Here is a 57,671-nt window from a genome sequence, read left to right on the forward strand (position 1 = left end):
AAATGCCCGAGCCCGCGACGCCGACCATGAAGAGGGCGATGATGCCGAAGGCGGTCATCATCTTGCGTGATAGTTTCAAGTCATTGAATAGTCTTAACATTATGCAAAAGCCTCCCAACAAGGGCTTAAGTAGAGCCCGCGTCATTATAGAGGGGCGGGGCCGCGCGGCACTTTTGTCAGGGGGGAATCTCGCCGTTTGCCGCGCTTCTGGAAGCGGCCGGGGGTGGTTCGGAGGGTACGCGGCGTGACGTGAGGCGAGGGCGGTTGGAACGGGCTTTCGTTCGTTCCGGCAGGTGGGACGAACAAGTCGTTTCCGAACGCCTGCGCATTCGTGCATCATGGCGGGGCAGGCCCGGGTTCCTCGGGCAACCCTTTGATCGGAGATCCTATTCGCATGACGTCGATCGCGAAATTGCCACCCGTTCTGCTTGCCGCGATGGCGATTGTGGGAGTCGGAGCGCCGTCGGCGCAAGCGCGCTGGGTGGAAAGCTGGCAGGCCGCGCCAAATCCCCAATCGGCTTCTCCGGCGGCGGCCTTCGCGAATGTCACGCTTACGCAGCTGGTGCGCATCTCGCACGGGGGAGGGAAGGTGCGGGTGCGCTTCACCAACCGTTACGGCGCGAAACCGCTGGAGATCGGTTCGGCGCGCATCGTGCGCGTGGATGATGCGGGGCGCGAGCTGCCCGGCACCGCGCGGGCCCTCACCTTCGCCGGACGGGCAAGTGCCCGGATCCCGAGCGGGGCATCGTTTCTCAGCGACGCGGTCGACCTTGCGGTGCCCGACCTTGCCCGCCTGAAGATCGAATTCTTCCTGCCCGAGGACACGGGCACCTGCACGTGTCATTCGCTCGGCCTCGAGCCACTGAGCGTCTCGCCGCCGGGCAATTTCGTGGGCAAAGCCTTTACCCCGGCCGACACCAGACAGGTGCGCGCGTTCGTCGAGGGCGTGGAGATCGATTCGTCCAGGGCGCTGGGCACGATCGTCGCCTTCGGAGACTCGATCACCGATGGCTACGGTTCGAGCTCGGGCAAGGACGCGCGCTGGCCGGATGCGTTGGCGCGTCGGCTTCATGCGGCGGGCAAGCCCTGGGCGCTCGCCAATGCCGGCATCTCGGGCAACCGCGTGCTCGCGCCGGGGATGGGCGATGCTGCGCTCAGCCGTTTCGACGCCGACGTGCTGAGCCTGCCCGGCGTGAAGTACCTCGTGCTGTTCGAAGGCGTGAACGACATCGGCATGTCGACGGGGCCCGACGCGAAAGGCCCGCCGGTCAGCGTCGAAGCCATGAAGGCGGGCTATCTCCAGCTCGTCGCGCGCGCCCACGCGCACGGCATCAAGGTAATCGCCTCACCGATCGCGCCCTACAAGGGATCGGGATACTGGTCCGAACAGGGCGAGGCCGTGCGCGCGGCGATCAACGCGTGGATTCTTTCGAGCGGGGCCTTCGATGCGATCGTGCGCTTCGACACCGCGCTGGCCGACCCGGCCGACCCGCAGCGTATCCGCGCGGATCTTCATTCGGGCGATCACCTGCACGGCAACGACAAGGGCTATGAGGCGATGGCCCGCGCGCTCGACCTGTCGCTTTTCACCGCCCGCTAGCGGTCCGATTCCGACATTCGCTACCGCTTGCGGCCACGCGGCGTCCGAATGTCGGCATCAATCCATGTGGGGAGCGAGGTCCCGCTTCCTTCCGGGGGCGGGAAAGGGCGCGTTGGCCTTCGGAAGGGCCTGCGCGGGCAGGCCTGGTACGAAGCGCCTGTTGTCGCCCCGGTGCTGGACGTTGGCCGGATAAGAAAGCGGGCCGGGATCGCCCTCCGGCACGGCCGGGGGGGGGGGGCTGGAAATAGGGTGATCATTTTGTTTTCGCTGTCCGCAGGGGCCGGCGTCATCCGCCTATATGGGGAGGAGGCGGGTGGCGGGACGCAGGGGGCGTGCCGCACCGCAGGGGATGGAGCACGCGATGCTTTGGAACAGGAGGGGACGATAGAGGTCTCCCTTTTTGTGCAGCCTTGCAGGTGCCGCCCCTGATTCCGGGCCACTGACCGCAGCTCCGGCCGCGATGCCGGAACGCCGCTTTCCCGCTTTCCCATTCGACTTCGCCTTGCGGGTTGCCCCCGCAATGCCGGCGCTCGTGCGCGCTGCATGGTCGTGTCCGTCAACGAATGAGGCCCCGCGTGGGCCGACCTTGAGAGAAATTCCCGATGCCGCTTTCGATTTCGCGTTGTCCCTCCGGCCGTGTTCTGGCTCTCGGCTCCAGTCCGCTGGTCCTTGCGGTCCTGTCGCTCGCCAGCCCGGCGCTGGCCGAACAGGTGCCCGCCGCGCCCGCGGTCTCGCCGGTGGCGATCACGCCGGACACGCTTGCGCCCAGGACCGGGGACGAGGGATTCCGGGTCAAGATTCCCGAAACCGGGGCGTTGCAGCCGCCTGTGGGGGCCGAGACCATGGCCGTCACGCTGGGCGACATCGCGATCGAAGGCAGCTTTCCCGAAGTCGCCGAGCCGGTGAAGCAGGCGACGGCGCGGCTCGAGGGCCGCCGCGTGTCGCTGGCCGAGATCTATGCCCTGGCTTCCGAGATCGAGGCGATCCACGCGCGCGCCGGATATGTCCTGGCGCGTGTCTCGGTCCCGCCGCAGGACTTGCGTGACGGCGGCTCGCTGCGTCTCGTCGTTACCGACGGATTTATCGAGACGGTCGACGTCGACGCCCTTCCCGCGCGCATTCGGCAACCGGCGCTGGCGCGCGCCGGTGCGCTGGTGGGACGCCGCCACCTGACGATGAACGCGATCGAGACCGCGCTCATGCGGACCAGCGACCTGCCGGGCATCCGCCTGCGCTCGACGATCATGCGCGGTGATGAACCGGGCGGCGCCCGGCTCGTGCTCGAAGGCGACCAGGCGCTCGTCACGGGCAGCCTGGGTGTCGGCAATCCGTTCGATTCCTCGCTCGGGAGCTGGGGGGCGACGCTGAGCCTTGCGGTCAATTCCGCCTTCGGCCTTGGCGAACAGATCTACGGCTTTGCGTCGAGCGACAAGCGCGTCGATCGCTTTTTCGATGATCACGCGCGCGCCCGCGTCGTGGGCGGCGGCTTCATGCTTCCCTTCGGCGACGGGCGCTTCAGCGTCAATCCCGAGGTCACCTTCGCGCGCACTGCGCCCGGGGGCGATGCGGGCATGCTCTATACGGTGGGCACGCTGCGCCGCATCAGCCTGCGCGGCAACGCCTCGCTCGTGCGGCTGCGGCGCGAACAGGCGGGCGTGACGCTGGCCTTCGAACAGATCGACGAGGCGAACAGGGCGCCCGAATTCGCCACGGACCTTAGCCACGACCGCTACTACGCCGCGCGGCTTGCGGGCACTTGGAGCCGGCTGACCGCTTCGGGCGCGCGCTATGGCGTGCGCGTCCAGCTCAGCCAGGGCCTGGGTGACCTCGGTGCGATCAGCCTGGGCGAAGCGACGGCGGCCGGGGTTCCCTTCTCGCGGCTCGGAGCGGCCAACGACTTCACCAGGATCGACGCCGCGCTTGGTGCCAGCTTCCGCCCGAGCCGGACGACGATGCTGGCCTTCACCTTGCGCGGGCAGACCGGCCTGGGTTCGCCCCTGTTCCGCGCCGAACAGCTAACGCTGGAGGGGGCCGATGGCCTCTCTGCCTATGTCGGCGGGCAGACGGCGACCGACAGCGGCTTCGTGGTACGCGAGGAGGCGAGCGCGGCGGTGCCGCTGGGCGCGGGACAGGGCCTGGTTCCCTATCTCTCGCCTTATGTCTTTGCCGCCTTCGGCCTGGGCTCGATCGCGCAGCCCACCGCTCTCGAGGACAAGCACATCAGCGCCTTCAACCTCGGCGCGGGATTGCGCTCGACGCTGGCGCAGCGGGTCGAGATCGGGGTCGAATACGCGCGCGGCCTGTCGGAGCGCGCCGCGCTCGACCGGGTCGATCGCATCAACGTCACCGCGACGCTTCGCTTCTGAGACAGGACAATTCGCGGAAATAAAGGGCCCGGCCGGCATGGGACATGCGCCGGTGGCCGCCGCTGACAGGGAATGAATGACATGACGGTTTCCATCCGCACTTCGCTTTGCCTCGCATCCGCCCGGGCCCGTCGCGGCCGCTGGCTGGCCTCAAGCACCCTGGCTCCGGCGGCGCTCGTCGCGCTGCTGGGCCTTGCCCCGTCGGCGCGCGCACAGACGCTGCCGACCGGCGGCACGGTTGCGGCAGGTTCGGCCAGCATCGCCACCACCGGCACGGCGACGCGCATCACCCAGACCAGCGACAAGGCCATCATCAACTGGGACAGCTTCTCGGTGGGGCAGGGCGCGAGCGTCATTTTCGCGCAGCCGGGCAGCGGTGCGGCGACGCTCAACCGCGTGACCGGCGACACCGCCTCGACCATCGCCGGGGCGATCACCGCGACCGGCTCGGTTTACCTCGTCAATCCCAACGGCATCGCGATCACTTCGAGCGGCACGGTGCAAACCGGGGGCAACTTCGTCGCCTCCACGCTCGACATCGCCGATGAGGACTTCCTTGCGGGCAAGCTCGCGTTCACCGGTTCGGGTGCCTCCCGCAAGGTTTCGAACGCGGGCACGATCTCGGCGGGCTCGGGTGCCTTCGTCGCGCTTCTGGGCGGCGCGGTGGCGAACAGCGGTACGATCCGCGTACCGCTCGGCAAGCTGGCGATGGGTTCGGGCGAACAGATCGCGCTCGACCTCAACGGCGACAACTTCCTGCAGGTCGCGGTTCCCAGTGCGCTGGTGACGGGCGAGGGCGCGCTGCTCGACAATAGCGGGACCATCGTCGTGACCGGCGGCGCGGTCGTGCTGAAGGCCGCCGTGCTGAAGGACGCGGTGCGCAACGTCATCAATATGTCGGGCACGATCAACGCCGACAGCGCCGTCGGCGATGCCGGCACGATCCACCTGATCGGCGGCGCGGACACGGCCAGCATGGCGGGTACCGTGACGGTGAGCGGCACGCTTTCCGCGCAGGCGACGGGCGCTGGCGGCAACGGCGGTTTCATCGAGACTTCGGGCGAGCACGTCGATCTTTCGGGCATTGCCGTCTCCACGCTCGCCGCGAACGGGACGACCGGGACCTGGCTCATCGATCCCACCGACTTCACGGTCGCTGCCTCGGGCGGCGATTTGACCGGAGACGCGTTGTCCAGCCAGCTGGCGAGTTCCAACGTGACGATCCTCTCGAGCCAGGGCGCGAGCGGGAGCACGGGCACCATCACGATCGACGACGCCGTGACCTGGAGCGCGAACACGCTCACGCTCGATGCCTATGGCGACGTCGACATCAACGCGGTGATGACCGCCAGCGGCACGGCCGGTTTCGCCGCGATCGTGGGCGACACCGCTCTTGACGGTACGGGGTCGGACAGCGGTTCGCTCAATTTCGGGCTGGGGTCGGGCGGCTTCACCGGCGTGCTCAACCTCGCCTCGACCGGGTCGTTCAGTCTCAACGGGCAGGACTACACGATCCTGACCTCGCTGGGTGAGGAAGGCTCGACCACGGGCCGCGATCTCCAGGGTATCCAGGGCGACCTGGCCGGATACTACGTGCTGGGCAGCGCTATCGATGCCAGCGCGACGGCAAGCTGGAACGACGGTACGGGCTTTGCCCCGATCGGTAGTGGCTCGGGCACTTTCTCGGGCAGCCTGCTGGGCCTTGGCCACACGATCTCGGACCTCACGATTGCCTCTACCAGCGACTATATCGGGCTGTTCGGCTATGCCTCGGCGTCCTCTACGATTGCGTCGCTGGGCCTCGTCGACGCTTCGGTCGGGACGACGGGCAGCTATGTCGGGGCGCTGGCCGGATTCAGCGCAGCCTCGATCCGCCAGACTTACGTGACGGGCGCGGTGTCCGGATCCATCGGCGTGGGCGGCCTCGTGGGCTATAACAACCAGGCGACGATCGAGGACAGTTTCTCGAATGCCACGGTAACGGGCGGCTTGGGCGTTGGCGGCCTCGTGGGCGGGTCCTATGGTGGCACGGTCACGCGAAGCTACGCTACCGGTTCGGTTACCGGCAGCGACGACGAAATCGGCGGCCTGATCGGCGCGACCCTGGGTGCGACGATCAGCGAGAGCTACGCGACCGGCGTGGTCACCGGGGTCGACCATGTCGGCGGCCTTGTCGGCGAGGACGCCGGCAGCAGCACGATCAGCGCAAGCTATGCAACCGGTGCCGTCTCGGGCAACTCGAGCGTTGGCGGGCTCCTGGGCTATTCATCCGGCGGCACGATCAGCCGGAGCCATGCGACGGGGACCGTCACCAGCACGAGCAACTACACCGGTGGCCTGGTCGGCTATCTCGATTCCGGTTCGATCGGCGAAAGCTATGCGACCGGCGTTGTCTACAGCGCTTCCAGTGTGGCCGGCGGACTGGTGGGCTACAACACCAATGGCGCGATCACCCAGAGTTACGCGACAGGCAGCGTGACCGGCAGCGACCAGGCCGGCGGCCTCGTCGGCAACAACAGAACCGGCACGATCACCCTGAGCTATGCCACCGGGAGCGCCAAAAGCAACGGCTACACCGGAGGGCTCATCGGCTACAACAACGGTGGTACGATCGTCTCGTCCTACGCCACCGGCTTCGTCGACGCGACCCGCGCGGGAGGCCTGATCGGCTATAATAATGCCGGCACGATCACGGACAGCTACTGGGACAGCTATTCGACCGGCGCGAGCGGTTCGTACTACGCGGGATCGGGCACCTTGACCAACGTCAGCGCGGTGACGTCCGATCCCGGCCAGAGGGGGGCCTCGAACTACGCCTTCAGCGCTTCGGCCTATGGCAACTTCGACAGCGCCGACTGGGTGTTCCTGGATGGCGTGCGCCCGATGGGCAGCTGGGAGCAGGCCGAGGTCGTCGACGGGGTCGCCACGATCACCAACGCGCACCAGCTCCAGCTGATCAACGCGACGTCGACGACGCTCTCGCAAAGCTATGTCCTGGCCAACGATATCGACTTGTCCGAGACCGGCGCGGTCACAAGCGGCGACAGCGCGAGCTATGCGGGCATGTGGAGCGGTGCGGGTTTCATCCCGCTCGGCACCGATGCCGATGGCCCGGTGCTCAACAATTACGCCGGCTTTAATGGACGCTTCGATGGCGACGGGCATGTCCTCTCCCATCTCACCATCGTGCGTTCCTCGGACTATACCGGTCTTTTCGGCATGGCCGGTTCGGCCGCGAACATCACCGCTGTGGGGATCGTCGATGCCCGGATCACGGCTTCGGGCGAATACAGCGGAGCACTGGCAGGCTGGAACGAGGGCACGATAAGCGAGGCTTTCGCGACGGGCGAGGTATCGAGCAGTTCGTACTATGTGGGCGGCCTGGTTGGTGTCAACCTCGGTGGGGCGATCCGAAATGTCTATGCCGATGTAACTGTGACGGGTTACAGTAGTATCGGAGGCCTGGCCGGCTACAGCGATGGGACGATCAACCAGGCCTATGCGATCGGTGCCGTGACCGGGAGCTCGGTCGTTGGCGGGCTGACCGGCTATAACTGGGGCACGATCGCGAACAGCTATTGGGACAGCTATGCCACGGGCCAGGCCAGTGCCTTCGGTAATACCTGGGCGGCCCAGAACGTAGCATCCGTCAGTTCGGACCCGGCCGATGCCGCCGAGAGCTACTACGCCTACAAGGCCTCGGCCTGGAGCCAGTTCACTACCGACGAGGGGGCTTCGAACGTCGATACGGTGGGCGGGCAGGATCTGACCTGGCGGCTCTACGAGGGCTATACCGGGCCCCTGCTCAAGGCCTTCCTGACCACGGCGACGCCGAGCAGCACGGTCGTCTACGACAGCACCGACCGGTCCTCCTCGCTGACCCTGCACGCGCTCGACGGCTCGGCGCTCGACAGCTCGCTGATCTATGGCACCGCGTCCTATTCGTGCACCGGCGGCGATGTTTCGTGCACCAACGTGGGGACCTATACCGCAGGGGTCGGCGGGCTCTATTCCTCGCAGCTGGGCTACGACATCGTCACTCAGGGCACGCTGACGATCACGCCGGCCTCGCTGAGGATCACCGGCGCCAGCGCCAGCTCAACCTACACAGGCCTTGCGCAGACGCTGGGCAGCACCACCGTTTCGGGCCTGCTCGGTTCGGACAGCGTGGATAGCGTGACCGGGACTGCGCAAGGGACGGATGTCGGCACTTATGCCCAGATCCTGGGCGATGCCACGGGGACCGGACTTGGCAATTACACGATCACCTATGTCGATGGATCGCTCACGATCACGCCGGCGGCGTTGACGATCACCGGGAATACCTCGCAGAGCACCTACACCGCTTTCGCGCAGGCCAATGGCTACACGGTCACCGGCCTCTTGGGCGCGGACAGCGTGGCCTCGGTCGCGGGCCTGGCCGGGGGCACCGCTGTGGGGAGTTACGCCGATGCGCTGTCGGGCGCCTCGGGCACGGGCCTGTCGAACTACACGATCACCTACGTGAACGGCGGGCTGACGATCGATCCGGCGGCGCTGACGATCACCGGGAATACCTCGCAGAGCACCTATACCGCCTTCGCGCAGGCCAATGGCTACACGGTCACCGGCCTCTTGGGCGCGGACAGCGTGGCTTCGGTCATGGGCCTGGCCGAAGGCAGCGCTGTGGGGAGTTACGTCGATGCGCTGTCGGGCGCCTCGGGCACGGGGCTGTCGAACTACACGATCACCTACGTGAACGGCGCGCTGGCGATCGACCCGGCGGCGCTCACGATCACCGGCGCTACGACCCGTACGACTTACGACGGGGCGCTTCACACGAATGCCTATTCGGTCAGCGGCCTGCTCGGCTCGGACGGTGTCGAGAGCGTGTCGGGTCTGGCCAGCGGGGTCGAGGCGGGGACTTACGTCGACAGCCTCTCGCAGGCGAGCGGTACGGGTCTGTCGAACTACGCGATCCGCTATGTCGATGGCTCGCTGACGATCGATCCGGTCGCCTCCGAGCCCATTCCCGAGCCCACTCCCGAACCTGCCCCCGAACCCGCCCCCGAGCCGGAGATCGCGCCGGAGATCGCGCCGGGAGGCGCGGCCGCCTTCCTCCCGCTGTTCCAGATCTCGCTCAAGGGGGCGGGACGGCTTGCCCCGGCGGACCTTTGGCTCGAGGGCGCCCGCAGCGAGCCGGGTGACGAAGCCGCGCCGGGTTGCGGTTCGCTCCACTATGGTCGCGAAGGGGGCGTCGGAAGCGGAGCGAGCTGCCGTTGAGGCCCGCTCAGGCGGCGGCGATACGGTCGAGGCGCGCGCGCGTCTCGGCCGTCAGCGCGAGTTCGGCCGCGGCGAGATTTTCGAACAGGTGCGCTCGGCGCGAGGTGCCGGGGATGAGCAGCAGGTTCGGCGAACGGGCAAGCAGCCAGGCGAGCGCAAGCTGCATCGGACTGACCGCAAGTTCCCCCGCGATCGCCGAGAGCGCGTCCGACTGGATCGGGCTGAACCCGCCCAGCGGGAAGAAAGGCACATAGGCGATCCCCTGAAGGGCCAGGTCGTCGACGAGTGCGTCGTCGGCGCGATGGACCAGGTTGTACTGGTTCTGCACGCAGGCCACCGGGGCGATCGCCTGCGCCTGGCGCACTTGCGCCGGGGTAACGTTGCTGAGGCCGAGGTGGCCGATGAGCCCTTCGTCGCGCAGCCGTGCCAGCGTCGCGAACTGTTCGTCGAGCGGCCCTTCGCTCGGCTCGTGGATATCGCCCATCAACCGCAAATTGACGAGGTCGAGCCGCTCGAGTCCAAGGTTGCGCAAGTTGTCGTGCACCGCGCGGGTCAGATCCTCGGGGCTTTGCGCCGCGAGCCAGGCGCCGTCCTGTCCGCGCACCGCGCCGACCTTGGTCACGATCAGCAAATCGTCGGGATAGGGGTGGAGCGCCTCGCGCAGGATCTGGTTGGTGACGTGGGGACCATAGAAGTCGCTGGTGTCGATGTGGTTGACCCCCGCTTCCACCGCCGCGCGCAGCACCGCGAGCGCCTCGACGCGGTCGCGCGGCGGCCCGAACACGCCGGGGCCGGCCAGTTGCATCGCGCCATAGCCCATCCGGTTCACGGTGCGTCCGGCGAGCGGAAAGGTTCCAGCCTGGGATAGATCGACCATTTGTCCTGTCTCCTGAGATTGTCTGGGCGCGATATGGACTTCGCATCGATGTTCGATAAGTCTTCCAGATCAGGACGGGCTGTTCGGGATTTGGGACAATGACGATGGACCTCGACGATCTTCGCGCTTTCGTGGCCGTGGCCCGCGCGGGCGGCTTTCGCGAGGCCGCACGGGTGGCAGGCGGCTCGGCTTCGGGGCTCAGCGAGGCCTTGCGGCGGCTCGAGGCGCGGCTGGGCGTCCGCCTGCTCCACCGCAGCACGCGCAGCGTTTCGCTCACCGAGGCGGGCGCACGGCTCTACGCCCGGCTGACGCCCGCGCTCGGCGAGATCGACGCCGCGCTCGAGGCGCTCGAAGCGCGGACCGACGAGCCGGCGGGAACGCTGCGCCTGAACGTGCCCGCCAACGTCGCCCGCACCGTCCTGCCTACGATCCTTCCGGAATTCCTCCAGGCCCATCCCCATGTCCGGGTCGAAGTGACCGTGGAGGACAGCTTCGTCGATATCCTGGCTTCGGGCGCCGATGCCGGCATCCGTTACGAGGAACGGCTCGAGCAGGACATGATCGCCTTGCCGATCGGTCCCCGCCAGCAGCGCATCCTGACCGCGGCCTCGCCCGCCTATCTCGCCGCGCGCGGACGGCCACGCCACCCGGGTGACTTGCTCGACCACGCCTGCCTGCGGCTGCGCTTTGCCAGCGGTGCTCCGGCGACCTGGGAATTCGAGAAGGACGGCGAGGTCCTGCGCATCGATCCGCCGGGGCCACTTCTCGTCCAGCCCGGTTCGGCGTGCGATCTGTTGGTCGAGGCCGCGCTCGCGGGCCTCGGGATCGTCGCCCTGTTCGAGGACTGGCTCGCCCCGCACGTGAACAGCGGCGCGCTCGAGACGATTCTCGAGGATTGGTCGGCGCCGTTCTCGGGCCCCATGCTCTACTATTCAGGACGGCGCCAGTTGCCCCCGCCGCTTCGGGCCTTCGTGGACTTCACGCGCGGGGGCGCATCGGGTCGGGTGGTCTAGCTGTCGATCGCGCGTTGCGCGCGCGCGCTGCGGGCCTCGCGCAAGGTGGCGGCCACCTCTCGCCCCGGGGTCGCCCGCTTGGGAACGGCGATGCGCTGCGAGAGGTAGATGCCGTTGTGGCCCGAACAGAGATAGGCGATGAAGCAGGCGAGCGCGATGGGGACGGCGTGGTCCGCGCCGAACAGTTCGATTCCCATGATCGTGCAGGCAAGCGGTGTATTGGCGGCACCTGCGAAGACCGCGACGAAGCCCAGCGCGGCAAAGAGGTCGAGCGGGGCGCCCAGGAGGCCCCCCAGCGCATTGCCGAGTGCCGCGCCGATGAAGAACAGCGGCGTGACTTCGCCACCCTTGTAGCCGGCGCTCAGCGTCACCGCGGTGAACAGCAGCTTGAGCGCCCAGCTCCCATAGTCGACCGGTCCGGTGAAGAAGCCACTGATGGTGGGATCGCCCGGAATCGCGGACCAGACGCCCAGGCCGAGATAGGCGCGCGTGCCCAGCGCCCAGACCAGCCCGATCACCAGCACGCCGCCCAGCGCGGCGCGGGCCGGGCCGTAGGGGACGAGGCGCTTGAGCAGGCCGCCGAGCGCGTGGTTGGCCTCGGCGAAGGCGAGCCCGGCCAGGCCGAAGGCGACCCCGGCGAGGGCGACCTTGCCGAGCAGCAGCGGCTCGTCGAAAAGCGCGCGGGATTGCATTGCCGCGAACGTGATGTGGTAGGGGGTATGGTGGATGCCCCAGGCGTGGCAGGTCCAGTCACCGACGAGCGCGGCCAGCAGGCAGGGCATGATCCCGGCATATTCGACGCGGCCAAGCGCAAGCACCTCGAGCGCGAAGACGGCCCCGGCCAGCGGCGTCCCGAAGACCGCGCCGAAGCCTGCCGCAACGCCGGCCATGAGAAGGATGCGCACGCCCTGCGTATCGAGCCGCAGCCCCCGTGCGAAGGCACTGGCAAGGCTTCCGCCAAGCTGCACCGCCGTCCCCTCGCGCCCGGCCGATCCGCCCAGCAGGTGGGTGATGATCGTGCCGGCAAAGACGAGCGGGGCCATGCGCAGCGGGATGCCGCCGCCCGGCTCGTGGATCTGCTCGACGATGAGGTTGTTGCCCGCTTCCACCGAGCGGCCCAGGCGGTGGTAGAACCAGGCGACCAGCGCGCCGCCTGCGGGGAGGAGGTAGAGCAGCCAGGGATGGTCGAAGCGGGCGCGGGTCGCAGCCTCGAGCCCCCACAGGAAGGCCGCGCAGAGCGTGCCGACGAGCACCGCCATCGGCACCAGGATAAGCGTCCAGCGCAGCACGCAGAACGCGTGCTGGCGCCGGTCGCGTGCCACGGCCACGAAGTTGAACTGTTCGAACAGATTGTGAAACGTCGCGCGCACGATTCCTCCTTTGCTGCCTTGCGGCGCCAGGTAGGAATCATCGTCCCGTGCAAGGGCGGTTCGGCCCGAATGGCCCGGCGGAAATCCATCGCCGTGGACGGGCCTATGTCGCACCGACCCGAACCGGTCAATGGCTTTTGTGCGATGCAGCAGGAACCGCGCATCTCGTGTGCAAAGGCGCCATGTCGAAACCGGCAGGTCTCGGCTACCGAACGGGGATACCTGCCATTTTCCGTCGGATCGGCGCACCGGCGGTTGCCGGCCCAAGCACGTCGCTCAGCGGACGCTATCCTTGCTTCTGAACCCAATTTCTCCTTGCGCATTTGCGCACCTTGCCAATCGCGCCGAGCCGATGTTAGAACCAATATTCTAATTTATCGAGTTGCGATCTGCAACCGGCATGGGAGATCTGCGAAGATGATGGACCGCCGCAACCTGCTGGCTACGGCAACATTTGGCGCAGGGGCTGTTGTCGGCACGACGTTGTTCGCAGATTCGGCACCTGCCCTGCCCAGTCCCCCGCAAGGTCTGGCGGGGATCGAGGGCCAACGGCGGGCCGACCAGGGGAACGGCACCTATCTCAACCCGATCCTGGCCGGTGACTACCCGGACCCGTCGATTCTCAAGGACGGGGAGGATTACTACCTCACGCACTCCTCGTTCGAAGCGGCACCCGGCCTGCTGATCTGGCACTCGCGCGACCTCGTCAACTGGTCGCCGGTCGGCCCCGCGCTGGAGAAGCCTCTGGGCACGGTCTTCGCGGTCGACCTCGTCAAGCACGATGGTCGCTACTTCATCTACATCCCGTTCATGGCCGCGCCATGGTCCAAGGGACTCAAGAGCTTCGCCAATATCTACGTGATCCATGCCGATGCCATTGGCGGCCCATGGAGCGACCCGATCGACCTGGGCATCAGCGGCCTGATCGATCCCGGCCATGCCGTTGGCGAGGACGGCAAGCGCTATCTTTTCCTGAGCGGTGTCAACCGCGTGCGCCTGACCGACGACGGTCTGGCGACGGATGGCCCGGTCGAAAACGTCTATGACGGCTGGAAATATCCCGAGGACTGGGTGACCGAAGCCTATTCGCTGGAAGGCCCCAAGTTGTTCCGCCGCGGCGATTGGTTCTACCTCGTGACGGCCGTGGGCGGCACCGCGGGGCCGCCGACCGGGCATATGGTGGCAATCGCGCGATCGCGCTCGATCAACGGCCCATGGCAGGACTGCCCCCACAACCCGATCGTCCACACCTGGAACCCGCAGGACAAGTGGCTCTCGCGCGGGCACGCCACGTTCCTGGAGGGGCCCGGCGGCGACTGGTGGGCGGTCTATCACGGGTACGAGAAGGGCTACTACACGCTGGGGCGCCAGACCCTCTTGGAACCGATCACTTGGGATGCGGACGACTGGCCACGCGCCAAGGGGGGCGATCTCTCGCAACCTCTGCCTTCCCCCCGCGGCGGCCAAGCCGGCCCGAACGGCATCGCCTGGTCCGACGACTTCACCGTTCCCTCGCTCGGCACCCGCTGGCGTTTCTACAACCAGGCGCCGGGCGAAAGCGAACGCGCCCGCATTAGCGGCGGCAAGCTGGAACTCGCGGCCAAGGGAAGGGGCCCGCAGGATTGTTCACCGTTGACGCACCTCGTCGGCGATCACGCCTACGAATGCACCGTCTCCCTCGAACTGGACGGCACGGTCGAGGCCGGGCTGCTGCTGTTCTTCGACGACCGCATGTTCCTGGGTCTGGGCTGCGACGGCAAACGCATGGTGAGCTATCGCGGCGGCAAGGCCAGTTACTGGCAGGAACCCGTCACACCGAGCCTCAAGGTGGACTTGCGCATCGTCAACGATCGCAACATCGTGACCATGTACCACCGGGTACCCGGCGAAGACTGGGTGCGTCATGGTGTGCGCAGCGAAGTGTCCGGTTACAACGCCAACACCATGGACGATCTTTCCAGCCTGCGACCGGCCCTGTTCGCCAGCGGCAAGGGCACCGCGCATTTTCGCGACTATCGCTATCGCGCGTTTGGAAACGGAAACCCGGCATGATCCGCGGCACGATCGCTAGGCGCGTTGCGGTGCGGGTGAACCTTGGCAACGACTTGGCCGGCGATCGCGACGCTCGCAGAGACGTCCAACCACACCCGCCAGGCCGCGCGCATGAGGTTCGGGCGACCGGCTCCTTGGGAAAAGCTGTCATTCGCGGATGGCTAGCGAATCCCGAAGCGCAGGGGCCATGCATTTTCGGGTTGTCCTCTTCGCCCAAGTCCACAGGCGCGAACGCGTAACGGGGGGCTCGCCGAGAAGAGATGCGGCCATTTCGATCCCGTTTCAGACGGGCTGTGTCATCGATTTTTCAATGGCATGGCAAAGTTCGTCGTGAACGCGCTCGGATGGTGGGGCGATCCTGGCAAGCCCTTCGTAGAGTTCGCATAGTTGGTGGATCGCATCGTAGCCAAATGTGCCGGCGACGCCCTTGATGGAATGAACGATTGCCAATCTTGCCGCCAGGTCCTGATCAGGGCGGGCGAATTCGGCGAGGAAGCGCGCAAGGTCGTGCCGGCACTGGGCCAGCAGGCGTTGCTGGACATCGGGCGGGAAGGCCATGAGAAATTCGTTTGGCGCGTCGTCCGGTGGCGCTTCGTCCGGCACCCAGTCGAGCGCGTGCGCGATGGCGGCCCGGATCATGTCCTCATTGAAGGGCTTGGTCAGGATCGCACAGGCTCCGGCCGCGAGCAGATCGTCCTGTCGTTCGCCCTTCGAATACGCCGTGAAGCCCAGGACCGGGACATTCCCCTTGGCGCCCGGCAACTTGCGCAGAAGGCGTATCGTCTCGGCGCCGTCGAGGCCTGGCATGGCGCTGTCGACCAGGACCAGGTCGAAGGGGGCTGCGATCAGCGCATCTATGGCCTCGGATCCACCGGCTACCCCTTCGACCGCGCAGCCAAGCGCGCTCAACTGGGCCTGGGCGGCGAGCCGTGTCGCCGCCGTGTCGTCGACGACAAGGACCCGTAGGCCGGGAGGCATGGTCATGGCGGGAAGCTTCGATGCCGGAACAGCAGGTGCTGTGCGGTCGGCGTGGAGCGGCAGGTCGACACGGAACACGCTACCTTCCCCCGGCGCGCTCTCGATGGACAAGGTGCCTCCCATCAGCTCGACCAGTTCGTGGACGATCGAGAGGCCGAGGCCCGTGCCGCCGAACCGGCGGTTGGTCGAATTGTCGGCCTGGGCGAAGGGATCGAGAATCCGCTTCAGTGCCTGGGGCGCGATGCCGATGCCGTTGTCGGCCACCTGCAGCCGATAGCTGTCGGCCCCGGGTGGGTGTTCGCAGCGCACCACGACCGCGCCCTTCTCGGTGAACTTGACCGCGTTGCTGACGAGATTGGCGAGAATCTGGTGCACGCGGCCGGGGTCGCCGACCACCGTGAATTCGTCGGGTTCCTCGATCTCCAGCGCCACGCCCTTCGCCTCGGCCCGGGACCGGAACAGGTCTACCGTGTCGGCCATGACGATGCCGGGATCGAAGACGCGCGAATCGAGCTCCTCCTTGCCGGCTTCGAGCTTGGCATAGTCGAGGATGTTGTCGAGCATGGTCATCAAGGTGCGGGCGTGCGCCTGCGTCGCCTCGATCAGGCGCGGCATGTCCGCGATCGGCCAGACGATGCTGTCGCGGTGCCGGGCCAGCAGCTCGAACGTCGCGAGAACACCGGTCATGGGCGTGCGGATCTCGTGGCTCATGACGGCCAGGAAGCGCGAGCGCGTCTCGACCGCACTCATCGCGGCGTCGCGCGCCCGGCGAAGGTCTTCCTGGACCTTCATCGGCTCGGTCACGTCCTGGCATACCCCGAAGACGCCGCAGATGCGCCCGTCGCTGTCAAGCTCGGCCGTGCCGCGAACCTCGAGTATCCGGACCCCGCGGTGGCCGCTGCGTGTCCGGATCGTCCTCTCGAAGCCACCGCCATGTTCGAGTGTGGCGCGTATCGCGGCGCGCAGCCTGGCCGCATCGCGCGGGGCAAGGGCATCGAGGTATTCGTCCAGGGCGGGCGGGTGGCGCGTGTCGAGACCGTGCATGGCAAGGACCGAGCGCGACCACGTGGCGCTGTTCGTCGGGGCCGCGAAATGCCAGTGCCCGACGAGGGCGAGGTCCTCGGCCATCTGGAGCAGGCGGTTGGTCTCGCTCAACTGGACGTTGGACGCCAGGATCGCGGCTTCGGCCGCCTTGCGCTCGCTGACGTCGCGGATGGCGACGACGAACTGGGGGGCCTCGCCCTCCATCGCCACCGCGCGAAAGACCGCCTCGACCCAGATCTCGGCTGCGCCGCGGCTCCAGCGAAAGGTGCGCGTCTCGGCCCGCGAGCCGCTGGCAAGGTCGGCGATCGCCTGGCCGACGGGCGCGCGGTCGGCGGGATGGATGCAGGCGAACAGCGACTGGCCGACCAGATCGTCCGCGGCCACGTCGAACATGCGGGCGCTGGCTTGCGAGGCGTAGGCGATGACCCCGTGCCGGTCGATGCGGCAGATCAGGTCCTTGAGGTTGTCGGCCAGCAGCCGCAACTCGCGCTCCTGCGCTTCGAGCCGGAGTTCGGAAAGGCGAAGCTGCGAGACGTCGGTCGAGGCGCAGACCCACCCGGCATCGTCGCCGTCGAGTCCGCTGAGCGGGGCAAATCGGACCTGGAACCAGCGTTCGCCTTCGCCGCGGTAGTCATCGATGCGGATGGGGACATTGGCGGCATGGCCGGAGGCGCGACTTTCGTCGAGCGCGGCCTCGATGGCATGGCGCGCGTCCTCGGGCAGACGCACGCCGAGGCGTTCGCCCTGCAGTTCGTCGATCGAACGGCCCGACATCCGCGCCATGCCCCGGTTGGCGTAGACGATGTGCCGGTCGGGATTGATCGTGCAGATCGCGATCGGGGCGGTTTCGGCCAGTTCGCGAAAGCGCTTCTCGCTTCCCAGCAGAATAGCGGTCAGGCGGTTGCGCTCGCTCAGGATGATGGCGATCGGCAGCACGGTCAGCACGCAGCTGGCGATGAACAGCTGGAGGAGGAGGACGCGTGTCGAGGGCTCGTCCTGCGCCGCCGCGATCGGGCCGAGGCCGGCCACGGTCAGCAGCGCGGCCACCACCGCCACGATCAGGGCGCCCATGCTCGCGCCGAGAAGGCCGGTGCGGAACACCGAAAGACACAGGACCGGGACGAGCAGGTAGATCAGCGGTAGCGGCTGCGCGAAGACGATCGCCGACATGGCCAGCAGGACCGCGCCGTAAAAGAGCGTTTCGACGACGTCGATGCGAAGCACCTCGCCGCGCAGGACAAGGCGGCTGTAGGCTGCCAGCGCCAGCGGCACGATCACGCAATACCCCAGCGCATGGGCGAGTTGCCATTCGATCGCCCGTTGCAGGATCTTGCCTTCGCCCGCGGCGAGCCGGAACACGCTGATCGCCGCGGCGGACACCATCGGCGCGGGACCCATCGTGGCAACGAGAAACTGTGCGAGGCCGCGCAAGTTGGTGAGATCGACCCGGCGGCCCGGCGGAAGCTCGATCAGCCGGCAGGCAATCGCGACCTCGCTCAGGTTGACAAGCGCCAGCGCCAATGCCTTCGTCACCGAGCCATCAAACGCGAACGCGCACAGGAACAGGGTGAGGAAGGCGAGCGCCAGCAGTCCTCGGCGCTTGCGGGGGTGGACGACGAGGATCGCGGCGAGAACGCCGGCATTGGTGAGCCAGATGGCCTCGAACCGGGGGTCGATCCGGATCAGCAGAAAGCCGAGGGAGGCCGTCGCCGCCACATAAAGCACCATGGCCAGGCGCCACGACAGGCGATTGTCGCGGGCGGTTTCGGGCAAGGCGAGAATGCGTTCCAGCGGTCAGTGGTCCCTTGGCGTGGCGGCAGGGGCAGGGGCGGTCATGGCGCGGGCGGTCACGTCGCCGCGACCGGTCCGCCATGGCCCTGCCACCGCTCGCGCTTGCGGTAGAGCGTGGAGGGGCTGACCCCGAGGTTGCGCGCGGCCTGGGGCAAGTTGCCTTGCGCTTCCTCGATGGCCTGTTCGATCGCCAGGCGCTCGATCTCGTCGAGCGTCAGCCCCGACAGATTGACCAGGCGGGTGGCGTGGGGATCGTTGGCAATCTGCGCGGCATCGGAGGAGGGCAGGGGCGAGGGCGCGGCATCGGTGCGGGGGGGCTGGATCGGGCCGGCGACGTCGAGGGGGTAGAGAGGACCGGCGTGCATCACCGCACTGCGCCGCACGGTGTTCTGCAACTCGCGCACGTTGCCCGGCCAGGGGTGACGGCGCAGGAGCTCCAGCGCCTGGGCATCGAAGCGCCCCGAACGCTTGCCCTCCTCCTCGATGAACCGGCGCAGGAATTCGCGCGCGATCAGTTCGACGTCCTCGCCGCGATCGCGCAAGGGGGGCAGATGCAGCGGGATGACTGCAAGACGGTAGTAGAGGTCCTCGCGAAAGCGGCCTTGCGCGACTTCCTCGAGCGGATCGCGGTTGGTCGCGCAGATCACGCGCACGTCGACCGCCTCGGGCTGGGTCGCGCCGACCGGCTGGACCTGCCCGGTCTGCAGGAATCGCAGGAGCTTGACCTGCAGCTTGATGTCCATCTCGCACAGTTCGTCGAGGAACAGCGTGCCCCCGCTGGCCGCGCGCGCGGCGCCGGGGTTGTTGTCGATCGCGCCGGTGAAGGCGCCCTTGCGGTGGCCGAACAGCTCGCTTTCGAGCAGGGCCTCGGGGATCGCCCCGCAATTGACCGCGACGAAGGGCTTGCCCGCGCGCGGCCCCGAGAGGTGGATCGCCTCGGCGGCCACTTCCTTGCCGGTGCCGCTTTCGCCGGTGATGAAGACGGTCGCGCGCGACTGGGCGACGTTCTCGATTGCGCGGTAGACCGCATGCATGCCCGCCGAAGCCCCCACGAAGCCATGGAAGCGGGCGCGGGCGCTGTCCTGGCGCTCACGCGCGGCCTTGCGTTCGAGTACGGCGTGCTGTGTCGCGTTGCGCAGCGTGGTGAGCAGGCGCGCCGGCTTGATCGGCTTGACGAGGAAATCGTAGGCGCCGAGCCGGGTCGCCTGGACGGCCCGGTCGATCGATCCGTCGGCCGTGGCGACGATGACCTTGGTGACCTCGGTGATGCCCGATAGATCGGCGAGCAGGTCGAGCCCGTCGCAATCGGGCAATTGCAGATCGAGCAGCACCGCATCGAACGCGACGCCCGAGAGCAGCAGCGCGCGCGCGGCGGCGCCGGTCTCGGCCACTTGCGCGGTGAATCCGGCGGCTTCGAGTTGCTGGGCGTAGGCCAGCGCCAGCGAAGGCGTATCCTCGACGACCAGAACACGGTTCTTGTTCACGCGTGCGATCTCCCGGCGCAAGGGGCGTCGCGACTGGCGCTTGCCCGACGGGTCCGCGGGCCAGGCTCGAACCGGCCTGTTGCGGCCGGCTTCCAGGCTGGAAGCAGAACCGGACCGGAAGATCCATGACGACACGGCTTCCTGCGACGAGAATCGGCAGCAAGGGTTAATATTTTAAAAATACTAGAGATTTATACTTAAAATCATCCGCAAAAAGTGATTCGAAAGCGCGCTTTGCAAAGCATTTAAAGGCGGCTGCGACTCGATTTATTCAGGGTGCATAATGGGATATTTTACAATACGTTATGCAATAATTATCGTACTTGGCAGCGCGCTTTGCGCGTGCGCGACCGGGAGCCCGCCCGAAAATGCCGCCTCCGCGACCTGGATGACCCAGCAATATCCCCTGCAAACGCTTGCTTCGTGCCGGGCCGGCGAGCCGCCCGAACAGTTGCTCGCAGGCAAGGCGATGGATTCGGCGCTTGCGCGCGCGTCCGGTTTCGCGCTTGGCCCGGGGGATCGGGTGCGCCTCACGCTGGCGGGTGACGATGGCCTCGTGACGGGTTTGTACGTCGTCGGCCCGGATGGTTCGATCGTCCTGCCCGGAACGGGGCGCGTGCCCGTGCAGGGTCTTGACGAGATGGCAGCGGGCAACGCTGTCTTCGCGGCCTTGCGCCAACGCGCGATGGTGCGCGGCGAGCGCACGTTCCTCGACCTTCGCCTGGACGAAAGCGCGGGGGTCTGGGTGCAGGTGGGCGGCGCGGTGTTCGATCCCGGCCGCGTCCGTGCAGGCGAACGCTCGGCCGAGGCGCTGGCCGCGCGCGGGCAGGGCAATCCGAGCGGCGACGAGAACCCGATGCGCACGCTTGCCGGTGCGTTGCGGGCAGCCGGCGGGCTGCGACCCGATGCCGACGTCTCCCGGATCTACCTCGTGCGCGGCGCGCAGTGGACACGCATCGACTTGCTCGGCCTCCTGACCGGGGGCGAGGCGCGCGACGTGATCGTCCAGGCGGGCGATCGGATCTTCGTGCCCAGCACCGGGTGCTTCGATGCGCGCCTGGTACGACCGAGCGCGGTGACCGCGCCGGGCATCCGCGTCTACATGTCCAATCTCACCCGTCCGGCGGCAAGTAACGCGTCCTCGGCAATCGGCAAGGAGACGACGAGTCTGCCCTATGGCACGCGCTTTCTGCAAGGGCTGGTCGACATGAACTGCGTGGGCGGTTCGGCGATGAACAAGAACCGGCGCGCGGTGCTCATTTCGCGCAATCCCATGAACGGCCAGAGCATCGCCATCCAGCGCAACATCGAGGACCTGGTGCGCGGCGCGGACCGGGACGCGCGCGACCCCTACCTGATGCCGGGCGATGCGTTGGCGTGCTACGACAGCGGCCTCTCCAACGTGCAGGACGTTGTCTCGCTGCTGGGCAATGTGGCGGGCGTGGCGGCTACCACGATCATCCTCGAGGGGGCCAGCAACTGATGCGGCACGAGGCGATCGAGACGGCCGAACCGCGTCGCCTGGTCCGCGCCTGGTGGGTCTTGCGCGACGGATTGCCCGCGGTGGGGCGCTATCGGCGCTACATCGTCAGCCTGGCTTTGCCGCTGGCGCTGATCTGGGGCCTGGCGCTGGCCTACCTCCTGCTCGCGCCCGATCGCTTCACCAGCAAGATGACGCTGATCCTGCCGGGCAGCGGCGTGGGCGGGAGCCTGACCGTCAACGAGATCGGGCAGGCCTCCTCGCTGACGTCCTCGGCCTTTTCCAGTTCCACGCTCAGTCCGACCGAGAACTACAAGCGGCTCCTGATGGGCGACGGCACGCTTTTTGGCGCGGCCACGCGGCTGCGCATCGCGCCCGAGGCCTATCCCGCGCCCGACGTGCGCCTCACCGACCAGACCAACCTGATCGAGGTTTCGGTCAAGGGCACTTCGCCCCACGACGCGAAGGCCAAGCTGGAAGCGCTCCACGCCGCGTTCCTCCAGAGGCTCGATGACTTGCGTGCCGACGAGGCCGACAAGCGCGGCGATGCCGACCGCGAAGAGATCGCGCGGCTCCAGCGCAAGGCCCACGAGGCGCAGCAGCGCCTGCTCGACTTTCAGGGCAGGAGTGGCCTCGTCTCGGTCGACCAGTTCCGCGCGCGCATGGCCGATCTCGACGCGCTGCGGGCGCGCTACCGCGAATCGCTCACCGACCTCGAGCGCGAGGACGCGCAGACCCGGCGTCTGGCCCGCTCGCTCGGCTCCAACGTCGATGGTGCGCGCATCGCCATGCTGCTCAAGGCCGACCCCGAATTCCAGACGCTGCTCGGGCGCTATGCGCAGATCCGCAGCGGCCTTGCCGAGAAGCAGGCGACGCTGGGCGAGCGCCACGCGCTGGTCAGCACGCTGGACGCGCAGGCCGCGTCGCTGCGTGGCGACCTTGCCCGGCGCGGCGCGGACCTCAGCGGCCTGGCGCCGCAGCGCATCCTGCGCTTCGTCGACTTGGCCGTAAGCGACGGGCGCGCCGCGCTCTACCAGGCGCTCGTGAGCACCGACAGCCAGGCCAGCGGGGCGAGGGCGGCCTCGCGCGAGATCGCCCGCCAGATCGCGGCGCAGAACCGCGAGACCGGGCGCATGGTCGAGGACGCCTCGCGGCTTGCCGATCTCGACCGCGATCTCAAGGTCGCCGATGCGGTGTTTTCCTCCGCTCTCGCCCGGCTCGACACCAACCGCGCCGATCCCTTCGCCTCCTACCCGCTCGTGCAGACGCTCCAGGCGCCCTCGCTGCCGGTCGGCCGCACCTCGCCTTCGCTCGTCCTCGCGCTGGCAGGCGCGGTGGCCGCCTCGCTTCTCGTTCTCATCGGTTTCGGTCTGGCATGGATCCGGCAGCCCATCATCCAGTTCATCCTGCAGAAACTCTGATCATTCGGGCGATCCAGGGAACCTGGATCTTCTACCTGACAGGGGCGCTCTATGTCACCGGCTCGGCGCTGGGCTGGATTCTCGCGCTCATGGCGTGCTGGCGGCTCTACACCGCGCCGGCCCGCCCGCGCGACCAGCGGCCCGGCCCGATGCCGCTCGTGATTACCGTCTGGCTGGTCGCGATGGGCGGCATGGAGATCGCGCTCCTCGCCGGGCATCTCGAAAACGCCCTGGGGCTTGGCCAGACGATCAAGTCCTCGGTAGGCTGGGCCAAGGGCTGGGCGCTGCTGGCGCTCTATCCGTTCGCCGGCGCGGTGCTTCCGATCCGGCCCCAGGCGATCTTCCGCGCGGTGTGCCAGCTCGGCCTGCAGACGCTGTGCCTGCTGCCGCTGCTGCTTGCCGCGCCGCTGGTCGGCCTGCCGAGCCTGCTCTATGTCTCTCCGTTGCAGGTCGTCGGCGGTTCGGGCCCGGAATTCTTTGCGGTCATGCTCTACATTGTCGATCCCGAGAACGGCGCCTCGCGCTGGCAGTTCTACGCCCCCTGGGCGCCCGCCGCCGGGATGGTCGCGGTGATCCACATGATCTGCGCGCTCCAGGAGAAGCACTGGGGCTGGAAGCTCACGGGCCTCAGCGCCAACGTGCTGATCGCGCTGCTGTCCTCCTCGCGCATGGCGATCCTGGCCACGGCTGTCCTGTGGCCTGTGGCGATCGCGGTGAGCCGCCTCAACCGTCCTCTCATCTGGTTCCTGGGCGCGCCGGTGGTGCTTTTCGGCGGCTTGCTGGGGACCACGATCGCGGCCTTCGTCGACAAGGCCATCGACGACTTCAAGGGCGCGCGCGCGGATTCCTCGCGGGTGCGCGCCGCGCTCGGCCGGATCGCGGTCGAGCGTTGGCAGAACGAGGCCTTCTGGTTCGGTCACGGCGTGGTCGAGCGCGGACCGCACATGGTCGAATTCATGCCGATCGGCAGCCACCACAGCTGGTACGGCCTGCTGTTCGTCAAAGGGCTCGTCGGGCCGCTGTGCCTGGCCGTGCCGCTGGTGGTGTCGCTGCTGGCGCTGGGCCGGGCGGCGCTGCGCTCCCCGGCCGGCCGCACCGGCTTCGCGATGGTCCTGACCTTGTGCTTCTACAGTTTCGGCGAGAACCTCGAGGTCCTCGCCTACCTGGTCTGGCCATGCCTGGTGCTGATCGGAACGGGCGCACGAGCCCTGGCTCGCGCGCCCGTTGCGGATCAGGCCGGCTGACCCGCCAGCCGGAAGGGGACGCGGCGCGGCCGGGCACCAAGGCGCAGGCGATGCGTCTCGCCGCGGTCGAGCACCGCGCTCCAGCCATCGATCCGCGCCTGCCGGGCGCCGTGCATGTCGGTGCGGTTGAGCGCTCCGGCGGCCCCCACCTCGAGCGGGTCGATCGCGGCGATGGCGAGCGCGATCGTCTCGGGGCTCGAGCAGTCGACGATCCAGGCGGGATCGGGCGCCTGTTCGGGGAGGCCATCGACGTCGGAGAACAGCGTCGCGCGCCCCGCCATCTTGCACTCGGCACCGACCTGTCCGAACGCCTCCCAGCGCGAGGGAATGACGAGGACGTCGAGATCGGCCATGAACGCGGGCAAGTCGGTGACCTTGCCGGTGAAGCGCACGTTGTCCAATCCTTGCGCCCGCTCGCGCAGCATCGCCTCGTCGGGCCCGAAGCCGCCGAGGTCGAGCGTGTAGTGGTCGTGCGCGAGAAGGTGCATGGCCTCGAGCAGGAGGTCGAAGCCCTTCTGCTCGGCGAAGCGGCCATAGGCGCCCAGGCGCAGCGGGCCCTGCGCGCGCGGGCGGGCGGGCTCCACCGCGTAGAGGCCATGGTCGCCGCCCCAGGGGTAGATCACCGTGGGCGGAAGTTCGAGCCCCGCGGCCTCCTGGAGCCAGCGTCCCTGTCCCTGCGAGACGCAGACGATCTCGTCGCAGGCCTCGCACCACAGCCGCAGCAGCGCGCGGAAGCGTCCCGGCTTGCCGACGTGGCGCGCGGCCCAGGCGCGGGTGTAGCTGTGCTCGACCTGGATGATCCGCGCGCCCGGGTTGCGCAGGCGCAGCATCGCCAGATAGGGCAGCGCGCGCCAGCGCGGGGGAAAGTGAACCAGGATGAGGTCCGCGTCGAGGCAGGGGGCGAGCGGGCTGGCGGGATCGACCTCGACCACCCGGTTCTCCATGCGCGCGGCAAGGCTGGGGATCTCGAACACCGCCAGCCCCCGCGTGACGCCGCCCAGGTTGACGTCGTCGAGAAGGTGCACGGTGCGAAGCGGCGTGGTGTTGGTACGGGTCATGCCTTGGCTCCCTGTCCGGTGTAGGCGGCGCTGAGACGGCGCGCGAAAGTTGGCGGCAGGAGGCGTGCGACGAGCGCTCCCGCCAGGGTCTGGAAGGTCTTGCCCGGTTCTCGCAGGGCGATCGCGGGGCTCGAACGCAAGGCTTCGCGCAGCAAGGCGAGGGCAAAGGCGCCGTCGCCCAGTTGCACCGCGCGGCGCGCGAGGTAGCGCAGCTGGAACGCCTTGGCCTTGGGCAGGTAGCGCGCCATGTAGGCGGGGGCATCGCGCATGAGGCCTTCCATCGCACGCGACCAGGCCTCGTACTGCTGGGGAATGCGCGCAGAGAGCCCGCCACCGATGATCCGGTAGTCGACCAGCAGACCCTCGATGCCCTCGAAGCGGCAGTCGTGGCGCAGGGCGAGGCGAAGCCACATCTCGATGTCCTCGGACTGGCGGAAGCTCTCGTCGAACCAGCACAGGCGCGTGGGGTCGCTGGGGTGGGGGAAGACCGCAAGGTCGAGCGCGCTGCGGCGGATGACCGGGGCCGAGCCGTTGCCGACGGGATTGCGCATGAGGATGTCGGCGGGCGACACCCCTTCCAGCTTGGGTCGCATCGCGATCTTGAGCGGCTTGCCCTGCTCGTCGATCAGCCGCGAGCCCGAGTAGCTGACGTCGACCCGCGTGTCGGCGCCCAGGTGGATGGCGTGGAGCATGAGCTTGGTGGGGTGCCAGCGATCGTCGGAATCGAGCAGCGCGATCAGGCTGCCACGCGCTTCGGCGATGCCGGTGTTGCGGGCTCCGGCAAGGCCCCGGTTAGCCTGGCTGACGATGCGGATGCGCGGGTCGTCGAAGCCGAGGCAGATCGCCAGGCTTGCATCGCGCGAGCCATCGTCGACCACGATGAGCTCGAAATCGGTGAAGGTCTGGTCGAGGACGGACTGGATGGCCTCGGCGACGTAGGCCTCGACGTTGTAGACCGGCATGATGACCGAGATCAGGGGAACGGGTGCTTGGGTCATGGTGGAAACTCCGGGACGTATTCGGGGATCAGGCGAAGATGCGGCGGCGCAGCCGGGAGGGCATCAGCGGGGCGAGCGCGGAGAACAGCGCGGTGGCGAGGCCCCGGCGCGGATCGGACAGGAACGCGGCGGCATCGAGGGCAAGGCCGCGCAGCGTGTAGCCGAGCGCCGGGGCCGCCCAGCCGGGCAGGCGCAGCGCGCGGCGCGCGAGATAGCGGCAATAGAGCGCTTCGTAGCGGCGCACTTCGCGCTGCGGGGCGTAGGCATAGGCGAAGGAGCGCCAACCGGCGTGCATGCGCGAAAGCTGCGAGGAGAGGCCGCTTTCGCTGGTGCGGTAGTGGACCAGCAGGCGGTTCAGCCCTGCGATGCGGCCACCGCCAGCCAGCAGCCGGACCAGCCATTCCTGATCCTCGGCGTGGCTCATGGTCTCTTCGAAGCCGTCGAAGACCGAGAAGCAGTCGGCTCGAACGACCAAGTTCGACATCGTGCAGACGGGGTTTTCGCCCAGGATGTGGCGCGTGGAAAGGCGTCCGGCGGGCACTTGCGAAAGCGTGGTGCGCCCTCCGGGCGTGTCGGGAACGAAGGCGATGCGCGCGAACGAGGCGTCGAGGTCGGGGTCTGCCTCGTGCCGTTCGAGGTGCACGTCCAGCTTGGCCGGTTCCCACCAGTCGTCGGCGTCGAGGAAGGCGATCAACGCGCCGCGCGCCTCGGCGATGCCGCGGTTGCGGGTTGCCGCGACGCCGCGGTTGGCGTGCGAGAGGACCCGCACGCGCGGATCTCGGGCGGCAAAGGCTTCGGCGACGGCGCGCGTGCAGTCGCGCGATCCGTCGTCGAGCAGCAGGACCTCGAAGTCGGCGAAGCTCTGCGCAAGCACGCTGCGCACGGCCTTGCTCAGCGTGGCCTCGCATTCGTAGCAGGGGATGATCACGGAAAAGACGGGCTGGGGCATCGGACGGGTTCCTTGTGGATGCGGGCGTCACATCGCTGCGGCGCCGATACCCGTCCCTGTTCAAGGGCCGTGCCAAATGCGATTTATGGCTATTTTACAGATGGCTGATGTGATCGACATGAGGTCGTTTCGCAAAGTGACGCGCTGTTTCGCGGGGGCGCTCTGCAAATTGCGAAAGGCAATTGCAGAGCGAGAAGAGTTGGTTTTCCATCATGCTTTCGAAAAACTTAATTTCGTTTAAAAGCAATAACAGAACATTACTGGCACAGCTCGTGCTGAACCTTGGTCATCCACGCAAGAAATGCCGAGGTTTTTCCCATGTACATGCCTGCCGCCGACCATTTCGCCCGCTCGTACAACGCGCGTTTCCCCGAGCTTCGCACCACCCGCCTGTTCGGCTTCAACCTCGTGCGTGCAACGCGCAGCGAGATGGCCGACCTGCTGGTCGAGGCGGCGGCGAACCACCAGCGCCTGAAGGTCAACTTCCTCAACGCGCACTGCGTTAACCTGGCGGCAGGGGACGAGGCTTATCGCACCATCCTCAACGGGTCCGACCTGCTCCTGCCCGACGGATCGGGTATCAGCCTTGCCGCCCGCATGGCGCACCAGCCGCTCGGCGAGAACCTCAACGGCACCGACCTGTTTCCCGAACTCTGCGCCCGCGCGGCACGGAACGGCATCCCCATCTATCTGCTCGGCGGACGTCCGGGCATCGCCGAGGCAACCGCGCAGGCCATGCAGGAGCGCTACCCCGGCCTCGTCGTCGCCGGTGCCCGCGATGGCTACTTCACCCCTGCGCAAACCGGCGAGGTTCTCGCCGGGATCAACGCCACGGGCGCGCGCATGGTTTTCGTCGGGATGGGCGTCCCGCTCCAGGAGAAGTGGATCGCGGCCCATGCCGACACTCTCGACGCGCCGGTCGTGCTGGGCGTTGGTGGTCTGTTCGACTATTATTCGGGCCGCATCCCGCGCGCGCCGCAGCTGTTTCGCACGATCGGCTGCGAATGGGCCTGGCGCCTGATGATGGAGCCGCGCCGTCTCGCACAGCGCTACCTGGTGGGCAATTTCACCTTCATGGCGCGCGCGCTGGTCCTGGCCTCGTCGAACCTGGGGGGCGGCTGGAATGCCAGCTCGGCCAAGCGCGGGCTCGATCTGGTCCTGTGCTTGCTCGTCCTCGCCTTCGTGCTTCCCTTGATGCTGGTCATCGCCGCCGCCATCGCGTTGGAATCGCGCGGCGGGGTGTTCTTCCGGCAGGTCCGGATCGGCGAGAACGGACGTCCGTTCGTCATGTGGAAGTTCCGTTCGATGGTTACCGGTGCCCATGCGATGCGCGCGGGGATGGGGGCGCTCAACGAACGCGATTCGATCTGCTTCAAGGCGCGCCGCGATCCGCGCATAACCCGGGTCGGCGCCTTCATCCGACGGACCTCGATCGACGAATTGCCCCAGCTCTTCAACGTCCTGCGCGGCGAGATGGCGCTGGTCGGGCCGCGTCCCGCCTTGCCCGAAGAAGTCGCGCGCTACGAAGGCGATGCGTGGAAGCGGCTGGGCGGCCGACCGGGGCTCACCTGCATCTGGCAGACCGCGGGCCGCGCCGAGATCCCGTTCGAGGAACAGGTGCGCATGGACATCGACTATCTGGGCCGCAGTTCGATGGCGTTCGACATGGCCCTTCTGACCCGCACCATTCCCGCCGTCCTGCGGGCCCGGGGTGCGTACTGAGCCGTTAGGTTCGTTGCCTGAAAGAGGAGGCCAGCCGCGCGCAGGCCGCCTCTTTCGACCGCTGCGGAGCACGAATATGCCCATTGCCCTCTCCTCGATCGTGCGCTTGCGCCCCGGCGGCCATTTCGGCTTTTTCGCCCGCGGCATGGCCGCTTATGGCAGCGCCGAACTGGTAGGCCGCGTGGTGCGGCTGGCCACGACTGTCGTCATCGCGCGCCAGCTGACCCCTGACATCGTCGGCGCCGCGGCGCTCGCGCTGAGCCTCTTCGAACTGGTTCGAGTGCTCGAACGGGTCGGGACGGGGCAGCAGATCGTCGTCGCATCGCGAGGCGAACTTGCGGCGGTGTGCAACACCGTTTCGACCATCTACCAAGCCTGGTGCCTGGCACTCGTCGTCCTGCAACTGGGTCTTGCCGTCGTGCTTGCCAGCCTTTTCGACAACCCGGTCGCGGGGGGCATGCTTGCCGCACTGAGTGTCGTCTACTTGTTCATGGCCCGGGGGCACGTGCCTTATTTCCTGGCCATGCGCGAGGGAAAGGTCGCGCGTCTCGCTGGGATCAACGCCATCCAGGGGGTCGCGGACCAGGCCTTCACGCTCGTGCTGATGCTGCTCTGGCCAAGCCCGTGGGCGATCGTGATCCCCAAGATCCTGGTCGCGCCGATCTGGCTTGCAGCTGCCGTGCGCACGCACCCCTGGCGCCCCGACCGCAGTGCGGGCACGCTGCCCTTGCGCCAGGTGCTGCGCTCCTCGGGTTCGCTGCTGCTGGCCGATGCGATCTCAGCGCTGCGGACGCAGGGCGACAACCTGCTGGTTGCGGCGATGCTCGGCACGAGCGTGCTGGGAAGCTACTTCTTCGCCTACAACGCCGGGCTGGGCATTGTCAGTTCGCTTGTCGGTGCGTTGGGCAGCGTGCTCTTTCCGGCGTTGAGCCGCGCCGCTCACGGAACCGAGCGCCGCGTGGCACTGACCCGGGCGCTGGTGTGTACCGGCCTGCTTTTCGGGCCACTCGTCCTGGTTCAGGCATTGGCTGCGCCCTATTACGTCCCGCTCGTTTTCGGAATGCGTTGGGCGCCCGTCAGTTCGCTGGTCTCGATCCTTTGCATCGCGGGCCTGGCGTTTGCCTTCAACCAGGTGACATCAAGCTTTCTGCGGGCCGAAGGGCGCATGGAGCGCGACGCTGCGAACAGCGCGCTGAACTGTTCCCTGACCTTGGGGGGCCTTGCGCTCGGGGCGGCGAGTGGCCAGGTCGAGGCCGCCGCATGGGGCATGGTCCTGGGCGGTGCCACAGCGACGATCCTGATCGCCGTGTGCAATCTGGTCCCGATTCTCTTGAAGCGTGACGCACCCCTGCCCGCCGTGCAACTGGCGAAGGCCTGAGAGCGCGAGGATGGCAGGGATGGGGCGTTGCCTCGCCTAACGCCTTCGGGGCAGCGCAAGCAATGTGGTCCACTTGCCCCACGACCCTTGCGACGGATCCTGATAGAAGTGGCGAAGATGCTTCATGCCCGCGTTTGACAGGTGACTGGCTGGACGCGTGCGAGAAATGGCCGGAGGGAGATCGCGATGACTGACGAAGCGGTTGCGCAATACCAGACTGTCGTTCCCTACCTCTATTGTACCGACGCGGCCGCGCTCGCGGCCTGGCTCGAGCGGGTTCTGGGCTTCGAAACGCTGCGCCAATTTCCGGATGAAACGGGCCTGATCCGTAACGTCGAGCTGCGCGTCGGGGCATGCGAGGTCTGGCTTGACCACAAGCCGCAGGCTCGCGAGAGCCTGCGCGGGGTTTCCGACTGGATCGGCGTCTTCGTGGAAAGCGTCGAGGCCGTGGAGCGCAAGGCGCGCCTCGCCGGCGTTTCACCGACGGCCAAGATGGACCGGCCCTGGGGCGTGCGCGAACTCCAGATCACCGATCCCGAAGGGTACTGCTGGGGCTTCCTCGAGCGTATCGCGTAGGCAGGTAGGAATACGGGTAGCCGACCTTGCGTAGCCGGGAATGCAAAATCAGGGGCTGAACGGCGACAACGGGGCGGGCGCACAGGTCCGCGAAGAGGCAAAGCGGATCGGACCGATGCTGTCGATGCCGGTCGATAAGGTCTTCGAAGCAAAGCCGCGTCCCGGGCCGGCCGCTGCTCCTGTCCGGGCAAGATCTGGCCTGCGAAACACCCTGGGTGCCCAGCGGCTTTACGCGTAACGATCAGTGGCTCCAACTGCGCGCGATCGTCGGGGGCGCAGGTTTCGATATGGGAGGATCGAGCGCCATCATTCGCTGCGGGCGTAATCGGCGTAATGCGCCATCGCGACGAAGACGTGGACCATGTCCTCGAAAATGGCGTCTCGGCCAAGGTCGGTCTCGCGTGTCATCTCGTCGGCGCCGTAGCCGATCTCGACGCCGAATCGCACACGCCGGAAAATTCGCTCCCTTGGAACGTGCGGCAAGCGCTGGACATAGAGATCGGTGATCTTCTGGGCCACGAAATCGTGCGAGGCCAAACGAATTTCGCTGAGGCGCGGTACCGCGCGGCAGGCGCGCTGGATCCAGACCGCACCGGGCTGAGTGTCGCTAATTCGCGCGGTCGCCAGCGCGAGTTCCGCCGTCATGCGGGCGAGCGTATCGACATCGACGCCCTCGGTGCTTTCCAGCCAGCGCTCGAATTCGGCGTTCTGCACTTCCATCAGTCGCGCCGTCAAAGCCATCAGCAGCCCGTATTTGTCATCGAAATAGCGGTAGAACGCGGGAGGAGTCACGCCCGCCCTTTCGCAAACCAGATTGCTGGAAATGCGCTCGATGCCGACCTCGCCGAGCAGTTCTCCTGCTGCGTCGAGCATGGCGTCATATGTCTTTTGCGACCGCTGCTGCTGCGGCTTGCGAAATTCGCTCATGCCCCTCCCGGACGTGCCCACGCGGCACAAACTGCAATCACCGTCATAAAAACGATATCAAACACTATCATATGCGCCGGACATTCCCAAGCCCGGTCACGATCGGGTAACCCAAAGAGGTCGCTCACGTCATGTCGCGCATCGTATCCGTTTCCTGTGCAATCCCGGCTCTGGCGATAGCCCTTGCCGCGCAACCGGCGCTCGCGCAATCCGCGGCTCCGCAAGCCCGAACCGAAACATCGAACGGCGGCGATGAGATCGTCGTCACGGGGCGCGCCGGCAATTCCGAGCAGCGCAAGGTCGAGACGAGCTACGCGATCTCGACGATCAACGAGGAAACGCTGGCGATGAAATCGCCGCGCGGCGTTGGTGAGGCGCTCAAGAACGTACCCGGCTTCTGGATCGAAAGCTCCGCGGGCGAAACGGGCGGCAACGTGCGCGTGCGCGGCATTCCCAACGACGGCTATTCCACCATCACGCTTGAGGAAGACGGCCTGACGATCCAGCACGACGGTGGCCTGGGCTTCCTCAACGCCGACCAGGCCTTTCGCATGGACTCGACTGTGGAGCGCGTCGAAGTCGTGCGGGGTGGACCTTCCTCGATCTTTGCCTCCAACGCGCCGGGTGCAACGGTGAATTTCATCACCCGCAAAGGTGGCGATGAACTGGGCGGTTTCCTGAAACTCGAAGGTGCCAGCTACGGATCAGGTCGCGCAGACGGATGGATCGGCGGCCCGATCGGCGACACGCCTTGGCGCTGGCTGGTCGGCGGGTTCTACACGCTTTCGGATGGGCAGCGCCACACCGGCTATACGCAGGACAAGGGCGGCCAGATTCGCGGCACCGTCAATGGCGATTTCGACTGGGGGTCGATCATGGTCGGGGTGAAGCGGATCGACCAGAAGGTGGGCTACCAGCAGGTCACGCCCTTCGTCAGCGACGAGGACGGCAATCCCACTGGTGTTCCGGGCTTCGATGCGTTGACCGACACGATTGCAGGCACGGATTCGCGCTACTTCACCTTCCGCAATGCCGATGGCACCACCACCGATTTCGATGCGGGTGTGGGCACCACGGTCAAGCTGACGCAGTTGACCGGCGAAGTGAAGCTGAACCTTGGCGAAGGCTTCACCTTCCAGAACAACATGCGATACCGCGACAGCTGGACCAAGCGCAACTCGGTGACCCCCTATTCGGTCTATGATCAGGGCGATCTGCTGTCCGCGCTGAGCGCTTATGCCCCCGCTTACGGTGGTTCGAGCGTTGGCTATGTCTATACCGACAATCCGGGCACCGTGGTCGATATGCAGGGAGCCAACGGCAACAGCCTTGTGCTCGTCAATCTCGTGCGCTCGTTCACCCTGCCCGAGAAGGAGTTCGTCAACGACGGACGCTTCCAGAAGACGGCCTATATCTTCGGCCAGAAGCACGATTTCGCTCTGGGCGGCTATTTCGCCCACGTCAGCGAGGAATACCATGCCAATTCGGCGACCGCGCTGAGCGACGTCAGGGACAACGCGCGGCTGCTCGACGTCTATGTGCTCGACGCTGCTGGCAACCCGATGAGCGCGCTCACCGAAAACGGTGTCCTGAGCTACGGCGCGGAATATGTGAACGGTTCGGGCACTTCCGACACTTTCGCGATCTACGGCAGCGACGAATGGCAGGTGACCGACAAGCTGCGCCTTGATGGCGGCGTGCGCTGGGAGCACGTCAGCGTCGATGGCCGCGTGGAAGGGCGCACCAGCACCAATCTGGGGCAGTCGGACACGGTTGCCGACGATTCCGTCCTTGTCGGCACGGGTGTCTACACGCCGTTCAAGCGCAGCTTCGATCACACGGGCTGGACCATCGGCGCGAACTATCAGTTCACCCGCGATTTCGGGCTGTTCGCTCGCCAGACCGCAGCGTTTCGCCTGCCGAGCGTGGGCGACTTCATCTCGAACGCCAACGCCGATCCGGTTACCCAGAAGATGGACTTCACCGAGGCCGGCCTCAAGTTCGCGCATCGCCGGTTCAGCGCCTATCTGACCGGCTTCCGTTCGATCTATCACAGCTATGCCATCAGCGATTACAAGCTGGTGGATGGAAAGTATGTCGGCCAGACGGTCTACGGCGATACCGATACCTGGGGCGTGGAGCTGGAAGCGACCTGGAAGCCTGTTTCCTGGTTCGACCTGCACGGCCAGTACACCTGGCGGGACCCGCGTTTCTCGAAGTTCGTCTACACCAATTCGAGCGGCACGCAGGTCGACTATTCGGACAACATGCTGATCCGCGTTCCGCACAATTCGTTCCGCGTGTCGCCGGGGTTCAATTTCCTGCAGGACAAGCTGCGACTTGAAGCGGACGTTTCCTACTACGGGAAGCGTTATTCCGACGTTGCCAACCAGGTCGAGCTGCCCGCCTACACGACGTTGGACCTTTACGCCCGCTTCGATGCGACCGATCGCCTTTCGTTCAACCTCTATGTCGACAACGTGACGAACACGATCGGCCTGACGCAGGGCAACCCGCGCGCGGGCGCCATCGAAAACGACGAGGCCGGCGATGCGACCTACCTCGCGCGCTCGATCTTCGGGCGCAGTGTGCGCGGATCGGTCAGCTTCCGCTTCTGATGCCGTGCGCGGCGATGACAGGGCGTACCGGCAGGGCCGGGCCACTGTCATCGCCGCGTCATGTCTCTGCCCTTCGGGTCGCGCCATAGGGCAACCAATGCCTCTATCGGAGTAGTACCATGTTGCCATCGATCCGTGCTGACGTCCGCAATCTTGCGCTTGGCCTGCTGCTGGCGGGCTCCGCCCTTCACGCCAGCGCGGCGCTGGCCGGTGATCCGGCATCGCAGCCCCCATCGTCCTGCCACATCGATGCGCCCGATGCCGCTGCGGCGGGGGAAGGGTGCGCCCGGGCGTGGATGGACCAGAACCTCAGGATGAACGACGTGACGACGGTCGGCACGCACAACAGCTATAAGCAGGCTATTCCGGCTGCCGACTACGCGCTGTTTGCCAAGGCTGCGCCGGAGGCCGCGCAGGCGCTGGACTATGCGCACAAGTCGCTGACCGCGGAACTTGACGCAGGGGCGCGTCAGCTCGAGATCGACGTGCTCTACGATCCGCAGGGTGGACGTTATGTCCATCCGATGCTTGCCAGCAAGACCGGGACCGCCATGCCCGCCGACTGGATCCGGCTGATGGAACGGCCCGGCTTCAAGGTGCTGCATGTGCCAGACCTCGATTTCCGATCGAGCTGCGTGACGTTCGTTCGCTGCCTCTCCGAAATCAAGGCCTGGTCCCAGGTGCACCCCGGTCACGCCCCGATCATGATCCTCGTCAACGCCAAGGACGGAAAAGCCGTTCCCGGCGGCGAGCCGCTGATCCCTTTCGACGAAGCCGCTTTCGACGCCTTCGATGCCGAGATCCGGGCGGTACTGCCTCCCTCGATGCTGGTCACGCCCGACGACGTGCAGGGCCACTATCCCACCCTGCGCGAAGCCGTTCTGGCCGGAAACTGGCCGAAACTGGGTGATGCGCGCGGAAAATTCTATTTCGCGCTGGACGAGCACGAAGAAAAGGTCGCGATCTACCGCGGCAAGCGCAAGTCGCTCGAAGGCCGTGTTGCTTTCGTCAACACCGACGAAAATTCACCCGCAGCGGCCTATCTCACTCTGAACGATCCGGTGGCTCAGGCGGCACGCATCGCTGCGGACGTCAGGGCCGGTTTCATCGTGCGCACCCGCGCCGACGACAATACGTGGCAGGCCCGCTCGAACGACGTCGCCCATCGCGCCGCCGCGCTCGCCAGCGGTGCGCAGGCGGTCTCGACCGATTACCTCTGGGCCGATCCCCGCTTTGCGGGCGGCTTCTCAGTGCGACTGCCCGGCCACGTCGCGGCGCAATGCAACACCCTGCGCACGGGGGATCGCTGTGCCGGTCTGCCGGTTGACGAAGCGAGCGCCAGCGACCTGGCGGCGGCCGATGCCGCCCCGATCCTGTGGCCCGCACCGCGCGCGGCGGAGCCGCGGCAATGAACCTGCGCGCACGTGCTGCCTTGCTGGCCATGGCGCTGACCCTCGTCGGTGCGGCCCCTCTCCAACCGGCTCCTGATCAACCAGCCCCATCCGATCCGTTGGATGAAGTCGATCCGCGTATCGGTACGGATTGGTGGGGTTATGGCTTCGTCGGGGCGACCGTGCCCTTCGCGATGGTCAAACTTGGTCCCGACATGGAGAGCTTCGACGGTGTCGCCTCCAAATACGGCTATCTGCGTAGTGGGCGTGTTCTGGGCTTCAGCCATACGCACTTGTCCGGTGCGGCGGGCAAGTACGGCAATATCCGCGTGATGCCCGTAAGCGGCGATCTGGAAACGCTGGAGTCCGCCGCCACCGCCAGCCCGCGTATGCGCGAAACCGTCCGGGCTGGATACTATGCGACAACCCTAACGCGCCCGCAGGTTCGCGCGGAACTGATCGCGACTGCCCGCGCCGGACTGCACCGCTATACGTTCGAGAGCAATGCGTCGGCCCATGTGACCTTGCGGCTTGACCGCGTGCTGAACCAGCGCGGCGGAAAGGAAGACCAGCGCTTTCTGGGCGGAGAACTCAAGGCCATTTCCGCACACGAGATCGACGGCCTCGGCCGCTATGCCGGTGGCTGGAACATGGGCGATGAATACCGGGTCTATTTCGCGCTGATCGCCGATCGCGATGCCGTGTCCGTGCGAACCTGGACCGGCGGCGCCATGGCAGGAGCGCCACGTGCCAAGGTCGAAGGCGATCATCCGATCGGCGCCAGCCTCGATTACGCGGGCCGGGCGGGTCAGGTGGTGAACGTCAAGGTTGGCATCTCGTTCGTCTCGGTGGAACAGGCTAGGCGCAATGCCGGTGCATCGGGTTCCTTCGACACCGTTCGTGCAGCCGCCGAAGACGCATGGCGTGCAGCGCTGGCACCGGTTGAGGTGAAGGGCGGCACGGCGGCCGAGCGACGCCAGTTCTACACCGCGCTCTATCACACGATGCTGATGCCCTCGGACCACACGGGCGAGAACCCGAAATGGCGATCGAGCGGGCCGCATTACGATGATTACTACACCCTCTGGGACACGTTCCGCACCAGCGGCCCGCTGCTGACCTTGATCGCCCCGACCCGCCAACGCGACCTCGTGCGCTCGCTGGTCGACATCTACCGGCACGAGGGCAGGCTGCCGGATGGGCGCAGCGGCGAAAGCACGGGCCGCACACAAGGCGGCAGCAACGCCGAAGTCATGATCGCCGATGCCTATGTGAAGGGCCTTGGTCTCGCTGGGCCGGACCGTATCGACTACAAGACGGCGCTGGAAGGCATGGTCAAGGACGCCACGATTCCGCCTCCGCCGGGCATGGAGGAGAAGGTGGGGCGCGGCGGTCTTCAGGACTATCTCGCCAAGGGCTATATCAGTTCCGACTATCCCCGCGCCGGTTCGCGCACGGTGGAATATGCCTATGACGATTTCGCAAGGGCCACCCTCGCCTGCGCCTTGGGCGAGGCCGGGATCGGCCGCGCTGCGCTCGCCCAGTCGGGAAATTGGGCGAACTTGTGGGACCCGAACCTGAAGCAGGAGGGCATATCCGGTTTCCTGCGCCCGCGCAGGCCCGATGGCTCCTGGGCCGAACCCTATCTGGTCAAGCGCGGCACCTGGCCGGACTTTCTCTATGAAGGCGACATCTGGACATATTCGTTATACGCCCCTCAGGACGTGCCTGGCCTGATTGCCAAGGCGGGTGGCCGCGAAGCCTTCATCGCGCGTCTCAACACCCTGTTCGACCATCTGCACTTCGACATGACGAACGAGCCCGGCTTCCTGATCCCGATGCTCTACCACTGGGCGGGCAGACCCGATCTGTCGGTCCAGCACCTGATCGACTACCGCGAGAAGGGCTTCTTCGACGGGCGCGGCGGCCTGCCTGCAAATGACGATTCAGGCGCAATGTCCAGTTGGCTCGCGTTCCAGATGCTGGGGTTTTACCCCGTGGCCGGGCAGGATCTCTATCTGATCGGTTCGCCCGTATTCACACGGAGCCGCATCGACCTGGGTAACGGCCACGCCCTGACCATCGTTGCCGAGGGCCTCGATCCCGATGGCACCACGCCTTACGTGGGCGCCGCGCAGCTTGATGGGCGCCCATTGGACCGTGCGTGGTTGCGGCACGCGGAAATCGCCAAAGGGGCAACGCTGACGTTGCAGATGAGTGCGCAACCCACACTCTGGGGCAGATCAGATCCGCCCCCCGCCGGCAAGCCATGCAGCCCGGCGGAAGCACCATAGGCGAAAGGAACCTTAGATCATTGGCAGGCCGCGATGTGTTTCGGGTTCCGCAAGGCGCTGTCAATTGTCGCCGTCCGGTTCACGGTTTTTGCGGCCCCGAAAGCTGCCATTCGCACGCGCGCGATTGTCGGGATCGGAGTTGGACGAGCCGTTCACAAGGATCGCAGTGTCCCGCCGAAACCAAGCTTTGCGCGAGCGATTCCCTCTAATTTCGAACGGCGAGAGAGGCGGTTGCCGACTGCCCCGAGCTCGATGTTGCTTGGACAAGCGAACCTGAAGTGGGCGCGGAAGGGTTCGACCCCGGTTGAGCTCCGCGGAAATCCCATGCGCCGGTCGCGTCGGGAAACGCGTGGCCCAATGTGGCGCCATTGATGCTGAGGGTGACCACGTTCGATCCGCCTGCGAACGATATGGGGGCAACGGTGCCGCCTATGCGAAATTCGTTCTTCGAAAGGCGAAACTCCGCCGTGGATACGCGAAGATCGGGCGCCGTCGCTACGGGGCTGTTCGGGACCGTTCCAAAGCGGCGGCCCTGCACCGTAAACAGGTCGGATCGGACGAGATCGGCTCCGACGGCATGCGCGCTACCCTGCCCGATACCGGAGCCCGCGATCTCCACATGATTGCGGAACGGGCCGCCGGTGACCTGTCGCTCGCTCGCACCATCCCCTATGTAGCCGGCTGGCATGCCGGCGGCCCAAGTCAGGAAGGGAGCAATTTCTCCCGTGACGAGGACCCGCTGCATATTCCCTTCGGCAACCCCGAGGTCGCACGTCTCGAAGATCCGCCCGCGGTCGTCCGATTCGAACTCGTCGGTCTCGCCGTACGGGTGACGAATGACGAATTTCGTTCGCGGCCTTAGGTCGTCGATCCGAACGCGCAGGCGGGCGAACACGACACCGAGGTGGGGCTTTGGCGCCATCGCCATCGTGGAGGCATAATCTGGCAAGCCGTTGCCTTGGAATGCCGCCTCGAGAGCCATGATGACTCGCGCGCGGCCCACGACGCCATTGCCCCCGACTTCCAGCCGCGCCTCGGCCATGTAATAGAACACTTCCTCCGGGAAATTCGTCGGATAGGTCACTGACCCCGTCGGATTGGGAATTTCGCCGATCGCCGGAGCCAGCGGATCGGGGGCGGTGACCGGTGCCAAACGCACGCCGTTTCCGTCCTGGAACCAAGCCGGAAAGCCGGAGGCCGGGTCAATCGGACCGGCGGACGCGAGGCGATGGGGATTCCTGACTGCCATTTGCACCTCCGCAGCTTTGCGATCCGTGCTGACCGATTTGTTCAGCGTGGCCGACAGCGGGCGCTGCCGGGTTATGGTTCGGTCCGGTTCCTCGACATTTCTTCATAAGGATGACCAAAATGCCCACCTTCTGCAAGAACAAATGTCACAAGTTTTTATAATTATCTCAGGTTCATGCTATCGAATGCAGATGGAATGTAAATTACACAATTTGTCTAGCCTAATTATCTAATGAATTAGTACGAGTGGATGGTTCTGATCGCGCTTGATTCGGCGGCAATTGGAAAATTGACAGGTCCTGTCGATTGACAGGTCAAACGACTTGTGCAACCAAGCGAACTATAGATTCGATTGCATTGCATAACCAAAACAATCCGAAAAATTCGACGGGCCGCAGCGGAACCACTTCAAATGGGGGAAGCACAATGCCGCTCGTATCCGGATCGAACTCCTTCGAAAGCGCCAAGCTGCCCAAGGGCTTCAAGTCTCGCGGTCTCGTCAAGACACGGACATCGATCAAATCGCCCGACGGGCATATGGTCTCGCCGATCGCGGGAAATCGCTTTGCCTGCATCGACGATCCGGAAGCGGTGGATGCGCGCCGGATGCGGCTCAACCCCCAAGCCGCCGAAAACCTGGTGGGGATTGTGGTCCGCCCGCAGTCGGGCGTGCCGACGATCGCGGCTGACGGCGCAAGCCTGATCTGCGAGGGCGTCGAGCTCAAGAAGGGCAAGCGGCTCGTCTTTGCCTTCAATTTCATGACTTGGGGTGACATGCCCTGGAACGACTTCGCGACATTCGAGGCGCTGCCCACCAATCCAGGATCCTACGGCCTGCAACGTCATGTCCTGTGCGATCTGGCGGATCTCGCCACGGCGGGGAGGCGCGCGTCCGACTGGCGGCTGGTGACGTGGACTCTGGCAGACGACTTTACCGGTACTCTCACCTGGACGGTGGCGAACGGGCAGGAGATCACCGACTGGACGCTGCTTGACCCCGCGGCAGAGGCTTTCTCGAACCCGCCGGCGCTGCTCATCGATGACATCAGGGTGTTCTGACAAGACCGACAGGGGAAACGGCATGCCGATCTGCGATCCGATCGACCTCCGGGTTCTGCGCAAGGTTGCGCTGGCTTTGTTCCTGGCTTGCCTTTCGGCCTGCGCGGCCGGGCCCCAGGAGATCACCAGCACCCGGCCCATGATCGAGGATTCTCGACCTTCGGGGCGGACGGTGGTCGCCGACGTCGTGGCGATAAACCAGCCGCTGGTTTACAACAGGTTCGGCTCCACCAACCCGTGGGGCATGATCTATGCGCTGCGCCGTGACGCCCAGCTCGACGACGATGGCCGGATGGTGCTCAAGTCCGATCACCGCCCGCGACCGCTGGTCTTGCGCGTCGCGGCTGGCGACGTACTCGAGATCAATTTCCAGAACATGCTCAGGCCGCTCGTCCCGCAAGACGAACGGGAGGACGACCTCATCAGTGGACCGCGAGCTGTCGATCCAGCGCCCGAGCCCGACGACGGGATCACGGTGCCCGATCCGCCCAACGATCCCCGTACGCGCCGAGCCGGCATTGCTATCGTCGGTCTCGAGGCCGTCGACGGCAACGACCCGCTGGCGACCGGCCTGATCGGCATCGAGCCGGGCGCGCGGCAGACGTATCGCTTCAAGACATCGCGTCCCGGTGCCTATTTCTTTTCCAGCCTTGCCGCCGTCGCCGGCGGTGAGGGCAATGGCGGATCGCTGACCCACGGCCTTTTCGGGATGGTCATCGTCGAGCCGCGCGGGGCGAAGTTCTATCGCAGCCAGGTCGACGAGACGGCACTCGCGTGCGCGCGCGGCACTCGCACCGCGTGTGCCGCCAATGCGGGGGTGCCCGGCTACGTCAATTATGAGGCTATCGATCCCTCCGACGGCAGCCCGGTGCTCAACATGCTGGCCGATCGCGGGGCCAACCGCGCCGAGATCGTGCACGGCGACCTGACGGCCATCGTGGTCGATCCGGAAGCGGCGGCGCATGTAGGCCAGCCGGCCACCGACGGATCCCGCTCTGGCAGCAGCGCCTGGCGCGAGTTCGCCATCATGTTCCATGACGAGCTCAAGACCGTCCATGCGCCGGAGTTCGCGATCCTCAATGAACCGAAGACGGACGATCCGATCGCCCTTGCCCGCAACAAGCAGCTTGCCGGTATACGCGACGGGTTCGCAATCAATTATGGTGCCAGCGGTGCGGGCACGATTGTGCTCGCCAATCGCATGGGCAAAGGCCCGGCGAAGAATTGCGTGGACTGCGCCTACGAGGAGTTTTTCCTGCAGAGCTGGGCAAACGGCGATCCGGCACTCTTGCCGAATTATCGTGACGATCCGAGCAATGTCTATCACAGCTATCTTGGCGACCGGGTGAAGTTTTACAACGTCCATGCCGGCCCGAAAGAAACGCACGTCTTCCACCTTCACGCGCACCAGTGGTTGTCGCAAAGCGCGGGGAGCCGGGGCAACTACCTCGACAGTCAGACGATCGGACCGTTCCAGGCATTTTCGTACGAGATCTATTACGGGGGCACCGGCAACCGGAACCTGACGCCTGGGGACTCGATCTTCCATTGCCACCTCTACCCGCACTTCGCGCAAGGAATGTGGGGGCTATGGCGCGTCCACGAAACGCTCGAGGATGGCACCCGGGCTTTGCCCGACGGCGGCGGCATGGACGGCATGTGGGAGGGGCTGGGCACCGATCCCGAGACCGGACTGACGAGTGGAGGAACGCCCATTCCCGGGCTCGTGCCGCTGCCCGGACAGGCGCTTCCGCCCGAACCGACTTACCTCGCCACCGCGGGGGACGACGCGATGCCCGGGTATCCTTTCTATATCGCGGGCAAGCGTGGATACCGCGCACCGCAGGCGCCCATGGACATTTCCGAGGACGGCGGGCTGCCGCGCCACATCACCGAGCTGCCCGATGGCATCACGATCGCCCAAGCGCGCGAGGTTCAGCCGATCGAACACGCGCTTGACCAGGCGGACCTGACTTTCGCGATGGAAGCGGTCAAACTTGCCATCCTGCCGCAAGATGGAACCCGGCTCGAAAAGGCGGCGATGAAGTTCCATGCCCATTCCGGGGGGCGCATCACGCGGCCCATGTCCGACAATCTTGGCCTGACGGCACCGGGAGGGTTCCTCGTGAACGGCTTACCCTCGGCACCGGGAGCGCCCTTCGCGAATCCCTGTCCGGAAGAGCCTGGCCAGGCCGATCACTGGGTCAACGGCCTGCCGTCTAGGATGACCGGGACACGCGAGTACAAGGTCTCTGCGATCGAGCTCGATCTGGTCGTCAATCAATACGGCTGGCACGACCCGCAGGCCCGCATCAACGTGCTCGACAACCACGTCTCCGAATATGAAGGTGAGAAACGCGCGGCCGATCCCTTCTTCTTCCGCGCGCGCTCTGGCGAATGCGTGGTATTCCATCACACTAACCGCACCTCGGGCCACACCGAGAAGGACGCGTTTCAGGTCAAGACGCCGGTCGATACCATCGGTCAGCATATTCACCTGGTAAAGTTCGACGTTACCGCATCGGACGGTTCGGCCAACGGCTTCAATTATGAAGACGGCACGCTCGCCCGCGACCATATCGGCGAGCTCCTCAAGGCGGCCAACAGCGCGCATGGCGCGGTCGATTGGAGTGCTTCGGGCCAGACGCCGCGCACGCTGGCATTGAAAAACGATGCGGCCGGAAATCCTGTCTACCAGACGACCACCCAGCGCTGGTGGGCCGATCCGCTGCTCGACGAGGCACAGCGCGACCGTACCATCTCGACGGTCTTCACCCACGACCATTTTGGTCCCTCGACCATCCAGCAGCACGGGTTCTATTCAGCGCTGCTGATCGAGCCCAAGGGGTCCACGTGGCTCAAGCCGGACGGCACCCGGCTCGAGGAGTCGGAGAACGGGCCCGCAGTGGGTACCCAGGCCATAATTCAGACCCCGCCTCAGGACGATGTGGCGCCAAACCTGATCGGCAACCGTCGCGAGTTCGCCCTCGCCGTCGCCGACTTCGCGCTGCTGTGCACCGACGCCTTCACGCCGAGCGACGCGCAGCCCGCCTGTCCGAAGCAATTTGCGGTTGCCCCTCCCAAGCGACCGGAGTCGATCTCGGTCGACCACCACGACCCCTACATGTTCAACTATCGTCACGAACCGATCCCGCTGCGGATCGCGACCACCCAGGGTACCGGACGCTGGCACCAGCGTGACGGGACGCGCGGGGACATGGCGTTCGTGTTCGATACGGCTACCCATGCGGCAAATGTGGGAGGCGATCTCTCGACGGTCGATACAAGGCGCAACCACGTTCCGGGCGATCCATCGACCGAAATATTCGAAGCCTACGAAGGTGACCCCATCCAGGTTCGCCTGATCCAGGGCGCGCAGGAGGTTCAGCACGTTTTCACCGTCCACGGGCAGGTGTGGAAGCGGCAGCCCGCGTCCGACGAGCCGACTTGGGTCAGCGCCCAGGAAATCGGCATTTCCGAGCATTTCGAGATGGAGATCAACCGGCTCAACTTCGCCGATGGCGTGAGGCTGGAGGACGGCATCGTCGATCGGCAGTACCACGCCGGAACGCAGGACGCGCTGTGGAACGGGGCCTGGGGCTTCTTCCGCAGCTACGCCAGCCCTGCACAGACGCTCGATTTGGCTTCGCCGGGGAAGGACGATCCCATCCGTTGCCGCTTGGCGCCGGTTTCGGCCCCCGTTCGCATGTCGGACCTGGCCCCCGACAGCGCCTGTAGTGGACGCTCTCCGGTGATCGACGCCGCCGCCGCTACCGCGATCTCGCCCTCGCCCTTGGTGCGCACAAAGGGTCTGTCGCAGGTCGGCAGCCTGCGGCCTGACTTCACGCTCACCGCACGCTTGTTCTGCGTCGAGGCGATCAGCGACACCCTGCCTTACAACTCTCGCGAGAATATCTCGGACCCTTCAGCCGTTCGCTTCGTCCTGCGGCGGCAATCGGTGTTGCAACTGTCGCCCACCGACCCCGCGCCGCGCTGCCCGAGAAGAGCACGACCGACACGTGCGGGCGACGAACTCCAGATCGAGGGCGCCGCACGACAGCTTTCGGGCGAAATGGCGCCGCTCCCGGGGGTCGAGCTGTCAGTCCCTCTCGATGAAAGGCTGCCGCTTGTCCTGCGCATGAAGTCTGGCGAACTGGGCATCATCAACGTCGCCAACCATGTCGGAACGCTGCAGGCGACCGCCGACAACGCGATCCTGCCGCCGGTGGTCTCATGGACGGAAAACGACCGCAACGTCGCGGCCGACCGGCTTGTCCCCAGCCAGACTGTGAGCATTCACGCGGCCATGGTCAGCTATAACGTCCACAACAACGACGGCGCGCGGGTAGGCCTGAACAGCCGCTCCGGCTCGAATCCCTCCCTTATCGGCAGCGCTTCCCCCGATCCAAACGAACTGGAGGGACAGTCGACCACGCAGTTCTACGCCGGCCTCATTCACAACCAGTCCGACTCCGGACCTGCGGGAACCGTGAGCTTCGAGCCGTTCGCGACCAGGAAGGGCCTTGTCGGGTCGCTGTCCTCGATGGCCGATCCGATCCGGCACCCTTCGATGGGGCTCGTTGGCGCTCTCGTCATCGAGCCGCAGGACGCCGAGATCGTCTCCGAAACCGTGGGCGGAACCCGCGCCCGCATATGCACTGGAAAAGCGGGCGGCGCGGACGCGCGCGAATGCTTCGAGGAGGCGGTGATCGTCTATCAGGACGGTCTCAACCTCAAGAAGGACGGCAAGTCCATACCCGATTGCCACGTCTGCGACGACAGCTACGATAGCGGTGACGTGGCGTTCAACTACCGCACCGAGCCGCTCTTCGCACGCGCGGGGATAGACCAATTCGAACAGCGCGAACCCAATCCCGAATCGGGTCGCAGGCAACTGGTCGATCTCAACAATTACGCACTTGATCCTTGTCTCCTGCTGCCGGCGTACAAGCCGGTCGAGACTCCCGTCATCAAAGTCGAGCCCGGCGAGAACCTGCTCATCAGGCTGGTCCACCCCGGCGGGCGGGCGCGCCAGCGCGCGTTCGTCACTTACGGCCACCGCTACGACGAACGCGACCTGAAAGGCTTCGGTTCACCATCGGCCGCTTTGATGGCCCCGCAGAAATCGATGACCGCCGACCTTGGCCCGATCGCGCCTGGCCGATGGCTTTACCGAGATGGCGCCGGACAGTTCGTCGCGGGCGGCGCGTGGGGATATATCGAGGCTGGCGACGAGATTGCCCAGAGCTGCCCGGTCGCCCCGGCTCCCGCGGGACCATGAGCGGGGCGAACACGTCCTCCCTCGCGTTCGTGGCGATCGCGGCACTCTCGTTGCTTGCGGGCACGCGTGGGTTCGCCGAAGACGGTCCGGACAACACGATCGTCTCGGTCGACATCGAATCGAAGGACGGTGGCGCTGCGAAGGCCGGACAGCCGGTCACCCTGGCGATACGGGTGCGGGACCCGGCAAGCGGCTATCCCATCACGGGGTTGACCCCAGCCGCCTGGTTTGTCCCCGACATCGGCAACGGCGCGACGTGCGAGGAGTGGGTCAACCGCCTTGCGGGCAGCCCGGTCCCGCCGCCCGGTGTCGCCGATCTCAATGGCTATGACATCATCCAATTGGCGAAAGACGGCTCGCTGGCCATCATCGACCCACGGCTCAATCTTGCCACCGCGAACATCCGGTCGCTGACCCGCCTATCCTCTCTTCCCGCCCATTGGGCGATCAATCCCGGCGGATCGATCCTCGCGATGGTCCCCGGCGATGCGCCCTCGAAGATCAGGCTTTTCGAACACAGTCCCATCGCAGTGCGCAATGAGGTCGAGGCGGGCGCCGGGGTCGTATCGCTTACCGCAGGCGAAGAGGACGTGCTGGCCGGAACCGCCGACGGTCGCCTGTTGCGCATCTCGCCCGAGGGGACCGTGCTCGGCCAGATCCCGCTCGGGTCGGGAGCGGTGGTCCTTGCGCGGGGTGACGATGGTGGCCTCGTCGCACTGGCGCAGGACGGGCACGGCCTCATCGCGGGTGATGGCGGAAAGTCCGTGAAGTTCGCAGGTGTTGCGGGCGGTGCCCGGTCAGTCGCCTATTCGACGCTTGCCGACGGCGCTTACATCCTTTCCGCGGACGGTCGCAGCCTGTCCATCCTGCACCGTGACGAGCCGGGGCGGATCTTCACCTTGCCGCTCGAAGCGGAGGCGTCGCGCATCGTCTCCAGTCAAAATGGCCAGTGGCTTGCTTTGCCCGCGGCGGACGGTCGCTCGGTGGCGATCCTGGATACGCGAACGGGATCGGTCCGCTGGACCATTGGCGCTGAGGACCCGGTGCGCGATGTGCTTTTCTCCGACAGCTTTCTCTACTTTACCCACGCCCGGGCAGGCGGCGTGACCCGGGTCGTGTTCGATTCCGACGGCGATGCCCCGGGCATCGCCATGATCGCCGCGGGAGAAGCCGCCGCGACGGATCGGGAGAAGAGCCCCATGCCTCTTCTCGTCCGGGTGCCGGGCAACGGGATCATCGCCGCCAGCCCTGAGCGGCGGGTCGGCTTCATGGTTGCAGAAGATGGCGCCCAGGCGGCGATGTCCTCGCTTCCCTTGCTCGCCGGGGATACCGCCGGACTCCTGCTGCGCTATCGCGGTGTGCACGAGGTCGGGCACGAGGGCGAATACCGTGCCGACTTCGTGCCAGAGTACGGCGGCCGATACCTCGCCGTGGTGCGCATCGACCAGCCGAACCTCGCCCACTGCCGCAAGGTCGCGTTCGCCGGAGCAGCCGATCCCGCGCTCGCCCGGCCAACGGCCGCGGCAGTGGGTCCGTCCGCCGTGCCCCGGCTCATGGCTGCCCCCCACGTGGGGGATGGCGAGGTTCGCTTTGCCGTTGAGGGCGTGCCGGATGGGACGCGTCTGCTCAACGCCGTTTTCATGTCCGAGACGGGCACATGGCATCGCTTCGTTGACGTATTCGACGATGGCAAGGGCCACTTCCGCTTCCGGACCAACATACCTGGCAGCGGTCGCTACCGCTTCTACGCCGAGCTGTCCGGACAGCACGCCGGGGAAACGCTGGCGCTCGATGTGCCGGTATCGTGAAGGAGTATGCCGTGACCCGATGCAGCCGCCGAAGCTTCGTTGCCGGAAGCCTTGCCGTCACGACCGCCGGGCTCTTGTCCGGATTGCCGCTCAGCGCCGGGGACACCCGCGCCGCGCGCCTGCCCGCGCGCCTTTTCGAAATGACGCTTACCGAGGCGCGCACGCGCAAACGCATGAAGCTGCTGCGCGACGCGATGGGAGATCGCGCGGTCGCGCTCAACTTCATGTTCACCGGCTGCTCGAGCGTCTGCCCGATGCAGTCGCTTCTGCTGTCCCGAACGCAGAAGCTCCTGGGCGCAAAGATGGGCCGCGAGGTTGTTTTCCTGTCGATCTCGCTCAGCCCGATAGGCGATACGCCCCAGAAATTGACGGCCTACGCGAAGGCGCATGACGCTGGCCCGGGCTGGCTGTTCTTGGCCGGCGACTTCATTGAGACCAACCGTCTGCAAAAGGGCTTCGATGCGTTCGAGCCTAATCGCAACAATCATCCTCCGGTCATTCTGGTCGGTCGCGCCAACTCTGCCAAATGGACGCGGCTGTATGGCATGCCAAAGCCAGAGCGGATCGCGAGCGAGCTTAATGCGTGGCTCTAGCCGATTGATATTGATCGTGTTTATGGGGTTGCCTTTGTCCAGCAACGCCAGCGTGCCGGATCTCGAAACCGGACGCTCGATCTACCAGCATGGCATTGGGCGTGACGCGATCGGTGTCGAGATATTCGGCGAGCGCGTCGAAAACGCGGCCACTTTCACCTGCGCAGCGTGCCATGGCGAATACGGGGCCGGCGGCAGCGAGGGCGGAATCGTCGCGCCTTCTCTCATCGTCGATGAGCAGATGTCTGGCGAAACGCTGGAAGCGTGGCTCGGGTCGGCCCTTGACCTCGGCGGAAGCCCGGCATCGGAACGGACGTCCGGAGGGAAGGTCGAGCGGATGCCGCGCTTCCGGATGAGCGCACGCGACCGATCCGCCCTGGCAAGCTACATCCGGACGCTGCCCAATCCACCGGTCACCGGGTTGACGAACGACACGCTCGTCGTCGGCTTGGAAACGACCGGCACGGGCCTTGACGAAGCCGGACGGGCCGCTCTGATGCACGAAATATCCGGCTTGTTCGGCAAGCTTGCAGGATACGGCCTCCTGGGTCGGCGGATAGAAGTTCGTGACGTGACAGGGCAAGGCCCCAGGGCCGAGGTTTTTGCCGCGATTCTCTGGGATCCGCGCGCAGCGATCGAAGCGCCCTTGCGAATGTCGATCAGGCCACCCGTTGGCACGGGGGAGCAGGGCCTGTGCGCGAGCGTCCAGCCTTCGCTGGCCGAGCAATATGAGATGCTGACGCTCTATCTGGACCGGCGCAAGGTGCGATATTGGACGATCTGGAGCGGCGCCGAGCCGCCTTTCGAACTGCCCCTATCCGCTACGCCGCAGGACGCGCAAGGATCGGACGACATGGTCGAGATTCGTCTTGATCCCGGACATGATCTTTCTGGTGCCAAGCCCACATATGTGTTCGCCGACCAGGTCGGCGCTTCGGCATCTAACGTGCAGTCGCCAGGCCTGCATCTGCTCGTGCCGGCGCGGATAAGCGAGCAGGAACGCGCGGCGAAAGATATCCTGAGCCGAAATCCGGTCGATCCCCGAAGCGCGGGCGCCATCGCAATGATCAGGAACGCCGCCCAAGCGCTGTTCACCACCCTTGCGCGATCGGGCCGGAGAATCTCGGTGCGCGCGGCATGCGAGGATCTGGCAAAGGCATCGAGGCGCCTCTATCACCTCGACGACATCCATGCCGGCAACATAGTCGCAATCGATCCCTAGCTCGCCGATCGGTGGTGTCCCGGCAGAAGCGCGCCAGGAGCTCGTCGGCCTTTTGACCGCCGCGCATTGTGCAGAGCCACGGCGAAAGGCGGATCATGCCGCGTCATGCGGCCCATCCCCGGATTGGCGTCGTCAGCCGTTTCCCAGCCGACCCTTCAGGGTCGCCTTGTCCAGCATGCTGTCAGCCAGGAGCCGCTCCGGCTTGCCGTTTTCGTCCTCCAGTTGCCGCAACCGACGGACATCGGCCCCCCATACCGGCGTACTTCGCCTTCAGCTTGCAAAAGGCCGCGCTGGATGCCTTGCGCAAAAGCGTCGCAGCCCTGGTTTAAAGGCCGGTGATGGCAATGCCCCATCTTGCCGATTTCGATGAAAGTTTCGGGGCCCGAACCGGCCGATGGGCCGGCGGACGGGCTCAGGCGGGTTCGACGGCCGTGCGCATGTCGCATTTGCGCGCGACGTCGAGGAACGCCTCGACCAGCGGGGAATCGTCGTCGCTGCGCCAGATAATCGACAGGTCCGAGCTCAATTTCTCTTCAGGCTTGAACCGGCGATAGACGACGCCAGGTAGCTGCAGGTTCTGCGCCCCCTCGACCACGAAGCACAGCCCAAGCCCGCTGGAAGCAAGCGCCACCGCCGTTACGGCATTATCGACCGACTGGACGACATTGGGAACCATCTCCCTCTCGTGGAAGAGCCGCATCAGATAGCGGGTGAAGCCGCTGGGACGCTGGACGCGCGGATAGAAGATCACCGGCTCGCCATCGAGATCGGGAAAGCAGATCGCCGATTTGGCGGCCAGCGGATGGGCTGACGGCACCGCCAGCATCATCTCCTCCGAATGCAGCGTTTCCCACTCGAGGCCCGGCTCCCTTTCGAAAAAACGGTTGAGGCCGACGGCGATGCGCCCGTCGCGCAATGCCTCCAGCTGGGTTTCGCGGTCCATGTCGTGGAGGATGATCTCGACCTTGGGATAGATCTCGCGGAATGCCTTGATGATGCGCGGCACGGTGTCGAGCACGGCCGAACCGAAGATCCCGACATCCAGTCGCCCCATCTGCCCTTCGCCCGTCAGCTTGGCGCGGTGGGCCGCGCGTTCGAGCGTTTCGAGGATATTCTCGGCATCGCGGAAGAAGGCCGCGCCCGCGGTCGTCGGTTCTACCCCCCGGTTGCGGCGGATAAGAAGTTCGGTGCCGATCGCATGCTCGAGTTGCTGGATCTGCCGGGTCAATGGCGGCTGCGAGATATGGATTGCCTGCGCCGCCGAACGGAAACTGCCATGGCGAACCACCGCTACGAAATAGCGCAATTGGCGGATGTCGATGGAGCTGATGTTCATGGGTCTTGTGATACCTGATCCGTATATCAGAGGCCAATAATCTGTATTGGACGGTTCAGGTCAAGCCCTTTAGCCAATATCCAGAAGCTGGCGCTGATGTGAAGAACGGCCAGACGGGAAGGACAGTTTGGAAATGGTCGACACCCCTGTCATCGACAAGACCGCAGCGGCTCGCGCCGCGCGCTTCCGTCATTTTATCGACGGCGAGATGGTCGAGAGCGCGGACGGACGCATGTTCGAAAAGCGCCGCCCGTTCGACAATTCGCTGGTCGGTATGGTCAGCGAAGCAGGTCGCGCCGAAGTCGATGCCGCCGTGATGGCCGCGCGCAATGCCCTGAACGGCCCGTGGAAGGGCATCAGTGTCGAGGAACGCTCCGACATGATGCGGGCAGTGGCCGATGGCATCAACAAGCGCTTCGACGATTTCGTCGAGGCCGAGTTCAACGATACCGGCCAGCCCAAGACCATGATGAGCCACGCCTTCGTTCCGCGCGGGGCGGCCAATTTCAAGTCATTTGCCGATGTGGTGAAAAGCGTTGCAGGCGAAGCCTTCCAGACGCCGACTCCCGACGGCGCCGGGGCGATCAACTACTCGATCCGCAAGCCCAAGGGCGTGATTGGCGTAATCTCCCCTTGGAACGCGCCCTTCCTGCTGATGACGTGGAAGGTGGCCCCGGCGCTCGCTTGCGGCAATACGGTAGTGGTCAAGCCGTCGGAGGAGACGCCTGGCACCGCGACGCTGCTGGGCGAGGTGATGAACGATGTCGGCATTCCCAAGGGCGTCTATAATGTCGTCCACGGCTTCGGCCCGGAATCGGCGGGTGCCTTCCTGACCGAGCACCCGGAGGTCGACGCGATCACCTTTACCGGCGAAACGCGCACCGGTACCGCGATCATGAAGGCCGCTGCCGTCGGCACCCGCGACGTTTCCTTTGAAATGGGCGGCAAGAACAGCGCGCTGGTCTTTGCCGATGCCGATATCGACAAGGCCGTCGAAGGGCTGACCCGCTCGATTTTCCTCAATTGCGGGCAGGTCTGCCTTGGCACCGAACGCGTGCTGGTCGAGCGCCCGATCTTCGACGAGGTCGTCGCCCGCATGAAGGCGGTGGCCGAAAGCCTGCGCCCCGGCCACCCCGAAGACAAGCATACCAATTTCGGCCCGCTGATCAGCCAGGAACACCGCGACAAGGTCCTGTCCTATTACGCCAAGGCCAAGGCCGAGGGCGCGACCATCGTGACGGGCGGCGGCGTTCCTGACCTGCCGGGCGATCTGGCCAAGGGATCATGGGTGCAGCCCACGATCTGGACAGGGCTTGCCGACGATGCCTCGCCCGTGCGCGAAGAGATCTTCGGCCCGTGCTGCCACATCCGCCCTTTCGACAGCGAGGGAGAGGCGGTCCGCGTTGCCAACGATACCGAATATGGTCTCGCCACCAGCATCTGGACCAGCGACCTGTCGCGCGCGCATCGCGTCGCCCAGGAAATCGATGTCGGCATCACCTGGGTCAACAGCTGGTTCCTGCGCGACCTTCGCACGCCGTTCGGCGGTTCCAAGCAATCCGGCATCGGTCGCGAAGGCGGGGTCCACAGCCTCGAATTCTATACCGAGCTGCGCAACATCTGTGTGAAGCTCTGATGGCACTCGACACGACCCTGATCACCCGCGCCGGCGACGAGCTGTATGACGCGTTTCGCGGCAATACGACCATCGCCCCGCTGCGCGAGCGGTTCGAAGGCATCGACATCACCGATGCCTATCGCATCCAGGAACATTTCATGCGCCGTCGCTATGCGACGGGCGAGGCCATCGTCGGCAAGAAGATCGGCGTGACGAGCAAGGCCGTGCAGGAAATGATCGGCGTGTTCGAACCCGATTTCGGCCAGCTCACCGATTACATGGAAGTCGAAAATGGCGGGACCATCGACCTCGACCGCGTGATCCAGCCCAAGGCGGAGGCGGAGATCGCCTTTATCCTGAAAGAGGATCTGGTCGGGCCGGGCATCACCCCCGCCGACGTATTGCGCGCCACCGATCACGTGCGCACCTGTTTCGAGATCGTCGACAGCCGCATCACCAACTGGGACATCCGCATCCAGGACACGGTTGCCGACAACGCATCATGCGGCAAGTTCGTGCTGGGCGAGGACAAGGTCGATCCGCGTGACGTCGACCTGACCCTTGCCGGCCTGCTTGTCGAAAGGGATGGTGAGCCGGTCGCGACCGGTGTTGGCGCCGCCGTGCAAGGGTCCCCTCTCAACGCCGTTGCATGGCTTGCCAATACGCTCGGTCGCCTCGGTCTCCCGTTCCGCGCGGGCGAAGTCATTCTCTCCGGCTCGCTCGCGCCCCTTATTCCCGTGAAGCACGGAGACCGGCTGGTCGCCCATATCGGCGGCATCGGATCGTGCGAGGTGGGTTTTGCCAACGGCGGCGCCTTGGCCGCAGCAAAGAGTGGGGAGGCCGCCAATGCTTGATGCAGCGACCCTTGATGAAATGGCCGACATCGTGGCCCGCGCGCAAGCCGCGCCGCATACGATGCCGAAACTGACCGACAAGCACCCCGGCATGACCATCGAGGACGGCTATGCCGTGCAGGATCGCCTTCTGGCGAAATGGGAGGCCGAGGGCCGCAGCCTGATCGGGCTGAAGGCGGGCCTCACCTCCAAGGCCAAGATGGAGCAAATGGGGGTTTCCGAACCCAGCTTCGGCATATTGATGCGCGATACGCTCGACCCCGAAGGCAGCGTGATCCCGACCGACCGCCTGATCCACCCGCGCGTGGAGGCCGAGATCGCCTTTGTCATGAAGGACGAATTGTCGGGCGAGAACGTCACCATCGACGAGATCCTCGACGCGACCGACTATATCCAGCCCGCTATCGAGATCCTCGACAGCCGGTTCGAGAAATTCAAGTTCGACCTTGAAAGCGTGATCGCCGACAATGGCTCTTCCGCCCGCTTCGTGATGGGCGGCCGGGCGCGACGCCCGCGCGATGTCGATTTGCGCACCATCGGCATGGTCATGGAAATCGATGGAGAGATCGTCGCATGCGCCTCATCCGGCGCGGTGCTGGGCCATCCGGCGCGTTCGATCCAGATGCTGGTCGCATGGCTTCATGGCCGTGGCCGCACGCTGCCAGCAGGCAGCATCGTGCTGACCGGCGGCGCGACCGAAGCGATCGCGATCAAGCCGGGCAATGCGGTCTTCGCTCGGTTTCAGGACATGGGAGAGATCAGTGTCCGGATCGGTTGAACAGAGGGGGGAAGACTGATGCCGATCATCTCCGTCGTGATCGCCGAAGGGCGCAGCTGCGAGCAGAAGCGCGATTTCTGCCGCCGGCTGACCGATGCGGCGGTGAGCGCCCTGCTGGTGCGGCCCGACCAGGTGCGCATCGTGCTGCAGGAAACCCCGCTTGAGAATTACGCCGTCGCCGGCATCACGTTTGCCGAGCGCGAGGAAACCGCCCCGAAGGGACAGGCAGTATGACCCCCGAGCAAACCAAGAAGGTAAGATGCGCCATTATCGGCCCCGGCAACATCGGGACCGACCTCCTTTACAAGCTCATGCGGTCCGACGTGCTGGAGCCGGTGTGGATGGTGGGCGTCGATCCCTCCTCCGAAGGCCTGGCCCGTGCCAGGGACATGGGGCTGAAGACCACGGCCGAAGGCGTCGATGGCATGCTGGACCATGTTCTGGACGATGGCGTGCAGATCGCTTTCGATGCGACTTCGGCCTATGTGCACCCCGAAAACAGCCGCAAGCTGAATGCGCTGGGCGTGCTGATGGTCGACCTGACACCCGCGGCCATCGGACCGCTTTGCGTGCCGCCCGTCAATCTGGCGCGGCTGGCGGGTGAAAAGGTGATGAACGTCAACATGGTCACCTGCGCCGGGCAGGCGACGATTCCGATGGTGAATGCTGTCAGCCGCGTACAGACGGTCGACTATGCGGAAATCATCGCTACGGTCGCCTCGCTCTCCATCGGACCGGGCACGCGCAAGAACATCGATGAATTCACCCGCACCACGTCGAATGCCGTTGCCAAGGTTGGCGGGGCAGGGCGCGGCAAGGCCATCGTGGTGGTAAACCCCGCCGAACCGCCGCTGATGATGCGCGACACCGTCTATTGCGAATGCGCCGAGGAACCCGATCAGCAGGCGATCACCGAATCCGTGCACGCCATGATCGCCGAAGTGCAGAAATATGTGCCCGGCTATCGCCTCAAAAACGGCCCGACCTTCGACGGGCGCAAGGTCGCGATCTTCCTCGAGGTCGAGGGGCTGGGCGACTTCCTGCCCAAATATGCCGGCAATCTCGACATCATGACCGCCGCAGGTGCCCGCGCGGCCGAAATGTTCGCACGCGAGATCCTCGACGGCTCGATCACGCTGACCCCCATTCCCGCAGAGGAGGCCGCCTGATGGTCCAGACACTCCAAGGCATGCCCACCATGCAGTCGCAGATTGCGGGCAAGAGCGTGAAGCTTCACGACATGTCCCTGCGCGATGGCATGCATTCGATGCGCCACCAGATCCCGCTCGCCAAGATGGTCGAGATCGCCAAGGGTCTCGATGCCGCGGGCGTGCCGCTGATCCAGGTCACGCATGGTGATGGCCTTGGCGGTTCGTCGCTGAACTATGGCCGGGGCCTGCACAGCGACGAGGACTATCTGCGCGCGGTCGTGCCCCAGATGAAGAACGCGGTGATCTCGGTCCTGCATGTTCCGGGGATCGGCACGCTCGATGAATTGCGGATGGCCGCCGATTGCGGCGTGGGCTGTGTCCATGTCGCCACCCATTGCACCGAGGCGGATGTCTCCGAACAGCATATCGGGCTTGGTCGCGAACTGGGACTCGACACCGTCGGCTTCCTGATGATGGCGCACATGACCCCGCCCGAGGCGCTGGTCGAGCAGGCGCTTTTGATGGAAGGCTATGGCGCACAGACGATCTATTGCGTCGACAGCGCCGGTTACATGCTGCCGGACGAGGTGACGACGCGCGTGACCCTGCTGCGCGACGCACTGAAGGGCGAGACCGGCATCGGTTTCCACGGGCATCACAATCTGGGCATGGGCATCGCCAATTCGCTGGCCGCCATCGCGGCGGGCGCGACCCGGATCGACGGCAGCGCCGCCGGCTTCGGCGCGGGCGCGGGCAATACCCCGCTCGAGGTGTTTGCCGCCGTGCTCGAACGCATGGATGTGAAGACCGGGGTCGACACGTTCGCGCTGATGGACGTGGCCGAAGACCTTGTCTTGCCGATGATGCCGAAACCGCCGCGCGCGGACCGCGATTCCCTCACGCTCGGCTATGCGGGCGTCTATTCGACCTTCCTTTACAACGCCAAGGAATACGCCGCGAAATACGGCGTTCCGGCGCGTGACATCCTTGTCGAACTGGGCCGAAAGCGCATGATCGGCGGACAGGAAGACATGATCGAGGACACTGCGCTCACCATGGCGAAGGAACGCGGCCTTATCGGCCACAACGGTGCGCCAAAGAGCAAGGCGGCGATCGAAGCCTAAGCATTCACGCCGGATAGGACCCGACAAACGAGGTCCGCCGGCACCATGGGAGAAGATTGATCGTGACGACAGGCGAATTCCGCGACGAGGACCTGAAAAGCAGGGCTCGCGCGCCATCCTGGCGCGTGGAGATCGCCGGCTCGCCGGCTTTTCCCTGCCGCGAAGACCAGAACGTGCTTGAAGCGATGCGCCATGCGGGACTGAACCCGCTGGCGATCGGTTGCCGGGGCGGCGGCTGCGGCGTGTGCCGGGTGCGCGTGTCCGACGGCGAATATTTCGCCCGCCCGATGAGCACCGCCTGCGTCCCGCCCGAAGAAGCGATCGAGGGCCTTGCCCTGGCCTGTCGGATCATGCCGCGCACCGATCTCAAAATGTCGGCGGCCCCGATGGACCGCTGCTGCAAGCCAAAGGCGAGGAAGGCGGCATGAGCGGCCCTTGCGCCAGCGAGTTGCAGCAGGCCCTGTCTGCAGGAGTGGGCAAAGCCGAGGAACTGGGTTCAGCGGTCTGCATTTCAATCTGCGATGCAGGCGGCAATCCGGCCGCGCTGATCCGCATGCCCGGCACGTTTCTGGCATCGACCGGCATCGCCATGGACAAGGCTTATACCGCCGCCAGCTTCGGTCTTTCGACCCGCGATTTCAGCGCCATGCTGGAAGGCGAGGAGCGCGGCGTGCGAGACGGGCTGCTGCGTACGCCGAGACTATGCGAAGTGCCCGGCGGCTTTCCGATCCGGCGCGATGGCGCGCTGATCGGCGGCCTGGGGGTATCGGGCGGCAGCGCCGCCCAGGATGAAGAGATCGCAACGGTCTGCCTCGAGATTTTAGGGGCGGCTGGCGAATGACGGGAAAACGAGGAGTCTGACATGCCAGTAACCGGCATCATGCGCGTAGGCGAGGTCGCGATTCGGGTCTTTGACCTCGATGAATCACGCAAGCATTACGGCGAGAGAATGGGTCTGATCGAAAGCCACCAGGGCGACGACGACAAGCTCTATTACAAGTGCCCGGACGAGCACGACCTGTATTCGCTGGTGCTGCGCAAGGCCGACAAGCCGGGCATCGACTATATCGGCTTCAAGACGGCGCAGGATTCCGACCTCGACCATTTTGCCGAACGGCTGCGCGAATATGGGGTGGAGGTGGAGCATGTCCCCGCCGGCACTTATGCCGCCAGCGGACGTCGCATCCGTTTCCGCCTGCCGAGCGGGCACGAGATGCAAATCTACGCGCAGAAGGAGCAGAACGGCAACGGCATGCCGCTGCTCAATCCCGGCACCATACCCGACGAGGGCTATATTCGTGGCTTCCGCACCGTCCGGCTCGATCACTGCCTGCTGGGCGGGACCGACATCGACGCCAATGCGAAGATCATGATGGAAGTGTTCGGCATGACGATGAGCGAAAAGCTCGTCAGCCATGAAAACGGCATGAGCCTCGCGCTTTTCCTGACCACCTCGAACAAGCCGCATGACATCGCCTTCGTGCTGCAGCCCGAGGGAGACAAGTTCCACCATGTCTCCTTCCTGCTCGACAATGTCTATGACCTCTATCACGCCGCCGATCTGATCGGAAAATACGAGATTGCGGTCGATGTCGCGCCCAATCGTCATGGCGTGACGCGCGGGGCGACGATCTATTTCTTCGATCCTTCGGGCAACCGCAACGAGGTGTTTACGGGCGGCTATGTCCATTACCCGGATACGCCGA

The 57,671-nt window shown here is 65.8% G+C and carries 39 protein-coding genes, 1 pseudogene and 1 riboswitch (2 of these 41 running past the window's edge); of the genes and pseudogenes, 28 read left to right on the plus strand and 12 right to left on the minus strand.

All coding sequences use genetic code 11. From position 1 onward, the window contains the following. Positions 1–79, minus strand: the 5' end (the start) of a protein-coding gene (locus tag HT136_RS17025) for a HAMP domain-containing methyl-accepting chemotaxis protein (protein WP_246543811.1). 1,655 nt of this gene lie to the left of the window's left edge; 79 of the gene's 1,734 nt are visible here — the first part of the coding sequence; it begins with the start codon at positions 77–79; its stop codon lies off the left edge, out of view. Positions 80–394: 315 nt separating this feature from the next. Between HT136_RS17025 and HT136_RS17030 the strand changes: the two genes are divergently transcribed. The 3 genes from HT136_RS17030 to HT136_RS17040 all read left to right on the plus strand — a co-directional run bounded on the left by HT136_RS17030 (position 395) and on the right by HT136_RS17040 (position 9,228). Then, positions 395–1,600 (plus strand): SGNH/GDSL hydrolase family protein, encoded by a 1,206-nt coding sequence (locus HT136_RS17030; protein ID WP_214201007.1) that lies wholly within the window; start codon positions 395–397, stop codon positions 1,598–1,600. 602 nt (positions 1,601–2,202) lie between these two features. Further along, a complete protein-coding gene (locus tag HT136_RS17035) occupies positions 2,203–3,966 on the plus strand; it encodes a ShlB/FhaC/HecB family hemolysin secretion/activation protein (protein WP_214201008.1) in 1,764 nt (587 codons plus the stop codon). Between the two features lie 81 nt (positions 3,967–4,047). Further along, entirely contained in the window at positions 4,048–9,228 is a 5,181-nt protein-coding gene (locus HT136_RS17040) for a beta strand repeat-containing protein (RefSeq protein ID WP_214201009.1), read from the plus strand. Positions 9,229–9,235: 7 nt separating this feature from the next. Here HT136_RS17040 and HT136_RS17045 read toward each other — a convergent pair whose 3' ends face one another. Next, positions 9,236–10,105, minus strand: coding sequence for an oxidoreductase (locus HT136_RS17045; RefSeq protein WP_214201010.1), 870 nt, complete (start codon positions 10,103–10,105; stop codon positions 9,236–9,238). A gap of 98 nt (positions 10,106–10,203) precedes the next feature. On the opposite strand from HT136_RS17045, the gene HT136_RS17050 reads away from it, so the two are divergent. After that, complete coding sequence (locus tag HT136_RS17050; RefSeq protein ID WP_214201011.1) at positions 10,204–11,118, plus strand: LysR family transcriptional regulator; 915 nt, start codon at positions 10,204–10,206, stop codon at positions 11,116–11,118. On the opposite strand, the gene HT136_RS17055 is transcribed toward HT136_RS17050, so the two are convergent. Next, complete coding sequence (locus tag HT136_RS17055) at positions 11,115–12,488, minus strand: voltage-gated chloride channel family protein (protein ID WP_214201012.1); 1,374 nt, start codon at positions 12,486–12,488, stop codon at positions 11,115–11,117. The genes HT136_RS17050 and HT136_RS17055 overlap by 4 nt on opposite strands. A 24-nt stretch (positions 12,489–12,512) precedes the next feature. Beyond that, a riboswitch (Fluoride riboswitch) is annotated at positions 12,513–12,590 on the minus strand. 315 nt (positions 12,591–12,905) lie between these two features. On the opposite strand from HT136_RS17055, the gene HT136_RS17060 reads away from it, so the two are divergent. After that, the gene (locus HT136_RS17060; RefSeq protein WP_214201013.1) at positions 12,906–14,540 is read left to right on the plus strand and encodes a family 43 glycosylhydrolase; all 1,635 of its coding nucleotides are present in this window, start codon (positions 12,906–12,908) and stop codon (positions 14,538–14,540) included. Positions 14,541–14,822: 282 nt separating this feature from the next. Here the strand turns inward: HT136_RS17060 and HT136_RS17065 are convergent, their stop codons facing one another. After that, positions 14,823–18,335 (minus strand): PAS domain-containing protein, encoded by a 3,513-nt coding sequence (locus HT136_RS17065; protein ID WP_214201014.1) that lies wholly within the window; start codon positions 18,333–18,335, stop codon positions 14,823–14,825. 74 nt (positions 18,336–18,409) lie between these two features. After that, a complete protein-coding gene (locus HT136_RS17070; protein WP_343222225.1) occupies positions 18,410–19,837 on the minus strand; it encodes a sigma-54-dependent transcriptional regulator in 1,428 nt (475 codons plus the stop codon). Between the two features lie 388 nt (positions 19,838–20,225). On the opposite strand from HT136_RS17070, the gene HT136_RS17075 reads away from it, so the two are divergent. From HT136_RS17075 to HT136_RS17085, 3 genes are read left to right on the plus strand one after another with little or no spacing between them, the layout of a single operon-like run. After that, on the plus strand, positions 20,226–21,320 hold the full coding sequence (locus tag HT136_RS17075; protein WP_246543812.1) for a polysaccharide biosynthesis/export family protein: 1,095 nt from the start codon (positions 20,226–20,228) through the stop codon (positions 21,318–21,320). Further along, positions 21,320–22,738, plus strand: a complete 1,419-nt coding sequence (locus HT136_RS17080) for a GumC domain-containing protein (protein ID WP_214201016.1) — start codon at positions 21,320–21,322, stop codon at positions 22,736–22,738. Before HT136_RS17075 ends, HT136_RS17080 begins: the two co-directional genes overlap by 1 nt. After that, complete coding sequence (locus HT136_RS17085; protein WP_214201017.1) at positions 22,693–23,982, plus strand: O-antigen ligase domain-containing protein; 1,290 nt, start codon at positions 22,693–22,695, stop codon at positions 23,980–23,982. Before HT136_RS17080 ends, HT136_RS17085 begins: the two co-directional genes overlap by 46 nt. Here the strand turns inward: HT136_RS17085 and HT136_RS17090 are convergent. The 3 genes from HT136_RS17090 to HT136_RS17100 are packed head-to-tail and all read right to left on the minus strand — an operon-like array spanning position 23,970 to position 26,987. Then, complete coding sequence (locus tag HT136_RS17090; RefSeq protein WP_214201018.1) at positions 23,970–25,040, minus strand: glycosyltransferase family 4 protein; 1,071 nt, start codon at positions 25,038–25,040, stop codon at positions 23,970–23,972. The genes HT136_RS17085 and HT136_RS17090 overlap by 13 nt on opposite strands. Next, entirely contained in the window at positions 25,037–26,038 is a 1,002-nt protein-coding gene (locus tag HT136_RS17095) for a glycosyltransferase family 2 protein (protein ID WP_246543813.1), read from the minus strand. The genes HT136_RS17090 and HT136_RS17095 overlap by 4 nt, the downstream gene beginning before the upstream one ends. Before the next feature lie 28 nt (positions 26,039–26,066). Continuing rightward, positions 26,067–26,987, minus strand: coding sequence for a glycosyltransferase family 2 protein (locus HT136_RS17100; RefSeq protein ID WP_214201019.1), 921 nt, complete (start codon positions 26,985–26,987; stop codon positions 26,067–26,069). Between the two features lie 318 nt (positions 26,988–27,305). Between HT136_RS17100 and HT136_RS17105 the strand changes: the two genes are divergently transcribed. The 3 genes from HT136_RS17105 to HT136_RS17115 all read left to right on the plus strand — a co-directional run bounded on the left by HT136_RS17105 (position 27,306) and on the right by HT136_RS17115 (position 30,663). Further along, positions 27,306–28,709 (plus strand): WecB/TagA/CpsF family glycosyltransferase, encoded by a 1,404-nt coding sequence (locus HT136_RS17105; protein WP_214201020.1) that lies wholly within the window; start codon positions 27,306–27,308, stop codon positions 28,707–28,709. A gap of 76 nt (positions 28,710–28,785) precedes the next feature. Then, positions 28,786–30,087 (plus strand): oligosaccharide flippase family protein, encoded by a 1,302-nt coding sequence (locus tag HT136_RS17110; RefSeq protein ID WP_214201021.1) that lies wholly within the window; start codon positions 28,786–28,788, stop codon positions 30,085–30,087. A gap of 186 nt (positions 30,088–30,273) precedes the next feature. Next, entirely contained in the window at positions 30,274–30,663 is a 390-nt protein-coding gene (locus tag HT136_RS17115; RefSeq protein ID WP_214201022.1) for a VOC family protein, read from the plus strand. Between the two features lie 306 nt (positions 30,664–30,969). On the opposite strand, the gene HT136_RS17120 is transcribed toward HT136_RS17115, so the two are convergent. Further along, a complete protein-coding gene (locus HT136_RS17120) occupies positions 30,970–31,590 on the minus strand; it encodes a TetR/AcrR family transcriptional regulator (RefSeq protein ID WP_214201023.1) in 621 nt (206 codons plus the stop codon). 131 nt (positions 31,591–31,721) lie between these two features. Between HT136_RS17120 and HT136_RS17125 the strand changes: the two genes are divergently transcribed. The 3 genes from HT136_RS17125 to HT136_RS17135 all read left to right on the plus strand — a co-directional run bounded on the left by HT136_RS17125 (position 31,722) and on the right by HT136_RS17135 (position 37,893). Further along, on the plus strand, positions 31,722–34,208 hold the full coding sequence (locus tag HT136_RS17125) for a TonB-dependent receptor (protein ID WP_214201024.1): 2,487 nt from the start codon (positions 31,722–31,724) through the stop codon (positions 34,206–34,208). Positions 34,209–34,327: 119 nt separating this feature from the next. Beyond that, a complete protein-coding gene (locus tag HT136_RS17130; protein ID WP_246543814.1) occupies positions 34,328–35,620 on the plus strand; it encodes a phosphatidylinositol-specific phospholipase C1-like protein in 1,293 nt (430 codons plus the stop codon). After that, the gene (locus HT136_RS17135) at positions 35,617–37,893 is read left to right on the plus strand and encodes a GH92 family glycosyl hydrolase (protein WP_214201025.1); all 2,277 of its coding nucleotides are present in this window, start codon (positions 35,617–35,619) and stop codon (positions 37,891–37,893) included. Before HT136_RS17130 ends, HT136_RS17135 begins: the two co-directional genes overlap by 4 nt. Before the next feature lie 205 nt (positions 37,894–38,098). Here the strand turns inward: HT136_RS17135 and HT136_RS17140 are convergent, their stop codons facing one another. Beyond that, positions 38,099–39,142 (minus strand): hypothetical protein, encoded by a 1,044-nt coding sequence (locus HT136_RS17140; protein WP_214201026.1) that lies wholly within the window; start codon positions 39,140–39,142, stop codon positions 38,099–38,101. A gap of 356 nt (positions 39,143–39,498) precedes the next feature. Between HT136_RS17140 and HT136_RS17145 the strand changes: the two genes are divergently transcribed. From HT136_RS17145 to HT136_RS17165, 5 genes are read left to right on the plus strand one after another with little or no spacing between them, the layout of a single operon-like run. Further along, positions 39,499–40,200, plus strand: a complete 702-nt coding sequence (locus HT136_RS17145) for a hypothetical protein (RefSeq protein ID WP_214201027.1) — start codon at positions 39,499–39,501, stop codon at positions 40,198–40,200. 22 nt (positions 40,201–40,222) lie between these two features. Further along, positions 40,223–45,481: a cupredoxin domain-containing protein gene (locus tag HT136_RS17150; RefSeq protein ID WP_214201028.1), complete on the plus strand. Its 5,259-nt coding sequence runs from the start codon at positions 40,223–40,225 to the stop codon at positions 45,479–45,481. Further along, entirely contained in the window at positions 45,478–47,289 is a 1,812-nt protein-coding gene (locus HT136_RS17155; RefSeq protein ID WP_214201029.1) for a WD40 repeat domain-containing protein, read from the plus strand. Before HT136_RS17150 ends, HT136_RS17155 begins: the two co-directional genes overlap by 4 nt. Before the next feature lie 11 nt (positions 47,290–47,300). Beyond that, on the plus strand, positions 47,301–47,882 hold the full coding sequence (locus HT136_RS26330) for an SCO family protein (protein ID WP_214201030.1): 582 nt from the start codon (positions 47,301–47,303) through the stop codon (positions 47,880–47,882). A gap of 34 nt (positions 47,883–47,916) precedes the next feature. Then, entirely contained in the window at positions 47,917–49,104 is a 1,188-nt protein-coding gene (locus HT136_RS17165; protein ID WP_214201031.1) for a c-type cytochrome, read from the plus strand. Positions 49,105–49,222: 118 nt separating this feature from the next. Here HT136_RS17165 and HT136_RS26335 read toward each other — a convergent pair. After that, positions 49,223–49,399, minus strand: a pseudogene (locus HT136_RS26335) (IS3 family transposase); the annotation flags it as partial. A 117-nt stretch (positions 49,400–49,516) separates the two neighbouring features. Further along, the gene (locus tag HT136_RS17170) at positions 49,517–50,440 is read right to left on the minus strand and encodes a LysR family transcriptional regulator (protein ID WP_214201032.1); all 924 of its coding nucleotides are present in this window, start codon (positions 50,438–50,440) and stop codon (positions 49,517–49,519) included. A 133-nt stretch (positions 50,441–50,573) separates the two neighbouring features. Here HT136_RS17170 and HT136_RS17175 point away from each other — a divergent pair, with 133 nt between their 5' ends. From HT136_RS17175 to HT136_RS17215, 9 genes are all read left to right on the plus strand, one after another. Beyond that, entirely contained in the window at positions 50,574–52,076 is a 1,503-nt protein-coding gene (locus HT136_RS17175; RefSeq protein WP_214201033.1) for a 2-hydroxymuconic semialdehyde dehydrogenase, read from the plus strand. Continuing rightward, entirely contained in the window at positions 52,076–52,912 is an 837-nt protein-coding gene (locus tag HT136_RS17180) for a fumarylacetoacetate hydrolase family protein (RefSeq protein ID WP_214201034.1), read from the plus strand. Before HT136_RS17175 ends, HT136_RS17180 begins: the two co-directional genes overlap by 1 nt. After that, complete coding sequence (locus HT136_RS17185; protein WP_246543819.1) at positions 52,857–53,690, plus strand: 2-keto-4-pentenoate hydratase; 834 nt, start codon at positions 52,857–52,859, stop codon at positions 53,688–53,690. The genes HT136_RS17180 and HT136_RS17185 overlap by 56 nt, the downstream gene beginning before the upstream one ends. Positions 53,691–53,708: 18 nt before the next feature. Continuing rightward, positions 53,709–53,924, plus strand: a complete 216-nt coding sequence (locus HT136_RS17190) for a tautomerase family protein (protein ID WP_214201035.1) — start codon at positions 53,709–53,711, stop codon at positions 53,922–53,924. Further along, entirely contained in the window at positions 53,921–54,859 is a 939-nt protein-coding gene (locus tag HT136_RS17195; protein WP_214201036.1) for an acetaldehyde dehydrogenase (acetylating), read from the plus strand. The genes HT136_RS17190 and HT136_RS17195 overlap by 4 nt, the downstream gene beginning before the upstream one ends. Further along, positions 54,859–55,965 carry a 4-hydroxy-2-oxovalerate aldolase gene (gene dmpG / locus HT136_RS17200; RefSeq protein ID WP_246543820.1) on the plus strand — a complete coding sequence of 369 codons (1,107 nt, stop codon included), beginning with the start codon at positions 54,859–54,861 and terminating at the stop codon, positions 55,963–55,965. The genes HT136_RS17195 and dmpG overlap by 1 nt, the downstream gene beginning before the upstream one ends. A 125-nt stretch (positions 55,966–56,090) precedes the next feature. After that, positions 56,091–56,393 carry a 2Fe-2S iron-sulfur cluster-binding protein gene (locus tag HT136_RS17205; protein ID WP_343222226.1) on the plus strand — a complete coding sequence of 101 codons (303 nt, stop codon included), beginning with the start codon at positions 56,091–56,093 and terminating at the stop codon, positions 56,391–56,393. Next, entirely contained in the window at positions 56,390–56,806 is a 417-nt protein-coding gene (locus HT136_RS17210; RefSeq protein ID WP_214201037.1) for a GlcG/HbpS family heme-binding protein, read from the plus strand. Before HT136_RS17205 ends, HT136_RS17210 begins: the two co-directional genes overlap by 4 nt. 21 nt (positions 56,807–56,827) lie before the next feature. Continuing rightward, positions 56,828–57,671 carry the 5' portion of a catechol 2,3-dioxygenase gene (locus HT136_RS17215; protein ID WP_214201038.1) on the plus strand. Its footprint extends 89 nt past the window's final position, so 844 of the gene's 933 nt are visible here — the first part of the coding sequence; its start codon is at positions 56,828–56,830; the stop codon falls past the right edge of the window.

The sequence above is a fragment of the Novosphingobium profundi genome, from assembly GCF_018491765.1.
Taxonomy (GTDB): Bacteria; Pseudomonadota; Alphaproteobacteria; order Sphingomonadales; family Sphingomonadaceae; genus Novosphingobium; species Novosphingobium profundi.

What these genes read in the sequence shown, in the direction of transcription:
- HT136_RS17030 (WP_214201007.1), top strand. Translation starts at nt 395, where the DNA reads ATGACGTCGATCGCGAAATTGCCACCCGTTCTGCTTGCCGCGATGGCG.
- HT136_RS17035 (WP_214201008.1), top strand. Translation starts at nt 2,203, where the DNA reads ATGCCGCTTTCGATTTCGCGTTGTCCCTCCGGCCGTGTTCTGGCTCTC.
- HT136_RS17040 (WP_214201009.1), top strand. Translation starts at nt 4,048, where the DNA reads ATGACGGTTTCCATCCGCACTTCGCTTTGCCTCGCATCCGCCCGGGCC.
- HT136_RS17045 (WP_214201010.1), bottom strand. Translation starts at nt 10,105, where the DNA reads ATGGTCGATCTATCCCAGGCTGGAACCTTTCCGCTCGCCGGACGCACC.
- HT136_RS17050 (WP_214201011.1), top strand. Translation starts at nt 10,204, where the DNA reads ATGACGATGGACCTCGACGATCTTCGCGCTTTCGTGGCCGTGGCCCGC.
- HT136_RS17060 (WP_214201013.1), top strand. Translation starts at nt 12,906, where the DNA reads ATGATGGACCGCCGCAACCTGCTGGCTACGGCAACATTTGGCGCAGGG.
- HT136_RS17075 (WP_246543812.1), top strand. Translation starts at nt 20,226, where the DNA reads ATGACCCAGCAATATCCCCTGCAAACGCTTGCTTCGTGCCGGGCCGGC.
- HT136_RS17080 (WP_214201016.1), top strand. Translation starts at nt 21,320, where the DNA reads ATGCGGCACGAGGCGATCGAGACGGCCGAACCGCGTCGCCTGGTCCGC.
- HT136_RS17085 (WP_214201017.1), top strand. Translation starts at nt 22,693, where the DNA reads ATGGATCCGGCAGCCCATCATCCAGTTCATCCTGCAGAAACTCTGATC.
- HT136_RS17090 (WP_214201018.1), bottom strand. Translation starts at nt 25,040, where the DNA reads ATGACCCGTACCAACACCACGCCGCTTCGCACCGTGCACCTTCTCGAC.
- HT136_RS17095 (WP_246543813.1), bottom strand. Translation starts at nt 26,038, where the DNA reads ATGACCCAAGCACCCGTTCCCCTGATCTCGGTCATCATGCCGGTCTAC.
- HT136_RS17100 (WP_214201019.1), bottom strand. Translation starts at nt 26,987, where the DNA reads ATGCCCCAGCCCGTCTTTTCCGTGATCATCCCCTGCTACGAATGCGAG.
- HT136_RS17105 (WP_214201020.1), top strand. Translation starts at nt 27,306, where the DNA reads ATGTACATGCCTGCCGCCGACCATTTCGCCCGCTCGTACAACGCGCGT.
- HT136_RS17110 (WP_214201021.1), top strand. Translation starts at nt 28,786, where the DNA reads ATGCCCATTGCCCTCTCCTCGATCGTGCGCTTGCGCCCCGGCGGCCAT.
- HT136_RS17115 (WP_214201022.1), top strand. Translation starts at nt 30,274, where the DNA reads ATGACTGACGAAGCGGTTGCGCAATACCAGACTGTCGTTCCCTACCTC.
- HT136_RS17120 (WP_214201023.1), bottom strand. Translation starts at nt 31,590, where the DNA reads ATGAGCGAATTTCGCAAGCCGCAGCAGCAGCGGTCGCAAAAGACATAT.
- HT136_RS17125 (WP_214201024.1), top strand. Translation starts at nt 31,722, where the DNA reads ATGTCGCGCATCGTATCCGTTTCCTGTGCAATCCCGGCTCTGGCGATA.
- HT136_RS17130 (WP_246543814.1), top strand. Translation starts at nt 34,328, where the DNA reads ATGTTGCCATCGATCCGTGCTGACGTCCGCAATCTTGCGCTTGGCCTG.
- HT136_RS17135 (WP_214201025.1), top strand. Translation starts at nt 35,617, where the DNA reads ATGAACCTGCGCGCACGTGCTGCCTTGCTGGCCATGGCGCTGACCCTC.
- HT136_RS17140 (WP_214201026.1), bottom strand. Translation starts at nt 39,142, where the DNA reads ATGGCAGTCAGGAATCCCCATCGCCTCGCGTCCGCCGGTCCGATTGAC.
- HT136_RS17150 (WP_214201028.1), top strand. Translation starts at nt 40,223, where the DNA reads ATGCCGATCTGCGATCCGATCGACCTCCGGGTTCTGCGCAAGGTTGCG.
- HT136_RS17155 (WP_214201029.1), top strand. Translation starts at nt 45,478, where the DNA reads ATGAGCGGGGCGAACACGTCCTCCCTCGCGTTCGTGGCGATCGCGGCA.
- HT136_RS17170 (WP_214201032.1), bottom strand. Translation starts at nt 50,440, where the DNA reads ATGAACATCAGCTCCATCGACATCCGCCAATTGCGCTATTTCGTAGCG.
- HT136_RS17175 (WP_214201033.1), top strand. Translation starts at nt 50,574, where the DNA reads ATGGTCGACACCCCTGTCATCGACAAGACCGCAGCGGCTCGCGCCGCG.
- HT136_RS17180 (WP_214201034.1), top strand. Translation starts at nt 52,076, where the DNA reads ATGGCACTCGACACGACCCTGATCACCCGCGCCGGCGACGAGCTGTAT.
- HT136_RS17190 (WP_214201035.1), top strand. Translation starts at nt 53,709, where the DNA reads ATGCCGATCATCTCCGTCGTGATCGCCGAAGGGCGCAGCTGCGAGCAG.
- HT136_RS17195 (WP_214201036.1), top strand. Translation starts at nt 53,921, where the DNA reads ATGACCCCCGAGCAAACCAAGAAGGTAAGATGCGCCATTATCGGCCCC.
- dmpG (WP_246543820.1), top strand. Translation starts at nt 54,859, where the DNA reads ATGGTCCAGACACTCCAAGGCATGCCCACCATGCAGTCGCAGATTGCG.
- HT136_RS17210 (WP_214201037.1), top strand. Translation starts at nt 56,390, where the DNA reads ATGAGCGGCCCTTGCGCCAGCGAGTTGCAGCAGGCCCTGTCTGCAGGA.